The sequence below is a fragment of the Gellertiella hungarica genome (assembly GCF_014197145.1).
GTDB lineage: Bacteria > Pseudomonadota > Alphaproteobacteria > Rhizobiales > Rhizobiaceae > Gellertiella > Gellertiella hungarica.
Map to the genome: position 1 here is coordinate 170,631 of NZ_JACIEZ010000006.1, position 56,457 is coordinate 227,087.

Here is a 56,457-nt window from a genome sequence, read left to right on the forward strand (position 1 = left end):
TTCGAAGGCCGGGCTTTCGGTTTCCGATATCGATCTCTTCGAGCTCAACGAGGCCTTTGCCGCACAGGCACTGGCCGTCTTGCGCGGTCTCGGGCTGCCCGACGATGCGGAGCACGTGAACCCGAATGGCGGGGCAATCGCGCTCGGCCATCCGCTCGGCATGTCGGGCGCGCGGCTGGCGCTTTCGGCAGCACTGGAGCTTCAGGCGCGGCAGGCCCGCCGCGCCGTCGTGACGCTCTGCATCGGCGTCGGGCAGGGTATTGCCGTCCTGCTCGAACGCATCTGATACAAGGATCGCCAGCGATCAATAGCTGGATGTGGATTTTACCGGCTGGGGTGCAGCGTCACCCCGGTAGGAGCGGGCAAGATTGCTCGTCGCCTGCGAGAAGAGCGTGACATCCGTGCCGACGGCGACGAATTTCGCGCCGAGCTCGATATAGCGGTTGGCGAGCTTCGGATCGCTGTTCAGGATGCCGGCGGGCTTGCCGGCCGCCTGAATGCGCAGGATCGCCTTTTCGATGGTTTCGAGCACCACCGGCTCCGTCCCCCTGCCCGGATAGCCCATGTCGGCGGCGAGATCGGCCGGGCCGATGAAGATCGCATCGACGCCATCGACGGCGGCGATCTCCTCGATGGCATCGATGGCCGCCTTGCTTTCGGCCTGGACGATCAGGCAGACCTCGTCATTGGCTGTGACGAGATAATCGGGGATGCGGTTGAAGGCCGAGGCGCGGGCAACCGCCGCACCGACGCCCCGCACGCCCTTCGGCGGGTAGTTTATCGCCCGGACGAGCTGGCGGGCCTGTTCGGCGGTTTCGACCATGGGCACCAGCACGCTTTGCGCGCCGATATCCAGCACCTGCTTGATCATCCAGGTTTCGCCGATCGGCACGCGCACGACGGGCGCGACCGGATGGGCGGCCAGCGTCTGGAGCTGGGAAAGCAGGAGCGGAATGTCGTTCGGTCCATGCTCGCCGTCGATCAGCAGCCAGTCGAAGCCGGCACCGGCGGCAATCTCCGCCGTGTAGGGGCTCGCAAGGCTGAGCCAGAAGCCGATCATTGCCTTCTCGCCCTTCAGGCCGGCCTTGAAGGGGTTCTTGGGTGCGGGCATGGATGAAGTCCTTTACGCAAAATAGGCGGAAACGGTGCCGTATGCGCCGAAATCCGCGACGATGGTATCGCCGTGGCGGGCCTCCACCGGGCGGATGAAGGAGCCCGAGAGCACCACATCGCCCGCCGAAATGGAAGAGCCATATTGGCCGAGCCGGTTCGCCAGCCAGGCAATGCCCGCGGCCGGATGGTTGAGCACGCCGGCCCCAAGACCGGTTTCCTCGATCTCGCCATTGCGCGAGACGATGGCACCCATCCAGCGCATGTCCGCATCGAGCGGCCGCACGGGGCGTCCGCCCATGACGATGCCGCCATTGGCTGCATTGTCCGAGATGGTGTCGAAGATCGTGCGGGTCTTCTTCGTTTCCGGGTCGACGCGCAGGATGCGGGTATCGAGGATCTCCAGCGAGGGCGTGATGAAATCCGTGGCGTTCAGCACGTCGAAGATGGTGACGCCCGGCCCCTTCAGCGGCGCCTTCATGACGAAGGCGATCTCCGCCTCGATGCGGGGCTGGATGAAGCGGTCGGCGGGAATCGTCGCGCTGTCGGGGAAGAACATGTCGTCGAACAGCACGCCGGAATCCGGAATGTTGATGTTCAGCGCATATTGCATGGCCTTGGAGGTGAGCCCGATCTTCCAGCCCTTCACGACGAGGCCGCTCTCGATCTTCAGACGCACCAGTTCCGCCTGCACGCGGTAGGCGTCGTCCATGGTGCCACCGGGGAAATCATGGCTCAGCAGGCGGATCTGGGTGCGGTTCTTCTCGGCATCGAAGAGGCGCCGGGCGGCGTCCTTGATCTGGTCTTCGGTCAGCATCAGGCAGTTCCCTCGTCTGCGACGGTGTTTCTCAAAATGCCGATTCCATCGGCCTCCACTTCGATCACGTCGCCCGGCTTCAGCCAGACCGGCGGATCGAAGCGCGCACCCGCACCCGTCGGCGTGCCGGTGACGATGACGTCGCCCGGAACCAGCGTGGTGAAGGTGGAGATATAGTTGATGATCTTGCGGAAGGAAAAGATCATGCGGCTCGTGCGGTCTTCCTGGCGCACCTCGCCATTGACGCGGGTCACGAGGCGGATATCGGCGAGCTGGCTTTCGTCCCGGTAGGGCACGAGCCAGGGGCCGATCGAGCCGGTACGGTCGAAATTCTTGCCCTGGGTCACGTTGAACTTGGCATGGCGCACCCAGTCGCGGATCGTGCCTTCGTTGCAGAGCGTGAGGGCCGCGATGTGGTCGAGCGCATCGGCCTCGGCAATCCGGCGGCCGCCCTTGCCGATGACGATGACGATCTCGCCCTCGTAATCGAGCTGCGGGCTTTCCGGCGGGCGGATCAGCGGCCGGTCGTGGCCGGTGAAGGAGCGCGGAAAGCGGATGAAGAGCGAGGGATTGGAGGGGGCTTGCTGCCCGTCCTTGTATTCCTCGTTGCGGTCGGGAAAGTTCACGCCGACGCAGATCAGCTTTTCCGGTGTCAGGAGCGGGATTTCATAGGTGATCTCGGAGACCGGAAAATCCGGCTGAAGCCCGCGCGACGCCTCTTCCAGACGATGCAGCGCACCCGCCTCCACCACGGACTGGAGGGTCGGATAATCCGTGCCGAAACGGGCGGACAGATCGATCACGCCGGTCTCGGCGATGATCCCGTAGCCGGCCTGTCCATTCCGGGTAAAGCTTGCGAAGCGGGTGTGCATGGGCATGTCCTGATAGGTTTTCGGGCAATCGGGGGGCCACCTGCCTCATCTCCCCCACGGGGGGATGGTGCCGGCAGGCGGATGAGGGGGCGGCAATCAATGCGCCCCCTCATCAAAACTCAAGGCGCGATGATCGGGGTTGCGCTGAGGCTGGAATCGCGCACTTCGGTCCCGGCGAACAGGCTGCCATGCTCGAACCAGCTCTTCGGTGCGGGTGCGCCCCAGAGCGTCTGGCGCTGCGGGTCCTTCAGGTCCCACTTGATCGGCTCCAGATCCGGATCGACGGTCTGGTAGTCCGAGCAGTAGATCTCGATGCGGTGGCCATCGGGATCGAGGATGTAGAGGAAGAAGGCGTTCGAGATGCCGTGGCGGCCCGGGCCGCGCTCGATGTTCTTCAGGTAGCCGGTGGTCGACATCAGGTCGAGGAGATCGATGATGTTGAGCGGTGTCGGCACCCAGAAGGCGGTGTGGTGCAGGCGCGGACCGCGGCCATTGGTGAAGGCCATGTCATGCACACCGCCCTTGCGGTGCAGCCAGGCGGCCCAGAGCTTCTTGGACTCTTCGTCTTCCGTATACTCGGTTACGCGGAAGCCCATCTCGCTGTAGAAGGCGACGGAGGCATCGACATCGGGCGAGAAGCAGTTGAAGTGGTCGATGCGCAGCGGCTTCACGCCCTTGTAGAGCTTGTACTGCTGGTGGATCGGCGGCAGTCGGTCCATCTTGTGGTAGAATTCCAGCGGAATGCCGAAATTGTCGCGGGTGCGCAGCGTCCGGCCCTGATAGGGGCGTTCGACCCACTCGGTCGGCAGACCCTTCTTCTCGAAGAAGGACTTGGCCCGGTCGAGGTCTTCCTCGCCGTAGACCTTCATGCCGAGCACGTTGGCGACGGCTTCCGCACCCTGCTTCAGCACGATGCAGTGATGGCCGCGCTCTTCCATGGCGCGCAGATAGATGGCGTTCTTGTCCTCGTAGCTCACCTGCAGGCCGAGTGTATCGACATAGAAGGCGCGCGAGGCGGCCAGATCCTTGACGATGAATTCCACGTGGCTCAAACGCACCGTATTGAATTCGGGATAGAGATTGGGGCTGGGTATGGGCATGTCGCTCCTCCTCGGCGCATTGTCTTGCCTTCCCTTTCGGCAAGCGGCCGTCACAGTCTAGAGATGGCCCCGGCAGACGCCGGGGCATTGTTCAAGGTTCGGTCGTTCAGCCGCCGAGCTTCTGGATGGCATGGGCCGTGGTGGCGAAGGCGACATTCTTCGTTTCCATGTAGAAATCGAAGGACCAGTCGCCGCCATCGCGGCCGATGCCGGAATTCTTCACCCCGCCGAAGGGCGTTGGCAGGTGGCGCACGTTTTCCGAATTCACCCAGATCATGCCGGCTTCCAGCTGATCGGTGATGCGCAGCGCGCGGGTGACATCGGAGGTCCAGAGATAGCCGGTGAGACCGTACTGGACATCGTTGGCGAGCCGGATGGCATCCGCCTCGTCGGTGAAGGAGATGGCCGAGAGCACCGGCCCGAAGATTTCTTCCTGGGCGATGCGCATGTCGTTCTTCACGCCGGTGAAGAGGGTGGGCGAGACATAGCAGCCGCCGCCCGGGCCTTCGAACTTCTCGCCACCTGCGGCGACCGTCGCGCCTTCGCTGCGGCCGATACCGATATATTCGAGCACCTTCTTTTCGTGCACCGGATGGATGAGCGGACCGATGACCGTCTTCGGGTCCAGCGGATGGCCGACGGGAATGCGCTTCGCCTTTTCCGCCACCAGCGCCGTGAACCGGTCATAGACCGAAGCCTCGACCAGCAGGCGCGAGGAGGAGGTGCAGCGCTCGCCGTTCAGCGAATAGATCATGAAGACGGCAGCATCGGCAGCGCGCTCAAGATCCGCATCGGCAAAGACGATGACCGGGTTCTTGCCGCCGAGCTCGAAATGGACGCGCTTCAGCGTGTCGGCGCCCTGCTTCATGATCATCGAGCCGGTGCGGCTTTCGCCGACGAAGCCGATGGCCTTGATATCGGGATGTTCGGTCAGCGCCTTGCCGGCATCTTCCCCAAGGCCGTTGACGAGGTTCCAGACGCCCTTCGGCAGGCCGGCCTCTTCGGCGATCTCGACGAGAAGTCGGGCGGTCAGCGGCGAGAATTCGGCTGGCTTGTGCACCACCGTGCAGCCTGCGGCAAGCGCCGGTGCGATCTTCCAGGTGGAGAGCATGAAGGGCGTGTTCCACGGCGTGATGACGCCGACGGGCCCGATGGGCGTGCGGGTGGTGATGTTGAGCTGGCCGGGCGCGCGCAGTGCCTTGCCGTCGCGGGCTTCCGGCGCGCGGTCGGCGAAGAAGCGGAAGTTTTCCGCGCCGCGCAGCGCTGCCTTCGCCATGAATTTCAGCGACTGCCCGGTATCCATGCATTCGACGAAGGCGATTTCCTCGGCGCGGGCAACGATCGCATCGGCGATCTTGTGGAGGATCTTCTTGCGCTCCTCGCCCGAGACGGCCGCCCAGGCCGGGAAGGCAGCCTTGGCAGCCTTTGCCGCGCGATCGATATCGGCGGCCTTGCCCTTGGCGACAGTCGCAATCGGCTTCAGGTCGACGGGCGAGATGATCTCGAAGGTCTCGCCGTCGGCAGCCGGCACGGCTTCCCCGTTGATATGGTTGAGCACGCCGTCTTTTCTGAACCGGGCGAGATAGGCTTCGGCCTTCTTCAGGTTTTCTTCGAGTGAGGACATGGGAACACTTTCCGTAGGATGCCGCCCTTTTCGGGGACGGCGGATTTCACTTGTCGCGAAGGCGGGGATGGATGGCGTTCTTCTTCCAGCTGAGCTCGGAATCGATTTCCCGGATTTCCAGCGAAAGGGCGAAATGCGGCGTTTCGAACCGCTGCTTCAGGAAGCCGGTGACGGCGGAGAAGATCGCCTCGCCGGTGCGCTTTTTGTCTTCGGCGCTGCGACCCTTGCCAATCCGGAATTCCATGTCGAGAAAGGCATTTTCCGCGAGATCGTCGGCAATCGACCAGGCATCGGCCCGGAAGGCGCGCACGCGCACCGCACCCACTTCGAAGAGGCCCGTCGAAAGAATCGTTTCGCGCACAAGACCGCAGAGCGCGGTCATGTCCACATCGGCTTCGAGATTGGCCGAATACTCCATTCTGAAATGCGGCATTTCCATCCTCCCCGGCGGCTTGCCTTTCGGTTCGCCGCCTCATGTAATTAACATGTTAAATAGTTGCGCCTCTTTGTCAAGCATGCTCTTCGATTATTTGGCGGCCTGCTTGTCGCGGGGAAAAAGAGGCGGGCGTTGCCAAACAAATTGCCGCTCCTTTATAAGCCCATTGAGCCGCATGCCCTGTCCGACCCCCGGCGGAGCGGCCCCTTTATGGAGAGATCCTTGCTGCCGAAGAATACGCGCCGTTCGCTGCCCATGTCGCTGCTCCGCGGACGCGAAGCGGTGATGTCGAAATTCCGGCCCATGCTGGCGCGCCACAATGTCAGCGAACAGCAGTGGCGCGTGCTGCGCGTCCTGCAGGAGACGGGGCCGCTCGACGCATCGGAGGTCTGCGAGAGGGCATCGATCCTGGCGCCGAGCCTCACGCGCATCATCAAGACGCTGGTCGAGAGGCAGTTCATCACCGTGGGGAAATTCAAGGGCGACGGCCGCCGCGTGCAGCTCTCCATCGCGCCGCCCGGAACCGCGCTGATCGAGGAACTGCAGCCGGAGCGGCAGGCGATCTACGACGAGATCGAGCGCCGGTTCGGACCGGAACGGATCGAGGAACTCCTCGACCTGCTCGAAGCGCTGATCATCAGCCAGAACGGCATGGGTGAGGAAACGGCTCTGGAGGCGGCGGAGGATTAACCCCCGAAGCCGCCATTGGCGAAGGTGGCAGGACGCATGTAGGCGCGGTCCATGTAGAGGAGCGCGTTGCCGTCGGCCCGGCGGCGAATGCCGGTGACGCGGGCGATCATGATGTTGTGGGTGCCGGCCTGCTGCACGGTCTCGATCTCGCAGTCGAAATTGACGATCGCATCCTTCAGCGCGGGCGTGCCCGATTCCATCGTCACCCATTCGGCTGCGGCATAGCGCTCGGCCATGTCCTGCACCTGGCCGGCGAACTTGCCCGCCAGATGCTGGTGCTCGTGGGTGAGCACGTTGACGCAGAAGCGCCCGTTCGAGAGGAACAGGTCGCGCTGCGCCGACTTGCCGTTCATGCAGACGAGGAGGGACGGCGGATCGTCCGAGACGCTGCACATGGCGGTGGCGGTAAACCCGCCACGCCCGTGCGGCCCGTCCGTGGTGATGATGTTGACCGGCGCACAGACGCGGGCCATGGCATCGCGGAACTCGCCCTTGGATACTTCGGTCATCGCCTCGCCCTCCCCGGCATCATGGATCACTCGGCAGCCGCCTTCAGCGGGTCCTGGTGGAACGACTGCTCCCAGGTATCACCGGTCCAGCCATTCTCGTCGTAGTCGCTCATGCAGGTATCGACGAGCGCTTCCATTTCGCGCAGCCGCCCGGTGCGTTCGGCGCCCTTCAGCACCTGCAGGCGGACCTCTTCCGGCGCGCCGGCATAGTTCAGCTCGTAGAGCGCATGGCGGCCACCGAATTCCGTACCCGTCGCATCCCAGAGCAGCTTCATGATCTTGATGCGCTCGATGTGGCTCATGTCGTTGGAGCCGCGGACATATTGCGCGAGATACTTGTTGATCTCGGGATTGTGGAAGTCCTTGGCCGAGGACGGCAGGTAGATGAGGCCCGAGGCCACAGTCCGGCGGACCATGTCGATGACCTTGGGATAGGCTTCCGACATGAAGGTGCGGTAGCAGAGGGCTGCTTCCATGTTGGGCAGCACCGCGCCATTCGCCCAGGGCTGCGGATTATAGGCCATGGCATTGGAGAAGGCCCAGAACTGGTGGCGGATGGCAATCACTTCGCCGAGCATCGCCTGATTGCCGCGGAAGGCATCGCCACCCGTGGCGCGCAGCGCCTTGGCAAGCAGCCCTGCGAGGAAATCGAGCTTCACCGCCAGCCGGGTGCAGCCCTGGAAGCAGTAGCCATGCATGAAGCCCGAGGCCGGGTGGAAGGACAGGATCTTCTGCGCGTCGCGCAGGACCAGCACGTCTTCCCAGGGGACGAAGACATTGTCGAGCACCAGGATCGCATCGTTCTCGTCGAAGCGCGAGGAGAGCGGATAGTCGAAGGGAAGGCCCGCCGTGTTTGCGGTCTCCTCGTAGGAGACCCGGCAGAACATCTTGATGCCGGGCGCATTCATCGGGACGATGAACATGACCGAGAGAGAGGGATCTTCCGTCACCGTTGCCGAGGACTGGGCAAGGAAATTGTAGTGGGTGAGCGCCGAGGAGGTGGCAACCACCTTCGCGCCCGAGACATAGATGCCCGCATCGGTTTCCTTGGTGATGTGAACGAAGACATCCTTCACCTGGTCGGCCGGCTTGTGGCGGTCGATGGGCGGATTGACGATCGCGTGGTTCATGAAGAGCACGCTTTCCTGCGCGCGCTTGTGCCAGGCAAGGGCATTGTCCTTGAAGGGACCGTACCAGTCGGCATTGGCGCCGAGCGTGTTCATGAGCGCTGCCTTGTAATCGGCGGTGCGGCCCATCCAGCCGTAGGACATGCGGGCCCAGTCCGCGATCGCGCCCTGCTGGGCAACGAGTTCGGCCGAAGACTTCGCCACGCGGAAATACTTGTGCGTATAGCCGCCATTGCCCGTGTCGGTCGGCGAGGTCAGGCGATCCTTCTTGGCCGGGTCATGCAGCGCATCGTAAAGACGGGCGAGCGACCGGACCGAATTGCGCATGGCGGGATGGGTGGTCACGTCCTCGACGCGCTCGCCATTGATGTAGACCTCGCGGCCATCCCGGAGGCTTTCCAGGTATTCGGCCCCGGTGAAGGGACGGGTCTTGTCGGCGCGGATATCTTCGGGGCGCATGGGCTCTCTCCTCCTGAACATGTTAAGCAAGGATAGGCCGGACAGCGCCGATCGGCCATGGACATTTCCGGCAATTCGCTGGTACTTTTTCCGGCATGAGCACCGAGCAGGACATCCCCACCTTCTTCGTCTATGGCGAGCCGAGCCGCTCGCTCGATGTCGGCTTCCTGCATGTGGAAACCGTAAACGAGCGGCAATCCGTGCATCAGGGGCATGTGGCCCCGCACAAACATGCGCAGATGGGGCAGATCACCTTCTGGTATCGCGGCGAGGGCGACTACCGGATCGAGGAGCGCCAGTTTCACTTTTCGGCGCCGGCGGTGAGCTTCATACCCTCGAACGTGGTGCATGGCTTCGAAATCGGGCCCAAGACGGACGCCATCGTCGTATCGGTGGCGGACGACACGCTGCGTGCCCTTTCCGGCCTCACGCAGCTGCCGCTCGACCAGCCGGTGCTGCTGCAGGGGCTGAAGGGGGATGTGGGCTGGCTGCGGCTTTCCGCGGTGCTGGAGCTGATCCAAGCGGAATACCGGGAAGGCGAGCCGCCGACGGGCAAGGTTCTGCCGGGGCTGATCGCGGTGGCGCTTTCCTACATCGCCCGTCTCGGGGCGGGGGCGGAAGCGCCGAGCGTATCGCCGACGGTCACGCTGGCGCTTGCGCTCCGGCGGGCCGTCGACCGGCATTACCGGCAGGATCACCCGGTGCAGTTCTATGTGGAGCTGCTCAACACCACGCCCCATCTGCTCGACAAGGCGGCCCGACAGGTCTTCGGCCAGCCGGTGAAGGCCGTCATTCTCGAACGGCGGCTCCTGGAGGCAAAGCGGCTCCTGATGTTCACCATCCGGCCCGTGGAGGACATTGCCGCCGAAACCGGCTTCAAGGATCCGGCCTACTTCTCGCGCTTCTTCAGAAAGCGCGTAGGCGAGGCACCCGCCGCCTGGCGGCGGGCGCATGTGGGATAAGGCTCAGAGCCCGGCAAAGGCCTTGTCGAGCGCGCCGAGGATAATCTGCACTTCGTCGGCCGAGAGGATGAGCGGCGGGGAGAGGATGATGTTCGAGCCGGAGACGCGGATCATCACGCCCTCGGCATAGGCACCTTCCGCCGCCTTCGCCATCATCTTCTTGTCGGCGGCCTTCTTGGTTGCGCGGTCGGAGACGAGCTCCAGCGCGCCCATGAGGCCGATGCCGCGGACATCGCCGACAACCTCGTGCTTTTCCTTGAGCTTCGCCAGCCCGGCCTGAAGTTCGGCACCCCGCGCCCTGGCATTGGCGGCGAGATCGAGGCGCCGGGTCTCGGAAAGGGCGGCAAGTGCGGCCGCGCAACCGACCGGATGAGCCGAATAGGTATAGCCGTGGCCGATGGCACCGAAGCTCGTCTTGTCCGCCTCGAAGGCTTCCGCAACCTTGGCGCCGATCAGAGTCGCGCCGAGCGGGAAGTAGCCTGAGGTGATGGCCTTGGCGATGCACATCATGTCGGGCTTTACGCCCCAGAGCCGCGAACCGGACCAGGCGCCGGTGCGACCGAAGCCGGTGACGACCTCGTCGGCAATGAGCAGGATGTCGTGGCGGTCGCAGAGCGCACGCACGGCCGGCATGAAGCTTTCATGGGGCACCATCACGCCGCCGGCACCCAGCACCGGTTCCATGATGACGGCAGCGATCGTATCCGCGCCCTGGAAGGCGATTTCGTCCTCGAAAGCCTGGATGATCAGCTTTGCAAGCGCGGCCGGATCGGTTTCGTTGAAGGGGTTGCGATAGGTATAGGGGGCGGGCATGTGGAAGAAGCCCGGCATCAGCGGCTCGTAGTTGCGGCGGAAATTGGCATTGCCGTTCGCCGAGGCGCCGCCGAAATGGGTGCCGTGATAACCCTTCTTCAGCGCCAGGAACTTGGTCTTCTCACCGAGCCCCCGGACCTTCCAGTACTGGCGGGCAAGGCGAAGTGCCGTCTCGACGCTGTCCGATCCGCCAGACGTGAAGAAGGAGCGAACCATGCCTTCCGGCGCGAACCAGTCGGCGAGCTCGTGGGCCAGCTCGATGGCGGGCGCCGTCGAGGTGCCGCGGAAGGCGGAATAATAGGGCAGCTGGTCGAGCTGGGCTGCAATCGCCTTCTTCACCGGGTCCGAACTGTAGCCGAGATTGACGTTCCAGAGACCACCCACCGCATCCAGCACCTCCGTGCCGTCGACATCGGTGACGCAGGTGCCCTTGCCGCCGGTGATGATCTTCGGCGGATTGGCCTGCATTTCTGCCGGATGAGCCATCGGATGCCAGATGTGGCGGGCATTCTGTTCGCGAAGGAAGTTGCTGTCGCGCATGGGTGTGGTCCTTTATTGCGCGCTGAGGCCGAAATGGGCCAGCGCCTGTTCATAGGATTGAAAGGGGGCGGTCACGTCGAAATGGACCGTGCGCATGCCGACGGCATCGCCGCCCTTCACGTTGCGCAGCTGGTCATCGACGAAGACGCAGTCATCGGGCTCGACGCCGAGCGCCTCGATCACCGTGCGGTAGGCGCGCGGGTCGGGCTTGAGGATGCCGGTATAAGTCGCATCGCTGACGAGCTCGAACCTGTCGAGCAGCGGCAGCTTGGTGCGGAAATCCTTGCCATAGAAGAGATCGAGTTCGTTGGAGAGGATCGCCAGCCGAAAGCCTGCATCGGCAACCAGATCGATGGCCTTGCGCGCTTCCGGGCGGATCACCGCATCGGGATCGGCCCCGCGCGAACGGATGACGAAGGTCTGCATGTCGGTCCACTCCTCGCCGACGAGCCTGCCGGTCTCGGCGGCGCGGATGTGCCAGTAATCCCGCTCGCTGATTTCGTCGGCCTGCATCTTCTGCCAGAGCGGATCGCGGGCGGGATCGAAAGGCCCCGGCCAATCCAGGGTGCCTTCGGCAAGGCCGAGTGCGGATTCGGTCAGCCGGTGGGTTTCGAACATGGTCTTCGAGATGACCCCGCCGAAATCCAGAACGAGTACCTTGGCAAGCTTGCCGGTCATGCTGCTTCTCCGGTCTTTTCCTTGACGCCTGCAGGCACCTTGCCTTCGGCTGCCCAGCGGTCGAGGACCGAAAGCGCGACATCGGCAAAGCCCGGGCTGTTGATGTGATGGGGTGTCGCGATGAGTTCGACCGGCGGGCGGATGGCCTCGCGCATGGCTTTCAGGAAGCCGCCGAGGCTTTCCGGATCATGGAAGGGCTGCCCCTCCTGATCCCATTCCTGGATGCCGCCTTCCGGCAGGATGAAGGCGACCGGACCCTTGGCGGCCGAAAGCTTCTCGCCGATCTTCTCGGCAATATGGCGGCGCTCCTCGGGGCTGGCGATGATGGAGCCGATCAGGCGGTTGTGGCCGTGATAGGCCCGGTCTGCAAGCTTCGGCGGCAGCGGCAGCCAGGCGCAGACATCGATCATGTCGACGGCACCGGGCGCGACGATCTGCGGGATGCCGAGGCGTCCGGCATTCTCCAGACGGTCCGGGCCGGAATTCACCACCGAGCCGTTCTCGAAATTGGCGAGTTCCTGGAGCGAGAAATCCATCACCACATCGAAACCGCGCTGGGCGGCGACCGCTTCCAGCGCACGCCCGCCCATGCCCGTCGTGTGGAAGACCACCAGTTCATAGCCGCGCTTGTCGAGTTCCGGTTTCAGATGGGTCATGTATTTCAGGCAGGACTTGCCGAGCGAGCTCATGCCGACGACGGGCTTCGAGCGGGTCGGGCGAACGGCAGTCTTTGCGGCACCCACCACCGCGCCGGAGGCCTGCGACAGCACCGCACGGCAGACGCTGTTCAGCCCGTAGAGGCCGCCTGCCCAGAGGATCATCATCAGGTCTGTCGCGATCCGGTCCGGCGGCAGGAGGTGCGAATAGGAAATGGTGGACACCACGAATTTCGGCACGCCGAGCGGGAGCGCGAGCGCCACATCGAGCGCCAGATCCGTGCCCATGGAGCCGCCGAGCGCCAGCACGCCGTCGATCCGGCCTTCGTCATGGAGCTTGCGCGCAAGGATTGCCGCACCGCCTGCCATCATGGTCATGGCCGACATCTCGTCGCCGCCGGCCGTTGCCTCGGCCAGCGTGTGGCCGCCGGCCGCCAGCACGTCGTGCTTGGAGAAATCGGGTTCGTAGGGCGGATCGCCGAGGATGCTCACATCCATCTGCAGCGCCTCGCCGCCGGCCTCGCGGATGGAGGAGGCCATGAACTGGAGTTCTTCGGATTTGGTGTCGCCGGTGCCGATCACCAGGATGCGGGGACGGGTCGTCATGGGCCTGCCTTTGCCGGTTCGAGAGTTGAAGGGGATGGGGACACGCGAGAAGGGGCCGCAGGAAGGGTCCGTCTCGGCGAGCCGCCCGATAGCTTGATCGAAATAGCCTCCGCCGCCCGCCGCACCGCCTCGCCGAGCCTGGGGATGCCGGCATCGTCGATGCGGACCAGCGGGCAGGCAATGGCAATGGCGCCGATGGCAAGGTGCGGATCCCGCCCGAAGATGGCGGCGCCGGTGGAATAGACGCCCTCTTCGTGCCCCTGTCGGCCGATCGAATAGCCGCGGGCGCGGGTATCCTCGATAAGCATGCGCAGACGCGCCGGATCGGTTTCGGTGAAGCGGGTATGGGCGGAAAGCGGTCTTGCAAGGAGCGCGTCGACATAGGCGTCGGGTGCATGGGCAAGCCAGGCGAGCCCGGATGCCGTGCCATGGAGGGGCAGGCGCACGCCGACGGCGACGCTGACCCGGTTGGCACGCGGGGACTCGGCAACGAAGATGGAGTTCAGCGAACCGGACTCGAATTCGGAAAGATGGGTGGTTTCCCCGGTTTCCTCCGCGAGCGCCTGGACAAAAGGACGGGCGATTTCCAGAAAGGGAAAATGGCTGTCGCGAATGCGGGCGAGGCGGACAACGGCAGGTCCAAGCCGGTAGCGGCGTGTCACCGGATCGTGCTCGATCATGCCGCTTTCGGCGAGCTGGATGAGCAGGCGCCGGGTCGTGGCCTTGTCCATGCCGGTGCGGGCGGCAAGCTCGGTCAGCCCGAGATCGCCGCGCTCCGCATCGAAGGCGTCGAGAAGCGCCATGGCTTTGCCGACCGTGCTCATCGCCCCTCCCCTTTCCTCCGGACGCTGGCCTTTCATGGGGGCGTCTCCCGCGCCGTGATCCCATGAATTTACTTAACGTGTAAAATACATTGACACCGGCCGGAAAGTTTTGCAAGTCTAAATGTGAAACGAGGGTCCATATAGTGAACCCGTCGCATTTGCCCCGGAGGAGGCGCCCATGCTGAACCAGGAAGCCATCGACACGCTCGCAGCGCAGGCCGTTGCCCCGCGCGGCCATCTCATCAACGGACGCATGGTGGAGGGCGACCAGCGGATCGAAGTCAGAAGCCCGATCGACGGCTCGGTGCTGACGACGATTGCCGGCGGCAACGAGCGGGATATCGATGCGGCCGTTGCAGCAGCGCGTGCCGCCTTCGAAAAATGGTCGCGCTCCGGCCCGGCCTTCCGCAAAAAGGTGCTGCTCAAGCTTGCGGATCTCATCGAAAAGCATGCGCTGGAGCTTGCGGTCCTCGGCGTGCGCGACAATGGTACGGAGATCAACATGGCGCTGAAGGCCGAGCCGCTCTCGGCCGCCGGCACCTTCCGCTACTATGGCGAGGCAATCGACAAGGTCTATGACGAGATCGCGCCGACTGCCCCCGAGGTGCTGGCGCTCGTCCACCGCGAGCCGCTCGGCGTCGTGGGCTGCATCGTGCCCTGGAACTTCCCGATGATGATCGGCGCCTGGAAGATCGCGCCAGCGCTCGCCGCCGGCAATACGGTGGTGCTGAAGCCCGCCGAAATCGCCTCGCTTTCCCTGCTCCGCATGGCGGAGCTGGCGCTGGAAGCAGGCATGCCGGAAGGCGTCTTCAACGTGGTGACCGGCAAGGGCTCGGTGACCGGCAAGGCGCTCGGGATGCACATGGATGTGGACGCGCTCGCCTTTACCGGCTCCGGCGGCGTCGGCCGGATGCTGATGGAATATTCCGCCCGCTCCAACCTGAAGCGCGTCTTCCTGGAGCTGGGCGGCAAGTCGCCGAACATCGTCTTTGCCGATACGGCCGATCTCGGCAAGGCGGCCAAGGTTTCGGCCTCGGGCATCTTCCGCAATTCGGGACAGGTCTGCGTGGCCGGTTCGCGGCTTCTCGTGGAAGAGAGCATCCACGATGCCTTCCTCGAGAAGCTTGCCGAATCGACGGCCAAGTTCAAGGTCGGCAACCCGCTCCAGCTTTCGAGCGATATCGGCGCCGTCTCCAGCGAGGACCAGCTCTCCAAGGACCTGGAATTCGTCGAGCAGGCGAAGAAGGAAGGCGGCGCTGTGCTGACCGGCGGCAAGCGGCTTCTTGCAGAAACCGGCGGCAGCTACATGGCCCCCACGATCGTCACGGGCGTTCGCCCGGAAATGACGCTCTTCCGGGAGGAAGTGTTCGGCCCGGTTCTCGCCGTCACCCCGTTCAAGACGGAGGAAGAGGCGATCCGCCTGGCCAATGGCACGGATTACGGTCTCGCCTCCGCTGTCTGGACATCCAGCCTTTCCCGCGCCCATCGGATGGTGCGGGCGATCCATGCGGGCGTGGTGCATGTGAACACCTATGGCGGTTCGGACATCACCGTTCCCCTCGGCGGCTTCAAGCAGTCGGGCTTCGGACGGGACAAGTCGCTCCATGCCATGGAGAAGTACACCGATCTCAAGACAGCCTGGATCGACCTTGCCTGAAGTGAGAAGGGCGGCCCAAAGCCGCCCTTTGCCTTTTCAGCCGATCTTGATGACCACGCGGCCCCGGGTCTGGCCCGCCATGATGGCATCGGCAAGCTCGGGCAGCCGGTCCATCGGCTCTACGGTCGTCATCGCCGCGAGCTTGTCCCGGTCGAGGCTTTCGGCGAGCAGCGCCCAGGCGCGGTCGCGCTTTGCCGCCGGCGCCATCACCGAATCCACGCCGATCAGCGTCACGCCGCGCAGGATATGGGGCATGACCGTTCCCGGCAGATCGAAACCGCCGGCAAGTCCGCAGGCCGCCACCGCCCCGCCATAGACCGTCTGGGCCAGCACATTGGCAAGCGTCGTGGAGCCGACGGAATCGACCGCGCCCGTCCAGCGCTCCTTCTGGAGCGGTCCGCCCTTTTCGGCGAGCGTCGCCCGATCGACGAACTGGGTAGCGCCCAGCCCCTTCAGATAATCATGGGTATCGGGACGGCCTGTCGAGGCGGTGACAGGGTAGCCGCGGCTTGCGAGCAGCGCGACCGCAACCGAGCCCACGCCCCCGGCGGCACCTGTCACGAGCACTTCGCCCTCGCCCTTCCGGATCGTGCCCCAGTCTTCGAGCGCCAGCACGCAGAGCGCTGCCGTATAGCCCGCCGTGCCGATCGCCATCGCCTGTTCCAGCGTGAAGGCGTCGGGAAGCCGCGTCAGCCAGCCGGCCTTGACCCGCTGGTAGCCGCTGTAGCCGCCCCATTCCGTCTCCGACATGCCCCAGCCATTGACGACAACCTTGTCGCCGGCCTTCCATTCCGGAGCCCGGCTCTCCACCACCGTGCCCGCCAGATCCGCACCGGCGACCATCGGGAAACGGCGCGCAATGCGACCCCGCCCGGAGATTGCCAGTCCATCCTTGTAGTTCAGCGTCGAATACTCGACCTTCACCAGGACGTCGTTGTCGGGCAGTTCCGCCATCGTCAGGTTCCGGAAGCCCGCCTTCGGCTTGCCGTCCACCTGGTCGATGACCATCGCGCGGAAGGTGTCCATCTAATCCTCCTTCATGTCTGGGCAGTTCGTTGCTGCCGGTTGTGCCTGACATTTCCCCGCCAGCACGGATTCGTCAATCTCCGTTGCCTACGGCTTAGGTCGGAGAGGGCATGGGGAGGCCGATGGAACGGGCGTGCCTGCCTCCGTCGCCTTCCTATCCCGGAAGGAAGCGCTGGCCGGCGCTGCGGATAGCCTCCACAAGGAAATCCATCGTTGCCTTGATGCGCGCGAGCTTGCGGGTATCCTCGTGCACGCTCATGTAAAAGGTCCGGATGAGCCGGAGCTTGTCCGGGAGCAGACGCGTGAAGCGGGCATCGCCTTCCGCCAGAAAACAGGGCAGCACCGCCAGCCCCGCCCCGGCGGCCACGGCCTCCGCCTGCGCCATGAGGTTCGAACTCTTCATGCGCGTCGTGAGCGCGCGCGCAATCAGCGGCAGATAATCGAGCTCCGGCGTGTAAATCAGATCATCGATATAGCTGACGAAGGGCTTGCGCTGCAGATCGGCCGCCTCCGCGACATCCTGCCAGTCGCGGACCCTGTGGGCTGCGCCGTAAACGCCGAGCTCGTAATCGGTGAGCTTGAGCGTGTAGAGCCGGGCATGGCCGGGATTGGACAGGCCGATCGCGATATCCGCCTCGCGCTTCGAGAGGCTGAAGCTGCGGGGGGTGGCCACGAGCTCGATGTCGAGGTCCGGATGCCGTTCCGCAAGCGCTCCGATCCGCGGCGCCAGAAAGCAGGTGCCGAAACCGTCCGGACTGCCGATCCGGACCGTACCCGAGACCGCCGTGCTTTCCTCCGCGATCTCGCTCTGTATCGTCATGACCGCCGCCTCGATCCGCTCTGCCTCCGCGAGAAGCCGCTCGCCGTCCAGCGTCAGCGTGTAGCCATTGAGGCTCCTGTCGAACAACTTCGCCTTCAGCGACGTTTCAAGGGCAGCGATCCGGCGCGACAGGGTGGAATGGTCCACCTTCAGCCGGCGCGCCGCCAGCGTGAGCTTGCCGCTGCGCGCGACGGCCAGAAAGGAACGGAGGAGATCCCAGTCAAAGGGCTTAGACATGCGAATTCCTGCACAATAACCGCGGAAAATTACCCCTATAACGGTGCAATTTTTTGTGCAATGCAAGACCAAGGCCGGTCATGCGCAGGATCCGGCGAGGAGGACCCATGGAATTCGGCTTGAATGACGAACAGACGGCAATCCGGGACATGGCGCGCGCCTTTGCCGCCGAAGAGATTGCACCGCATGCTCTGGAATGGGACGAGCGCAAGCATTTTCCGGTCGACGTGCTGCGAAAGGCGGCAGAGCTCGGCATGGGCGCCATCTATGTCAGCGAAGACGCCGGCGGCACGGGGCTGACCCGGCTGGACACCGCCGTCATCATCGAGGAACTGGCCCGCGGCTGCCCGTCGGTTTCGGCCTATGTCTCGATCCACAACATGGTGGCCGGCATGATCGACCGGTACGGATCGCCGGAACAGAAGGAGCGCTTCCTTCCCGCCCTCGTCTCCATGGAGATGCTGTCCAGCTATTGCCTGACCGAACCGGGCTCCGGCTCCGATGCAGCCGCGCTCAAGACCCGCGCCGTCCGCGAGGGAGACCACTATGTGCTTTCCGGGCAGAAACAGTTCATCTCGGGCGCAGGCAGCGCAGGTCTTTACCTGGTGATGGCTCGGACGGGAGAGGACGGGCCCAAGGGCATTTCCGCCTTTCTCGTCACGGCTGACATGCCGGGTTTGTCCTTCGGGGCGAACGAACGGAAAATGGGGTGGAATTCCCAGCCGACGCGGGCCGTCATTCTCGATCAGGTCCGTGTTCCCGCAGAAAACCGCCTCGGCGCCGAAGGTGAAGGTTTCCGTTTCGCCATGGCCGGCCTCGATGGCGGCCGCCTGAACATCGCCGCCGCGGCACTGGGTGGCGCGCAGAGCGCCTTTGACCGCGCCGTCGACTACATGCGCGAGCGCAAGGCATTCGGCAGGGCGATCATCGACTTCCAGGCGCTGCAGTTCCGGCTGGCGGACATGGAGACCGATCTCGAGGTTGCTCGCACCTTTCTGTGGCGGGCCGCTACCGCCCTCGACCGCGGCGATGCGGACGCCACGAAGCTGTGCGCCATGGCGAAGCGGCATGTGACCGACCGCGCCTTCGAGGTGGCAAACCAGGCGCTCCAGATGCTTGGCGGCTATGGCTACCTTGCCGATTACGGCCTCGAGAAAATCGTGCGGGACCTGCGTGTCCATCAGATCCTCGAGGGGACCAACGAGATCATGCGGCTGATCATTGCCCGTTCGATCGTGGGGAGGGGCTGATGGACATGAGCGCAGAACAGGAGCTCCTCGTCTCCCGTCATGGTTCCCTCGGCATCATCGTGCTCAACCGTCCCAAGGTGCTGAACAGTCTTTCCCTGGCCATGGTGCGGGAGATGGAGAAGGCACTCGACGGCTTCGAGGCCGAACCTGCCGTGCGCGCGATCTTGATGATCGGTGCCGGCGACCGCGCCTTTTGCGCCGGCGGCGATATCCGCGCTCTCTACGATGCCGGGAAGGCCGGCGACAGCCTGCCGGAAACCTTCTGGCGCGAGGAGTATCTGCTCGACGAGCGGATCAGCCGCTTTCCGAAGCCGGTCATTGCCGTGATGAACGGCATCACCATGGGTGGCGGCGTCGGCCTGGCCGCCCATGCCAGCCACAGGATCGTCATCGAGCGGACGAAATTCGCCATGCCGGAAGCGGGCATCGGCTTCTTCCCCGATGTGGGCGCCTCCTGGCTCCTCACCCGCACGCCCGGGGAGTTCGGCACCTACATCGCCCTGACGGGCGTGAATTGCGGTCCGGCGGAAACGATTCGCGCGGGCATTGCCGATTGCTTCGTGCCGGAAGCCGATCTTGAGGCGCTGAAGGCCGCCCTGGCATCCCTCCCCGAAAACGCGGATGCTGCGGCCGTGACCGACACGGTTCGCCGGTTCGCGCGGGACGCCGCTCCCACCGTCGAAAGCGCGGCCCTTGCGGTCATCGACGGGTGCCTTGCCCATGACCGCATGGAAGAGATCGTGGCAGCGCTTTCTGCAGAAGGAAGCGACTTCGCGCTGAAGACGCGGGACCTTCTTCTCGGCAAGTCTCCGACGAGCCTCAAGGTGACGCTCGACCTCTATCGCCAGGGGCGCCGGGCAGCCTCGCTTCGGGAGTGCCTTGAGCGTGAATTTGCCGTGACGGCCGGCATGATTGCCGGTCACGATTTCTACGAAGGCGTGCGGGCGGCCATCATCGACAAGGACCGGAACCCGCAGTGGTCGCCGCGAACCCTCGATGGGGTCACCGCTGCCGACGTTTCCGCCTATTTCATCCCGCGGCATCGGCCGCTTTTCAACCCGGCCGGCTGAGCACAGAAGAGGACAGGACCATGACGGAGAAGATTGCATTCATCGGCCTTGGCAATATGGGAGGCCCGATGGCCGCCAACCTGGTCAAGGCGGGCTTCGAGGTAACCGGGTTCGACCTCTCGGATGCAAGCCGGGAAGAAGCGCGAGCCAAGGGTGTTGCGATTGCCGCTACCGCTGAGGACGCCGTGCGGGAAGCCTCCATCGTGGTGACCATGTTGCCGGCCGGAAAGCATGTCCTGTCCGTCTGGGGCAGCCTGACGGCGGTTGCCCGGCCGGACACGCTGATGATCGACTGCTCCACCATCGACGTCGACAGTGCCCGCAAGGCCCATGCGCTTGCAGCCGGCAATCGCCTGCACTCGCTTGATGCGCCCGTTTCGGGAGGCACGGGCGGGGCCGCGGCCGGCACACTGACCTTCATGGTGGGCGGAACGTCGCAGGCCTTCGACAAGGCGCAGGCGGTGCTCTCCGCCATGGGCAAGAAGATCGTTCATTGCGGCGATGCGGGCGCCGGCCAGGCGGCGAAGATCTGCAACAACATGATCCTCGGCATCTCGATGGCTGCGGTCTCGGAAGCCTTCGTGCTTGCCGAAAGGCTAGGCCTTTCCCATCAGGCGCTCTTCGACGTGGCCTCCACGTCGTCGGGCCAGTGCTGGTCGCTAACGAGCTACTGCCCCGTACCGGGGCCGGTTCCGACCTCGCCGGCCAACAACGAATACCGTCCCGGTTTCGCCGCTGCGCTGATGCTGAAGGACCTGCGCCTTTCCCAGGAAGCCGCCGATGCAAGCGGGGCGAAAACGCCGCTTGGAGCCCACGCCACAGCCCTTTACGAGGCGTTTGACAAATCCGGTCACGGATCCCAAGACTTCTCCGCCATCATTCAGCATATCCGCGATCTGACGGCCTGAAGGAAAGACCAGATGATGACTCATGAAACCATCCTGACCGAACAGCGGGGCCGCGTGGCCCTCGTGACGCTGAACCGGCCGAAGGCGCTCAACGCCATCAACCGTCAACTGACGGAAGAACTGCTCTCCGCTCTTGAGGGTTTCGACAAGGACCCCGGTATCGGCTGCATCGTCATCACCGGTTCCGAGAAGGCCTTTGCCGCCGGTGCCGACATCAAGGAAATGCAGGAGGCCAGCTATATCGAGATGTATTCGAACGACTGGTTCTCGGCCTGGGACCGGATGATCGCGGTGCGCAAGCCCATCATCGCGGCGGTTGCGGGCTATGCGCTCGGCGGCGGCTGCGAACTCGCCATGATGTGCGACTTCATCCTGGCCGCCGACAGCGCAAAGTTCGGCCAGCCGGAGATCAAGCTCGGCGTGATGCCGGGCATGGGCGGAAGCCAGAGACTGACCCGCCTCGTCGGGCGCGCCAAGGCCATGGAAATGTGCCTGACCGGCCGGATGATGGATGCGGCGGAAGCAGAACGGGCAGGCCTTGCCTCCCGCATCGTGCCCGCGGCGGAGCTGGTCGAGGAGGCGGTGCGCACGGCGGAAACGATTGCCGGCATGTCGCTGCCCGCCGTGATGATGGTGAAGGAAGCGGTCAACCGCGCCGATCAGGTGAACCTCACCGAAGGTCTGCGCCACGAGCGCCGCGTGTTCCATGCGATGTTCGCGCTGGACGACCAGAAGGAAGGCATGACCGCCTTCGTGGAGAAGCGGGCACCGGATTTCAAGCACCGCTGAGAGCACCTTCCCGAATCTCCAGGGCCGTGCCGGCATTCCCGGCGCGGCCTTTTCTTTGGCCGCGTTCAGCAGCCTGTCATCGATCCATTACAGTACCGTCATATGAAGGCGCTGCGAGAAGGCTGCGGAACGGGGGCTCCGCATCTTTTTGCTGCAGCTGCGGCATCGGCCGCGGAAGATCCCGCCCGAGAGAATTCAGATGCTGACCAGAACGTCCCCTGCTCCTTCATCTTTCGTCACGCAAGCGGACGCGGGACGGAAACGGGATCCGAGGATCGATTTCTTTCGCGGGCTTGCGCTCTTCATCATCCTCATTGCCCATGTTCCCTTCGATGAATGGGCGCTCTTCATCCCGGCGCGCTTCGGCTTTTCCGATGCGACAGAGATCTTCGTCTTCCTGTCAGGGATGGCCTCTGCCATGGCTTTCGGGCGGCTTGCCGACAGGGAGGGATTGGGCCTGCTCTGCGCCCGGATTGCCCATCGCATCTGGCAGATATACTGGGCCCACATCGGGCTCTTCGTCGCGACCGCGGCTCTCATGGCAGCGGCAGGAAACCGTCCCGACGGCAATACCTACATCACCGCCCTCAACCTCGAGCCGTTCTTTGCAGATCCGGCCACCCTCCTGCCGCATCTGTTCACGCTCACCTATGTTCCGAACTATTTCGACATCCTGCCGATGTACATGCTACTGCTCGCCCTCATTCCCGTGATGCTGGGCGCGGAGCGCATCCACCGGCATTTGCCCTTCGCGCTCATCGTCGGGCTCTGGGCGATGACGCAGACGGGTTTTCCCCGGCTTCCGGCAGAACCATGGTCGGACCGGCCCTGGTTCTTCGATCCGTTCGGATGGCAGATGCTCTTCTTCGCCGGTTTTTACCTGAAGCGCAGGCCTCTGCACACGCTGCCCGATAACCGGTGGGTGACGGTCACGTCCGTTCTCATCATCCTGGGCTCCGTGCCGCTGTCCTGGCACCCGCTTCTGGAGTGGAGCCCCGTTCTGGGCGAGGTTTCGGTCCGGCTCCTGCCATTGACCGACAAGAGCGCCTTCGGGCTGCTGCGCCTCATCCATTTCGCCGCCCTTGCCCATCTTGCCATTCGTATCGCAGGACCTCTGGGCTCCCGGCTCCAGGGGCCGGCATGCGGCCTCGTCCGGCAGGTGGGAGAACAATCGCTGGCTATCTTTGTCTTCGGCATGTTTCTCGCCCAAGCCATGGGCATCGCCCTCGATGCGACGGATCGGGGTCCGCTTGCCACCCTCCTGATCAACCTCGCCGGCTTCGCCCTTCTCCTGGTGGCGGCCCGTGTAACGGCCTGGTTCAAGCGTTCGCCCTGGAAGGGACACTGACCTCGGGGCCTTCTCTCGGGAACCTTCGCTCACCCGACCGGTTTCATCCCTGACCGAAACGGAAGGAGATGCGTCATGCCACAGGGTGACAAGTCCGCCTATACCGACAAGCAGAAGCGCAAGGCGGCCCATATAGAGGAAAGTTACGAAGAGCGCGGGCTGCCCGAAAAGGAAGCCGAGCGGCGCGCCTGGGCGACCGTCAACAAGGAAAGCGGCGGCGGCAACAAATCCGGCTCGGGCCGCGGCAAGCCCGACATCCACGTCTCCTCCAGGAAAGGCGGCGAGAAGGGCGGCAAGGCCTCGGCCGAAAGACCCGCTGCAGCCCGTTCGGCCTCTGCCAGGAAAGCTGCCGCTACCCGCAAGCGAAATGCCGAGCGCCACGCACACTGATATCCAGAAAGGAAATGCCATGTCCCGCGCGAAGTCCGCAGACAAGAGCCGTGTCGAAAAGGACGCGGAAGGTCAGTTCGCCAAGAGCCAGGGGGACCGCAAGGCGTCCGGCGTTGCGAGCGCCAAGCCCACCGTTCTCACGCCCCGGGGCTCGGAAGATGCCACCATCCATCGCCTCCCCCCGGGCGACAAGAAGCCCGGCGGCGTCGAATGGGACCCGCAATTCTGAACCCGGAAGCAGGAGAAATCGTCATGAACGAGAAGCCCACACCGCCTTTCCCGGCAGAAAAGCAGCCCATGCCGGGCCTCACGGAACGCATGAACCCCCGCCCGGATCACGGCGAGACCTCCTACAAGGGGTCGGGCCGGCTGGCGGGCAAGCGGGCCGTGATTACCGGTGCCGACAGCGGCATCGGCCGTGCCGTCGCGATTGCCTTTGCCCGCGAAGGGGCAGACATCCTGATTTCCTATCTCGATGAACATCAGGACGCGATGGAGACAAAAAGGCTCGTCGAACAGGAGGGCCGAAAGGCGCTGCTGATGGAGGGCGACATCAAGACGGCCGGTCATTGCCGGTCGATCATCGAGCGTGCGGTGAACGATCTGGGAGGCATCGACATTCTCGTCAACAATGCCGCGCATCAGGCGACCTTCGACGATATCGGGGATATCAGCGACGAGGAATGGGACCTCACCTTCAAGGTCAACATCCATGCGATGTTCTACCTCGTCAAAGCCGCCGTGCCACACATGCAGCCGGGCGCCTCGATCATCAACACGGCCTCGATCAATTCCGACAAGCCCAATCCGACCCTTCTCGCCTATGCGACGACGAAGGGTGCAATCCAGAACTTCACCGCGGGGCTCGCCCAGATGCTGGCGGAAAAAGGCATTCGCGCCAATTGCGTGGCGCCCGGTCCGGTATGGACCCCGCTCATCCCGTCCACGATGCCCGAGGAGGCGGTGAAGAACTTCGGCAAGCAGGTTCCGATGAAAAGGCCGGCACAGCCGGCAGAACTGGCGACCGCCTATGTCATGCTGGCCGATCCGCTGTCGAGCTACGTTTCGGGCGCCACCATAGCGGTTACGGGCGGTCAGCCCATTCTCTGAAGAAGGGAAGGAAAACGATCAGGCCGCCTCGGCGGCCTCATCCTCGACATCGGTGGCGGCAAGGATTTCTATGCCGCTATCGGTGAGAAGCAGAAGATAGCATGCCTGAACGGTCGCCCGGCCTGCCACGCGGGCAAGCGCCTCGACGTTCAGCGCCCAGCGCACGGTGACACAGTAACGCCTCTCGCCGCAGGGGACGAAATCCACGATCTCGAAGCTGATCGCGCGATGCGCGCAATCTCTCCGTTCGCGGCGAAGAAGCCTTAGCAGGGCACGTCTTTCCGGCTTGCCAAGTGCAAAGGGCATGATCAGGTCGCGGTCGCAAAGCAGCGGCGTCGAAAAATAGCCCGCCACCTGTGTCGGGGCATCGATTGCCGTGACGGCTGTCGCAAAGGTTTGGAAGAAATCGTCCAGTGCCTGTGGATGTACGCCCATACGATCGCCCTCCCGGCGCTTCAGGTCACCGGTAACGCTTCAAGGGGAAAATGGTTCCCGCCCTCGGGGTCGAAAAGTCTCGCCGCGAGACGGAAACCATTTCATGTCCCCGCCATCCGGCCTTCTGTGGCAATTCACTCCTCCCTTATGTCCGCACGTTCGAAAATGGACGGAACCATGCCCTCATCTCGACGTTGATGCAGCGAACGCTATTGAAGCAAGGAGATAAATGATGAACCGATTGATGGCTTCCGCCCTTCTGATTGCAGGTCTTGCGGCTGGCGGTGCCCACGCACAGGAAAGCACCGTGACAGGTGCTGCGAGCGGCGCCGTGACGGGGGCCATCGTTGGCGGCCCGGTTGGTGCGGCCGTTGGTGGCGTGGTGGGTGCTGTGGCCGGAACGGCCATCGATCCGCCGCCGCAGCGCGTCATAACCTATGTCCAGCAGCAGCCGGTTCCGGTCGAGACCATTCGCATCCAGGAACAGGTCGTGGTCGGCAAACCCATTTCGCGGCAGGTCGTGCTCACCCCCGTGCCGGAAGCACCCCAATATGCCTATGCGGTTGTCAACCAGCAGCGGGTGATCGTCGATCCCAACACCTACACGGTGGTGCAGGTCCTGCAGTAACCCGCTTTACCCTCTCCAGACGTGGCAGGCTCCCCTCCCCTGACCACGCATTCCGGAGCCAACCTCCCGCTCCGGCAAAGCCCGCCTGTTTCAGGCGGGCTTTTTTCTGCAGGTTCACTCTGCCCTTGGCAACATTGCCTTCAGCGTTTCAAGCCGGTCCGCATCGGCGGGCCTTTTATCCGTTCTCAATCTGGAAATACGGGGAAAACGCATGGCAACGCCCGATTTGTGCCGGTTCGAACGGTTCAGGCCCTCGAAGGCCACCTCTACCACGAACCCTTCTTCCTTGGTTGCCTTGAGCACGCGGACGGGACCGAAGCGATCCACCGTATTGTTGCGCACGAAGCGGTCCAGCACCTTCAGCTCCTCGTCCGTAAAGCCGAAATAGGCCTTGCCGACGGGCACGAGCTGGTCTCCCTCAGGCCCTTCGGTCCAGACGCCGAAGGTGAAATCCGAATAGAAGCTCGAGCGTTTGCCATGGCCACGCTGGGCGTAGATCAGCACCGCATCGATATTGTGCGGATCGCGCTTCCACTTGAACCAGGGGCCCTTCATCCGCCCGGCCTGGTAGGCACTATCGAGCTTCTTCAGCATCACCCCTTCGATGACGGGATCGGGTGGGGCGCTGCGCAACCGGTCGAGCTCGTCCCAGCTGTTGAAACCGACCAGTGGCGAAAGATCGAACCGAAGCGGATCGGCCGCGCCGATGACGTGCTGCAGCGCCTGGCGCCGTTCCAGGAAAGGCGCGGGACGCATGTCTTCATTGCCCGCAAACAGCAGGTCATAGGCCCGGACGAAGGCCGGAAACTCTTCCATGGTCCTTGCGGTGACGCCCTTGCGGTTCAGCCGCTGCTGGAGGTCCGAGAAGGGGCGGGCTGCCCCGTTCGACCGGAAGGTGCCGCCGACCAGCAGTTCGCCATCGACCGTGCCTTCGAAGGTAATCGCATCCAGCACGTCCGGAAAGCTTGCCGAGATGTCCTCGCCGCTTCTCGAAAAGATGCGGGCGAGCGAACCCTTTCTCGTCAGCTGGATCCGGATGCCGTCCCACTTCCATTCGGCCGCATAATGGGAGGGATCGAGATCGTCCAGGTCCCCCTCTTCGACCGGGTTGGCCAGCATGACCGGATGGAAGATCGCAGGGCTCTTCAGCTCCGGACGGTCTGCGCGGCCCTCGATCCAGTCGAAAAGCGAGCGGTAGGGCGGGGAAAGCCCGTGCCACAGTGCCTCGATTTCGTTCGCATCCCGCTCGCCGAGCGCCGCAAGAGCCTGAACCGCGAGCCTTTTCGATACGCCAACACGCATTGCGCCTGTTGCCAGTTTCAGGAAGGCGTAGCGGCCCGAGGGATCAAGCGCATTGAGAAGATCGCGCACGAGGCCGCGCACCGCCGTGCGTCCGGCGCCGTTCAGGCTTTCGATCACGCTGCCGAGCGAGGGCTCGGAAAGCCGCTCGGGGGGATCCTGTTCATTGTCCCAGACAAGCGAGATGGTTTCGGCCAGATCGCCGACATAATCGTAGGAATAGCGGAAAAGCACCTCGTCCATGCGCTCGAGCACCAGTTCGCGGAGCATTTTCGGCTTCACATGCGGCACATCGAGCGTGCCGGCAATGGCGGCGAGTGCATAGCCCCGATCCGGATCGGGAACGGTGCGGAAATAATCCGTCAGCAGCTTCAGCTTGGCATTGCGGCCCGGGGTCAGAACGAGACGGTCGAGAAGAGTGGAAAAGGCCTTCATGCGTCGCCCTCGTCTTCGTAGCCGACAAGATGCAGCGGGCGGGCGGCGATGCCCTGCAGCTCGCACCAGCGTACCAGCGCCTCTTCCCGTCCGTGCGTAACCCAGACTTCGCCGGGCATGATGTCCCGGATCGTCGCGGTCAGTTCCGGCCAGTCGCAATGGTCGGAGATAACGAGCGGCAGCTCCACGCCGCGCTGGCGGGCGCGCTGGCGCACCATCATCCAGCCGGAGGCAAAGGCCGGCAACGGATCGGCAAAGCGGCGCATCCACACTCCGGAAAAGGCAGACGGCGGGCCGACCACGACAGCGCCGCGAAAATCGGCCTTCTCCTCTTCCACGGCCACCCTGAGTTCGCCCAGATCGATGCCTTCGGCCTGATAGAATTCGCAGAGCCGGACCAGAGCGCCATGCATGTAGACGGGTTTGTCATAGCCCGCCTGCCGGAGCAGCGCGATGACGCGCTGCGCCTTGCCAAGCGCATAGGCGCCGACGAAATGGGTTCGATCCGGAAACTGGGCGAGCGAGGCGAGAAGCTTGCGGATTTCCCCGAGCGGATCGGGGTGACGAAAGACCGGAAGGCCGAAGGTGGCTTCAGTGATGAAGACGTCGCAGGCAACCGGTTCGAAGGCCGCGCAGGTCGGGTCGAGGCTTCGCTTGTAATCCCCCGAAGCAACGATGCGGGTGCCGGCGTGCTCGACGCGGATCTGACAGGACCCGAGCACATGGCCTGCCGGATGGAAGGACACCCGCACACCTGCGATGTCTATCGTTTCACCTGGCATGGCCACCTGCTCCGTGCGGCAGAAACCCTCCCCCATCCGGATCCGCATGATCTCGAGCGTCTCGCGCGAGGCCAGCACCGCACCGTGACCCGCGCGGGCATGGTCCGAATGGCCATGGGTGATCAATGCCCGCTGGACGGGCCGCACGGGATCGATGTGGAAATCGCCGATCGGGCAGTAGAGCCCCTCCGGCGTGGGAAAAAGCAGGTTATCCGTGTTCATCTTGCTAGACATAGCGGCTTTTTGGCCGCTTGCCAGTAGCGCCTCGGGATCAGAGCGGGCGCTGCCGCGGCGCGCCGACGGAGCTTCGCACCACGAGATCGGGAACGACGAGGATTTCCCTCTCCTCGGCCGCTGCCCCGCCAAGCCTCTCGATCAGAAGCGCCATGGCCTGGCGCCCGATGATGCTGCGCGGCTGACGGATGGTGGTGAGCGGCGGGTTGGTGAAACTTGCCTGCGGGATATCGTCGAAACCCGTGACCGAGAAATCGCGCGGCACCTGGTATCCGCGGGCCGACAGCGCCAGCATCGCACCGACGGCCGTCTGGTCGTTGACGCACATGAAGGCGGTGGGCAGCATGTCACGCATGAAGAGCAGTTCGACGGCGGCGCGCCCGCTTTCGACGGTGCCGTCGCCATCGAGGATCAGGTGCTTTTCCGGCGGGATGCCGAATTCGCTCATGCCCGCGACATAGCCCTCGCGGCGGCGCTGATAGGCCAGCCGCGTACGGTTTTCGCCGATGAAGGCAATGGAGCGATGGCCGGCGGAGAGCAGATGATCCACAGTCTTGCGCGCGCCCATCAGATCATCCACGCCGACATAGGAAATGCCGCCGTTGAAGATGGGCTCGAAGACCCCGACCGTCGGCGGCAGCTGCGTGGTGGCCGCCTGATGGCCGAAGGGCAACGTGCCGGTGAAGAGGATAAGCCCTGCGGCCTGCCCGGAATTCAGGAATTTCAGATACTCCATCCCCCTGAGCGGCTCGTTCTGGGTGTGGCCGATGAGGATGCCATAGCCATGCGCACGGGCCTCGTTCTCGAGCCCCATCAGGATATGGGAAAAATTGGGGTCGCCGATATCGGGGGCAACGACCAGGATCATGTTGGAGCGGCCGAGCCTCAGGCCCCGCGCCATGGCATTCGTCGTGTAGCCGGTGATGGCGATTGCCTGATGCACCTTCTGGCGGGTCGACTGGGACACTTTCTCCGGCGTGTGGATGGCACGGCTGACCGTGGCAATGGACACCTGCGCCAAACGGGCGACGTCCTCGATCGTTGCGGAAACGGGTTGAGACACTGCGGATAGGTCCTGAGATGCTAATGGACGGGGACCATATACAGCCTTGGGCCCCGTGAAAAGCCGACTTCCGGCGATATCCTTGATTTTGCATCAATGTAAACCTTTACATGTCGGATGTAAAGGTTTACATCTTGCCGCAATGGGAAGAGGGGCCCGGGAGGAGAGCATGTCCGAGACCGGCGCGGCCGTCATGGCCGCGAGCCGCATCTGCAAATCGTTTTCCGGCGTGCAGGTTCTGTTCAGCGTCGATTTCGAATTGCGGCGCGGCGAGGTTCACGCACTGATGGGCGAGAACGGCGCGGGAAAGTCCACGCTGGTCAAGGTGCTGAGCGGCTTCGAAAAGCCGACGTCCGGCCGCATCCTCATGGATGGGCAGGAAGTCTCCTTCGCCAACAATCGCGCGGCAGAAGCCGCCGGCATCGTCCTCATCCATCAGGAATTCAATCTGGCCGATCATCTGACCGTGTCGGAAAGCATGTTCCTGGGCCGCGAGGTGACCCGCTTCGGCATTCTCGACCGAAGCTTCATGCGCAAGGCCACGCGCGACATTCTGGACAGGCTCGGCTCCCACATCCACGAGGACGCGCTGATTTCCTCGCTGCCGGTCGCCGACAAGCAGATGGTGGAAATTGCCAAGGCGATCAGCCGCGATGCGCGCGTCGTCTTCATGGACGAGCCGACCGCGGTGCTTTCCCGCGAGGAAACCCGCATTCTGTTCGATCAGGTCCGTCGCCTGCGCGACCAGGGCACCAGCTTCGTCTTCGTCTCCCACAAGCTGGACGAGGTGATGGAGCTTGCCGACCGCGTCACCGTTTTGCGTGACGGCCAGTGGGTGAAGACTGCCCCTGTTTCCGAACTCGATGGCGAGAGCATTGCCCAGCTGATGGTCGGACGCGAACTGTCCAGCCTCTATCCTGCCAAGCACGAGCCCGACGTGGACGAGGAAATCGCCCTATCCGTCAAAGATCTTTCCACCGGCTATGTGAAGGACGCCAGCTTCGAGATCCGCAAGGGAGAGGTCTTCGGCTTTTCGGGCCTGATCGGCTCGGGACGCAGCGAGCTGATGGAAGCCATCTCCGGCATCCGCACGCCGGCAAGCGGCGAGGTGCGCATCTATGGCCGCCTCTTGAGAAGCGGCGACGTGCGCGCGGCAAACCAGGCGGGTCTTGCCTACATGACAAAGGACCGTAAGGGGAAGGGCCTGCTTCTCGGCGAGGGAATGACGGTCAATCTGACCCTGCAATCGCTCGATCAGCACGGACCCGTCGTCTATCTCGATCCGAAGAGCGAGGCAAAGGCGATGGACCGCGCCCGCCGCCGCTTCGACATCCGGGTCCGCGACGGCAATGTCATTGCCGCACGCATGTCCGGCGGCAACCAGCAGAAACTTCTTCTCGCCAAGGTGATGGAGACCGATCCCAAGATCGTCATCATCGACGAGCCGACCCGCGGCATCGACGTGGGCACAAAGCAGCAGATCTATCACTTCATATCGTCGCTTGCGCGCGATGGCTGGTCGATCATCGTCGTCTCTTCGGAAATGCCCGAGATCATAGGGCTCTGCAGCCGGGTGGCGGTGATGCGCGAAGGCCGGATCGTCGGTGTGCTCGAGGGCGACGAAATCAACGAACAGGAAATCATGCGCTATGCCGCCGGGCTGAAGCGGCGCACCCGGCCGGAGGAGGCCGGAGCCGTACCGGCCTGAAAAGAGGGCCGGCTGCATGAACGAGAATAGAGGGGGAACGGACCAGGCCATGAGCAACACGGAACTATCTGATCGGGCGCGGCCGGCGCGCAGTCTTCGCGACATGGATCTGAGGGCGATTGCACCCTTTGCCGCACTGGCACTGCTGCTGATCGTCGGCGCGCTGGTCAACCCGAACTTCATCAGCATTGCAAACCTTGCCAATGTGGCGACCCGGAGCGCCTTCATCGCGATCATCGCGGTCGGCGCGACCTTCGTCATCTCGGCAGGCGATCTCGACCTCTCCGTCGGCTCCATGGTGGCCTTCGTGGCCAGCCTGATGATCCTGTTCATGAATTCCGGCGCCATTGCGGATCCGGCGCTGACCATTGCGGCGGCCGTTGCGCTCACCATCCTTGCCGGCGCGCTCTGCGGCTTCTTCAACGGGCTGATCACCACCGTCGGCAAGATCGAGCCTTTCATCGCCACGCTCGGCACCATGGGCATCTATCGCGGCCTGACCACCTGGCTTTCGCAGGGCGGCGCGATCACGCTGAAATCGCCCGACATCCAGACCATGGTGCGCCCCGCCTATTTCGGCAGCGTTCTGGGCCTGCCGGTTCCGATCCTGGTGATCCTCGTCGTCACTGCCATTGCCGCCTTCATCCTCTACCGCACCCGCTATGGCCGCCATGTGGTGGCGGTCGGTTCGAGCAGCGACGTGGCACGCTATTCGGGCATTGCCGTCAATCGGGTGCGCATGGTCGCCTTCATCATCCAGGGCCTCTGCGTGGCGATCACCGTGCTGCTCTACGTGCCGCGCCTCGGCTCGACCTCGGCGACGACGGGCATTCTCTGGGAACTGCAGGCGATCACCGCCGTGGTGGTCGGCGGCACGGCGCTGAAAGGCGGGGCAGGCCGGGTCTGGGGCACGATCTGCGGTGCCTTCATTCTGGAGATCGTCGGCAACATCATGCTGCTTTCCAATTTCATCAGCGAATACCTGATCGGCGCCATCCAGGGCTCGATCATCATCATCGCGATGCTCGTGCAGCGCTCGCTCGTTCGAAAATCGTGAGGCCGGTCCGGGAGGCCCGGCCAGACGTACCGCCCTTAAGGGCGATCAACCCCAGGAGGAGAACACACATGCTGAAGAATTTCGCGCGCGCCGCAGCCTTTGCGGCCATCGGCCTCACGGCCGGTGTGGCGGGGGCTCAGGACGCCAAGACCATCGGCGTTTCCATTCCCGCAGCGGACCACGGCTGGACCGCGGGCGTCGTCTACCACGCCGAACGGGTGGCCGAACTGCTCCAGAAGGAGCATCCGGGCCTCAAGGTCGTGGTGAAGACCTCGCCCGATCCGGCAAGCCAGGCCAACGCGATCCAGGATCTCGAAACCCAGGGCCTCGATGCACTGGTGATCCTGCCGACCGATCCCGATCCGCTCGTCAACGCCATCAAGGAAGTCAAGAGCAAGGGCACCTTCGTCGCCATCGTCGACCGCGCACCGAGCGTCATGGACGACACGGTCCGCGATCTCTATGTCGCCGGCAACAATCCGGCGCTGGGCGAAGTCGCCGGCAACTACATCAAGAACACCACGCCGGATGCTGAAGTCGTGGTCATCCGCGGCCTGCCGATTCCGATCGACCAGCAGCGCCAGGACGGCTTCGACAAGGCGATTGCCGGCTCCAACGTCAAGGTTCTCGACCGCCAGTTCGGCAACTGGAACCGCGACGATGCCTTCAAGGTGATGCAGGACTACCTGACCAAGTTCCCGAAGATCGACGTGGTCTGGTGCCAGGACGACGACATGGCCGTCGGCGTGCTGCAGGCCATCGAGCAGTCCGGCCGCACCGACATCCAGTATGTGGTTGGCGGCGCCGGTTCCAAGGACATGATCAAGAAGGTTCAGGACGGCGACAAGATGATCCCGGTCGACGTGCTCTATCCGCCGGCAATGGTGGGTTCGGCCATGGAGCTGACGGCAGCGGCCCTTTACAGCCAGGTACCGGTCCGCGGGACCTACACGCTCGATGCCACGCTTGTCACGAAGGACAATGCCAAGGATTTCTACTTCCCGGATTCGCCCTTCTGAGCTTATAAATCGATTTAAGGGGAGCGCCTTCCGGGCGCTCCCTGCAACTTGAACTCTTTGCCACGGGAGGAATGGCATGAAGACGATCAAGGGACCGGCGCTTTTCCTGGCGCAATTCGCAGGCGATGCGGCCCCCTTCAATTCCTGGAAGGACATTACCCGCTGGGCCGCCGATTGCGGCTACAGGGGCGTTCAGGTGCCGAGCTGGGACGGCCGGCTGATCGACCTGAAGAAGGCCGCCTCCTCGAAGGACTACTGCGACGAATTTGCCGGTGTAGCCCGCGAGAACGGCGTCGAGATCACCGAACTGTCTACGCATCTGCAGGGTCAGCTTGTCGCCGTGCATCCGGCCTATGACGAAGCCTTCGACGGGTTTGCCGCTCCCGAAGTGCGCGGCAATGCGAAGGCACGGCAGGAATGGGCCGTGGAGCAGGTGAAACTCTGCCTCACCGCCTCCAGAAATCTCGGGCTCACCGCCATGGCCTCCTTTTCAGGAGCGCTCGCCTGGCCGTTCATCTATCCCTGGCCGCAGCGGCCCGCAGGACTTGTCGAGACCGCCTTTGACGAGCTGGCCCGCCGCTGGCGTCCGATCCTCGATCATGCGGAGGACTGCGGGGTCGATGTCGCCTACGAGATCCATCCCGGCGAAGACCTGCATGACGGGGTGACCTTCGAGATGTTCCTCGAACGGGTCGGCAATCATGCCCGCGCCAACATGCTCTACGATCCCTCGCATTACGTGCTGCAATGCCTCGACTATCTCGACCACATCGACATCTATCACGAGCGGATCAAGATGTTCCATGTGAAGGATGCGGAGTTCAATCCCACCGGCCGGCAGGGCGTCTATGGCGGCTTCCAGTCCTGGGTGAACAGGGCCGGGCGTTTCCGCTCGCCGGGCGACGGCCAGGTGGATTTCGGCTCGATCTTCTCGAAGCTCACCGCTCATGATTTCGACGGCTGGGCCGTGGTCGAATGGGAATGCTGCCTGAAGCATCCGGAGGACGGCGCGCGGGAAGGGGCGGAATTCGTCCGCAGCCACATCATCCGCGTCACCGAAAAGGCCTTCGACGATTTTGCGGGCGCCGGCACCGACGAGGCAGCGAACCGGCGCATGCTGGGGATCTAGCCTTGACGGCTTGCACGCCTCAACGCCGCCATGTCGCCGCTCTCGAGCGCGGCGACATGGGCCTCGATCCGCTCCAACGGCCAGTCCCACCAGGCGATTTCCAGAAGCTCGGCAATCGTCCTCTCATCGAAGCGTTTGCGGATCGGATTTGCCGGATTTCCGCCAACGATGGTGTAGGGTTCGACGTCACGGGTGACGACCGAGGCAGCTGCGATGACGGCACCGCTGCCGATCGTGACACCGGGCATGATCACCGAGCCATGTCCGATCCAGACATCGTGGCCGACGACGGTATCCCGGAAGGGCAGATCCTGATAGCCGCCGGTGGCGGCGAGATCGAAGATCCTGAAGGGAAAGGTGGTGAAGCCGGTCATGGGGTGATTGGCGGAACTGGTGATGAAATAGGAACCGCGCGCGATCTGGCAGAATTTACCGATCACCAGTTTTTCCGGGCTGAAGGGAAAGATATAGGGCGCGAGAACGCCCGCCGTTTCTTCAGGCCGGCCGGAATGGGTGAAATAGGTGTAGTCGCCGACCTTGATGCGCGGGTGATGGATGACCGCGCTGAGGTGTACGGTTTCGCGAACGACGGTTCCATCGGGAAGCGTGATGGGATGCGCCGCATGGGCGTCAAGAAAGGGCATGACTGGATCCGATCTATGGGAGGGAAAACAGGGGATGGAGCCTGAGGGCTCGGTCCTTGGTTCGCTTGCCTCGCCGGAGGCGGATCTCAGTTGTTCATTGCCAGGGCATCCTTCTTGCAAGGTTCAAGAATAGCGGCTTCCAAAGACATACTCAAGACAGGAACAGGAGGAGATAGAGATGGCAATCGAAGGAACGGTAGAAAAGCGCGAGCCGCGGATCCGGCTCGGAATGGTCGGTGGCGGGTCCGGCGCCTTCATCGGCGCAGTGCACCGCATTGCCGCCCGCATCGACGATCATTACGAGCTGGTGGCGGGAGCGCTTTCCTCCACGCCTGAAAAATCTCGCCAGTCGGGTGCCGAGCTCGGGCTCGATCCCGCGCGCACCTATGACGATTTCAAGTCCATGGCCATCCGCGAGGCGAAGCTGAAGAACGGCATCGAGGCGGTGGCCATCGTGACGCCCAACCACATGCATTATCCGGCGGCCAAGGAATTCCTGCGCCGCGGAATTCATGTGATCTGCGACAAGCCGCTGACATCCAACCTTGCCGATGCAAGGAAGCTGCTGAAGATCGCGCAGGAATCCGACGCGCTTTTCGTGCTCACGCACAACTATACGGGCTATCCCATGGTGCGGCAGGCCCGCGAGATGGTCCGCAAGGGGGAGCTCGGCGAGATCCGCGTCATTCAGGTCGAATATCCACAGGACTGGCTTGCAGAGCCGATCGAACAATCCGGGCAGAAGCAGGCCGCATGGCGCACCGATCCGAAACAGTCGGGCGCAGGCGGCTCGACGGGCGATATCGGCACCCATGCCTACAACCTTGCCTCCTTCGTGACGGGCCTCGAACTGGAGGAGCTGGCCGCCGATGTGCACACCTTCGTGCCGGGGCGCCAGCTCGATGACAATGCCCATGTGATGCTGCGCTTTGCCGGCGGGGCGAAAGGCATGCTCTGGTGCAGCCAGGTTGCGACGGGACACGAGAACGGGCTGAAGCTGCGCGTCTACGGGACCAGGGGCGGCATCGAATGGGTGCAGGCCGATCCGAACTATCTCTGGTTCACCGAACTCGGCAAGCCGAAGCAGCTCATCACCCGCAACGGGGCCGGCGCCAATGCGGCCGCCGCCCGCGTGAGCCGCATTCCGAGCGGTCATCCGGAAGGCTATCTCGAAGGTTTCGCGACCATCTATTCCGAGGCCGCGCGCGCGATCCATGCCAAGCGTCAGGGCCGTCCCGTCGATCCCGACGTGGTTTATCCGACGGTCGAGGACGGCGTTACGGGCGTGGCCTTCGTGGAAGCCTGCATCGCCTCCTCGAAGCGGAACGGCGCCTGGGTCAAGCTCTGAGTCTGGCTCCCTTCCAGCGCGCCTGCATCCCGGCAGGCGGCCCCCGAACAAAAGCTCCGGCCGTTGTGTCCACTAATGGCCGGAACCAACCGCTCCCTGTCGCGTTCCCACCGGACAATGGCAGGAGTGTGCATCGATGAGATCACGGATCATCTGGGTCATCATCATACTGATCGTGCTGTTCGGCATTCTCTATGCGGGCGGCTATATCGGAAATTCGACAACCGCCGATAACGCCCAGCCTCCCCCCCACGCGATAGATCAATCTGCTCCCTGACATTTGCCGGTGCGGCGCCTCGGCCCGCACCTCCCTCCTCCCGGCAGGCCCTCCGCTCGCCGGGCCCATGTCTCATTGGAGATGGCACTGTGCTCGTTTTCCTGACCGCTCTCGTCTTTCTACTCCTCGGCTTCGTGCTGGCGGCCGGCGGCGCCTGGCTGCTGACCCTTGGCGGCAGCCCCTTCTATCTTTTTGCCGGCATCATGATGATCATCACATCCTTCCTGCTCTACCGCAGGAAGGCGAGCGCACTTGCGGTGCACGGCGTGCTCATTGTGGTTGCCCTTGTCTGGGCGATCTATGAGGTGGGATTCGACTGGTGGCAGCTGGCCCCCCGCGGCGGGCTCCTCATCGTGCTGGGCCTCTGGCTTCTGCTTCCGCCCATACGCCGCCACCTTCGCTCATCGGCCAATCCTGCGCCCGACCGTGGTGCCACGGCCTGGCCGCTTGCTCTGCCGGTTGTCGCGGCCATTGCGGTTGCAGGTTACGCGATGCTCCAGGATCCCCGCGACCTCTCCGGAGAGCTCCCGGCGGCAAGGGTCGAGAAGGCCGCCTTTGGCGGGAACGTTCCGGATGAGGAATGGCATCAGTATGGACGCACGCCCTACGGTCAGCGCTTCTCGCCGCTGACCGACATTACGCCTGACAATGTCGGATCGCTTCAGGTCGCGTGGCAGTACCAGACGGGAGACGTGAAAAAGCCCGAGGACGTAGGCGAAACCACCTACCAGGTCACACCCCTGAAGGTCGGCGATACGCTGTATCTCTGCACGCCGCACAACTGGGCCATCGCCATCGATGCAACAACGGGCAAGGAGAAGTGGAAGTTCGACCCGAATGTGGGTCTCAACCCGGACCGGCAGCACCAGACGTGCCGTGGAGTGACCTATTACCGCTCGCCTGAGGCGACGGAGGGAAGTCCATGCGCCGAGCGCGTCTACCTTCCGACCTCGGATGCCCGCCTGATAGCGCTGGATGCCGGAACCGGCAAAATCTGCGAAGGCTTTGCAGATCGCGGGGTGCTCCACCTCAATCAGGGCATGAAATACAATCCCGCTGGCTACTACTATTCCACATCGCCGCCGGTTGCCGCCGCCGGGAAACTGATCATCGGCGGAGCGGTGAACGACAACTACTCCACGAAGGAACAGTCCGGCGTCATCCGGGCCTTCGACATCGAGACGGGTGCACTCGTGTGGAACTGGGATTCGGGCAACCCCGACCAGACGGCCCCTCTGCCCCCTGGCCAGACCTATACCACCAACTCGCCGAATGCATGGTCGGTTCTCTCCGCAGATGAAGCTCTTGGAATGGTCTATGTTCCCCTCGGCAATCAGGTTCCCGACCAGCTGGGCATGGGCAGAAGTGAAAATGTAGAGAAGTTTTCCTCCTCCGTCGTCGCACTGGACCTCAACACCGGCATGCTGAAATGGGTCCGCCAGTTCGTGCATCATGACCTGTGGGACATGGATGTGCCCGCCCAGCCCGTGCTCTTCGACATGCGGAAACAGGACGGTACCACAGTGCCGGCGATCGTTGCTCCGACAAAGCAGGGGGACATTTACGTGCTGGACCGGCGCAGCGGCGAGCCGATCATCCCCTACAAGGAGATACCCGCTCCGGGCGGAGCCATTCCGGAAGATCGCACCGCCCCGACACAGCCCATCTCCGATCTCACCTTTTCCCCACCCGCGCTCCGCGAAAGGGATATGTGGGGCCTCAGCCTGATCGATCAGATGATGTGCAGGATTGCCTATCACAGCTACCGCTATGACGGCCGCTATACGCCTCCTTCGCTGCAGGGCACCATCGTTTACCCGGGTAACTTCGGGACCTTCAACTGGGGAAGCGTGGCCATCGACCCGGAACGGCAGGTGATGTTCGGGATGCCGACCTATCTGGCCTTCACGTCGCGCCTCGTGCCCGCCGCCGAAATGCCGGAAAAGGGGAAGGGCGAGAAGGGAAGCGAGCAAGGCCTGAACCGGAACGAAGGTGCCCCCTACGGCGTCTACATGGGCCCGTTCCTGAGCCCGCTCGGCATCCCTTGCCAGGCCCCGCCATGGGGATATGTGGCTGGCGTTGACCTTACGACGGGCAAGATCGTCTACAAGCACCGCAATGGCACGGTCTATGACATGACGCCACTTCCCCTGCCCTTCCGTGTGGGGGTGCCGGGAATCGGCGGCCCGATGATCACGCGCGGCGGCGTTGCCTTCCTTGGAGCTGCCGTGGACAACTACCTGCGCGCCTACGATCTGACGACGGGGCGCGTCCTGTGGGAAAGCCGGCTGCCCGCAGGCGGCCAGGCAACGCCCATGACCTACCGCGCCAGCGACGGAAAACAGTATGTCGTGATGGTCGCCGGTGGCCATGGCTCGGTCGGGACGAAGCCGGGCGACTACGTGATCGCCTATCGATTGCCCTGATGAAGGCTGTTCCGCGCCGTTCGCCACGGCGCGGAACCAATCCCCTTCAGATGCATTTACGAGAGCCCGTCCGCTTCGCTCGCTCGCCCGGCCTCACGAGAAGCCGCTTGACGATACTGCTGCCCAGGGTGAAGGAGGTCTCGAATGCGCGCCCGCTCCCATCCCTACATCGTCGGCATATTCGTCATATTGGTGGTGAACTGTCTTTACCTCGGCAAGGAATTCCTCACTCCGGTCCTTCTGGCCTTTCTCCTCTCGACGACGCTGGCGCCCGTGGTCAGGACCATGACCAAATGGGGTATTCCTCCCGCGATCGGCGCAACGCTCCTGATCGCGCTGTCCGCCTTCGTCTTTCTGCTGCTGGGCTATATTACCAGCGGACCGATAGCGGCCATGATCGCGGACGCCCCCCAAATCGGCTACACGCTCAAGCTCAAGCTGATCGGCCTGAAGCAATCGCTCGAGGGGGCCCTGGAAGCCACATCCCAGATCGAAAACGTCACCAGCGACATCAACGATACGAATGCACAGAAGGTGGTCGTGGCGCAGCCGGGAATCCTGTCCCGCGCGGCCGGCAACCTGCTGTCCATCGGAACGACCGTTGCCATCACCTTCGTGCTTTCCCTCTTCCTGCTGGCGTCCGGCAACCTCTTCTACCAGAAGATCGTGCAATCCTTTTCCCGGCTCAGCGACAAGAAGAAGGTGCTGCGGATCGTCTACAGCATAGAGGGCGAAATCTCCCGCTATCTCCTGACAATCACGGTCATCAACATCATGGTGGGGATCTTCGTCGGGACAGGGCTATGGCTGATCGGCATCAGCAATCCTCTCGTCTGGGGCGTTCTCGCCTTCCTGCTCAACTACCTCCCCTATATCGGCGCCCTGATCTCCATCGTTCTGGTCGGGATCATGTCCATCGTTACCTTCGACAACGTGTTCTACAGCCTTCTTGCACCGGGGCTCATCGTCTTCTCCCACGTGGCGGAAGGTCAGTTTCTCACGCCGATGCTTATCGGCAGGCGTATGGAGCTGAACGCCGTCGCCGTGTTCATCTCCATATCCTTCTGGTCATGGCTGTGGGGCTTCATCGGTGCGCTGATGGCCGTGCCGATCCTGGTGGTGATCAAGGTCATCGCCGACCATGTCGAAAGCTGGCGCCCGCTGGGTAACTTTCTTTCCGGCGAACATCCCACCATATCCGAATCTCCCACCCAGCCCCAGCGGGACTAGGATGGGCGCACCGGACCTGCCGCGACCGTGACGGTTTGCGGCACACCCGGCGCTTACCCGGCAAAGGGCTTCTGCCGATCAGTCGTCATGATCGATGGCGGGAGCGTCATGAGTCTCGCGACCGCCCGCCAGGATTGCCCGCTTGCCCACATGGTTGGCAGGCCCGACGAGACCTTCCTGCTCCATCCGCTCGACAAGCGAGGCTGCACGGTTGTAGCCGATCCCGAGGCGCCGCTGGATGTAGGACGTCGAGCACTTCTTGTCGCGCATGACGAGCTTGACCGCCTTCTCGTAGAGGTCGTTGCCGTCTTCCTCCGCCATGGCAGTCTTGTCGAAGACGGCGGTATCCTCTTCCGCTTCGGCCTCGGGCTCGTCGGCGTCCTCGGTTACGGTGCCGAGATATTCCGGCCGGCCTTGCGTCTTCAGATGGGCGACGACCTTTTCAACCTCCTCGTCGGAAACGAAAGGACCGTGCACGCGCGCAATGCGGCCGCCACCCATCATGTGCAGCATGTCGCCCTGACCAAGCAGGTGTTCTGCACCCGGCTCACCCAGAATCGTGCGGCTGTCGATCTTGGAGGTGACCTGGAACGAGATTCGCGTCGGGAAGTTTGCCTTGATCGTCCCGGTAATGACATCGACGGAGGGACGCTGCGTCGCCATGATCAGGTGTATGCCGGCCGCACGGGCCATCTGCGCCAGACGCTGGATCGCCCCTTCGATTTCCTTCCCGGCCACCATCATCAGGTCGGCCATTTCATCGACGATCACGACAATGTAAGGCATCGCCGTCAGATCCATTTCCTCCTGCTCGTAAAGGAGTTCTCCGGTCTGGCGGTCGAAGCCGTTCTGCACGGTGCACATGATCGTTTCGCCCTTGGCACGGGCAGCCGCTGCACGCGTGTTGTAGCCGTCGATGTTGCGCACGCCGAGGCGCGACATCTTCTTGTAACGCTCCTCCATTTCGCGAACCGCCCACTTCAGGGCCATGACCGCCTTTTTCGGATCGGTTACCACGGGGGTCAGGAGATGCGGGATCCCGTCATAGACAGAGAGTTCGAGCATCTTGGGATCGACCATGATCAGGCGGCACTCCTCGGGCTTCAGCCGATAGAGAAGCGACAGGATCATCGTGTTGATCGCCACGGACTTACCGGAGCCGGTGGTTCCTGCGACCAGCAGGTGAGGCATCTTGGCCAGCTCGACGATGACAGGCTCGCCACCGATTGTCTTGCCGAGGCAGAGCGGCAGGTGAAAGCGGCTCGCCGCATAATCCTGCGCCTCGATCAGCTCGCGGAGGAAAACCGTTTCCCGAACGGGATTCGGCAGTTCGATACCGATGACGTTACGGCCGGGGATGACGGCAACGCGCGCCGACAGCGCGGACATGGACCGGGCGATATCGTCCGACAGGCCGATGACCCGGGAAGACTTCACGCCGGGAGCAGGCTCGAACTCGTAGAGCGTCACGACCGGGCCCGGGCGCACGTCGATGATCTCGCCCTTGATGCCGAAATCCTCAAGAACACTTTCCAGAAGGCCCGCGCTCTGCTCCAGCGCCTCCGGGGTCATCGTCGTCTCGATGCGCTGGCTTGGCTCCTGCAGCAGGTCGATCGCCGGGAATTCGTAGTCTGCCTCCGAGGTCGGGAGAGCCCTTGCAGCCGGTTCCCGCAGCGCGGGCGGCGCTGCGTCCACGGGTGCCGGTATGCTGACCGTTGCGGCCGGCGCGCTTTCTGCAGCGGGAGCAGCGGCGTCGATCCTCGGGACCGGCAACGCCTGGTCCAGGGAGGGCTGCCCATGAGGGCGGGCAATGACCTCGATCCCGCGATAAAGTCGCGAAATCGATCCATCGTCGGCATGAAAGCGGCTTCCGAGCGGCGTCCGGAAGGGCAGCTGCAAATTCGGCTTCTTCGGTATTTCGGCGGCATGTTCCTGAGGCCGGGTCGTTGCCTCCGGCGCAGCAGGAGCTTCGGCGATGACAACCGCCTGATATTGCTCGCCGGTGAGGGCAGCGCGAAGAATTTGCTGGTTGCGCAGAGCCGCCTTGTCACCCCGGCTTTCCGGAACCGGCGGTGCCTCATCCTCCGACGTCAACGCGACCGATTCCCAAAACGCATGATCCGAAAGATAGGAAGCCGAAGCGACCGGGGTTAAGGAGACCGCATTCCCGGACGCCTCCCGTGGAGAAGGGACGTGCAGCCCGCTGGTCAGGGCGTCGATCAGCCGGTCAAGGGGTGCGGGATTGGGAACCGGCGTCGGTTCATATCGTGGTGCGGGCAACGAAGGTTCGCGCCGCGCCGCCGAGGGCTGTCGCCCCTCGAATTCCTGGCGAAGACGGAACGTTATGGCGCGTGCACCCGAAGGCTGGATCTGCGTGGGAAGGACCTCGACCGGTCCCGGCGCCGCCTTTACGCTTTCGGCCTGCGCCATGGCCGACTCCGGGGAAGGAGCCTGAGATACGACGATCGGCTCGGGTTGCTGCTCCGGGAGCTGCGAGGCCTGCGGGACTGTTTCCTGGTGCGTCCGGCGCGACAGGGCAGCTTCCGGCGTGCGGCTGAAGCGCACGTTCGGTCCGAGCGTGAATGCACTTTGCCAGACCGGCATGGTGCTTCGGCCCTCGATCTCGCTTGCGGCAATTTCATCTGCCCGATGAACGCGCTGGCCGGCGTCCGGCGCTGCCGGCGACACGCGGCGCTCTCCGTCCCCTTCATTCATACCATTGAAATTATTACCGAAATTGGTTCTGTTGATGCGCATGGGGACTCACAACACTCATCATAAATGGATTAGGGGCGCCAACTCCATCAATAGAAAATAAACGTTAACGTCCCCTTGCCGGGGCGATAGAGGAAACGGGAATAGCCGCTGCATCGGCCCCGGATCCCATCAGCCGCGGGCGGCTTCCACCCGGTTGCGACCGGCATTCTTCGCCCGGTAAAGGGCTTCGTCGGCGGCATTGATCAGATAGGTGTAGTCGGGGTGGCCCTCAAACTGGGCGGCACCGGCCGAAACCGTGACATGGATATCTTCCTGTCCCGGGAGCCGGAAGACATGCGCTTCGCATATCCGCCTTATGGATTCGGCCACCTCGAGGGCGCGTCCGAGCTTGGTTTCCACGAGGGCGATCAGGAACTCTTCCCCGCCGAAGCGGAAGACGAAGTCTGCGGGGCGCACCGCCCCCAGCAGCAGGTCTGCCACCTGCTGGAGAACCGCGTCGCCGCTGCTATGGCCGTATCGGTCGTTGACGGACTTGAAGTGGTCGACGTCGAGCATCAGGACCGAGAACGGAACGTCGTTGCTTGCCGCCAGAGCGAGCTCTCTTCCAAGAATGGAGGGGAGAAAACGCCGGTTGAGCGTACGCGTCAGCGGATCATGTCCGTTTTCTGCCGCGCTCGCGGTCTGGAACAGATCGTTGAGAAGGAACTTGATTTCGTCGATGCGCCGGCGCAACTCTCCGATGAAATGCGAAGCACCTTCGGGTCCGACCGCTGCCTCCGGATTGAGGCCGGGCAGAATGAAATCATCGATGTCGCGCATGGCGGAGCGGATGGTCTCGAGTGCCCCCGTGCCCTCGAAGAGGATACCGGCCCGGTGACGCACCCAAAGGCCGAAGGGCGATTGGGAGAGCGGCTTGCAGTTATCCCCCGTGCCATTGGCGAGAATGTCGAAGAGGACAGTGTGGCTCCACTCCATGAGCGCAGCGCGCTGGCCTTCCCGCTCGGCACTGACATCCTGGCCGAGGGCAAACAGCCGGTAGGCCTCGTCCGCCCGGGCTCTCTGTCCCGACTTCTGAACGAAAGCGGCGCTCATGTGGCACATCGCGCTGTCCACTCGATGGGAGAATGCGACGAAGGCGTCCAGCGCATCTGCTGGCGGAAGGTTTCGTTCCTGGAGAAGCTGCGTCATGTCCGCTTTCAGGCGGGCTGCCCCTTCCAGAACAAGATGGATCGGGATCTTGAGGCGGGCGTGAATATCGCCGATATGCCGCTGCCTCTGGGCAAAAGCCTCCTCCTCGGGATTCAACAGGCAGATATCGACCAACCATCCTTTCAGGCTGTTGGTCAGTTTGTGCTGGACGGCGGCATGGGAGAGGAAGTTCGAAGCATCTTCATCTCGGAGGAAAGCGTCATAGAAGGATGAAGCGAGGAGGCCGGCCTGTGCGAAGAGGAGTGCTTTGGCGATTTCGAGGCCGCGGGATGGATGTGCCGGGGGGGTCTGCTGGCCTTGGTTCTGGTTTTCGTGCACGGATGTGGCCGTCTTTTATGTTATAGTTAATTACTACATTCCCGATACCAGAGATCCTGTGTGACCGAAAGGGGATGAAGCCGGAGGGGCTTGGGGTTTTGGTGCGGGCTTCGGCCTTTGGGGGAATCTGGTTGTGCGACGCAAGAAAGCCCGTCTTTTTGAGAGACGGGCTTCTCTCGGATGCGGGGGCAGGATTGCAGGTAGAATTGTGGCCATGCACAAACCATGCGGACGGGACACCAGGCAAAGTGCCGTCGATGGGCACCGGCCGCTTTCATGTCCTCCCCTCTATCGGTTGCCGTCCTTAGCCTGACACAACGCCAGCAGAAATTCACCCACGGCACATGGGACATCAACGCTCGAGGAACGCGACGGCGCCTGCGTCGAGGGCATCGCGATGGTGGCCGGCGTTCAGGCTCATTCCTGCCAGAAGACCGGCCTCGCAACAGGCATGCCCTTATCTCTCATGGCCTATCCGGCCTGCCGCCAGACAAGATGGGAGAATCAGACGGCAGACCTTTTCAGAAGACGATGACCTGCCGGATTGCCTCGCCCCTTGCCAGCCGTTCGAACCCCTCGTTGATCTCGTCGAGCGATATGCGATGGGTCATCAGCTTCTCGATCGGCAGCTTGCCGGTCTGCATCATGGCGGCAAAGCGCGGGATGTCGCGCACCGGAACGCAGGAGCCGACATAGGAGCCCTTGAGCGTCTGCTCGCCAACCGTCAGCGATACCGCCGGCAGGCTGAGCTCTGCCTTGGGATTGGGCAGCCCGCCGGTCACCGTCGTTCCGCCGCGCCGGGTGATGTCGTAGGCAAATTTCAGCGCCGGGGCCGCACCGGCCAGTTCCACGGCGAGATCAACGCCGCCGCCGGTCAGCGCCCTGACCTCCGCGACGGCATTTTCGGCGGAAGGATCGATCGCATGGGTTGCACCCAGCTCCAGCGCCAGCGCCCGCTTGTGCTCGGCGGTGTCGACGGCGATGATCGTCTCGGCGCCCGCCGCGATGGCACCGAGCAGACCCGCGAGGCCCACCCCGCCGAGGCCGATGACGGCGCAGCTCTGCCCCATCTTCAGCTCGCCCGAATTGAGGACCGCACCGACCCCCGTCAACACCGCGCAGCCGAGCAAGGCGGCCCGGTCGAGCGGGATGGACTGGTCGATCTTGACGCAGGAGTTCTCCGACACGACGGCATGGGTGGAGAAGGCCGAGACACCGATGTGATGGTTGATCGGCTCTCCCCGATAGCGAAGCCGGCGCTCGCCGCCGATCAGCGTTCCCCGGGCGGCGGCCGCTGCCCCCGGCTCGCAGAGCGCCGGGCGGCCCGAGGCGCAGGGCACGCAATGGCCGCAGGACGGCACGAAGACCAGCACCACATGATCGCCCGGCTGGAAGCGGCTGACCCCGGGGCCGATCGCCTCGACGATGCCGGAGGCCTCGTGGCCCAGCGCCACGGGCATGTCCCGCGGACGGTCGCCGTTGATGACGGAAAGATCCGAATGGCAGAGACCCGCAGCGGCCATGCGGACCCGCAGCTCGCCCGCGCCGGGCTCGTCCAGGTCCACCTCGACGATCTCGAGCGGTTTGGAATCCTGATAGGGGCGTGCGGCACCCATGGATCTCAGAAGCGCAATCCTGGCTTTCATGTCGGTTGTTTCCTTATGTGCATGTTGCGTCAGGCCTGGCCGAAGGAGAGGGCGGCGATAACCGCCAGGCTGAAGCCGATGGCGAGAGTGATGAGGGCGATCCGGCGGCGTTCCCGTTCGGCCTCGCCCTGCCGGCGGGGAAGCTTCGGGCGCGGTTCATAGGCCGGGACATCGACAAGGACGGGGCTTGCGAGTTCCATCTTGTAGGAGAGGAACCAGACCAGCACGACACCCGCCACCCAGAGCATCAGCGACCAGCCCCAGATCGGCGGCATGCCGAGCACCCAGTGGCCTTCCGCATCGGCAAAGGCATAATTGCCGAAGATCAGGCCGGGACCGAGCGCCAGGAACAGCCAGGCCAGCGTGACGGACCAGGCCGTCGACCGGAGGGCCCGGACGCGCGGATTGCCGCCGAGCAGGCCGAACAGGAAGCGGCGGGCCTCCTGGCCTTCCTCGCCGAAGCCGCGCCGCTGCGTGAAGGCGGAGACCAGCAGCGTCACCGCCAGATTGGCGGCCATGCCCCAGGCGGCAGAATGGATGGTCCAGGGATTGCGGCCCCAGGGCAGGTCCAGTCCGAAGAAGGATAGAACGGCAATACCGAAGGGCTCCGTGAGGAGAACGCCGGCGATCCCGAAACCGACGCCGGTCACGACCGCCGGCGGGGTCATCCAGCGCAGCCAGGTCATGCCGAGCAGGGGGATCGAGAGCTGGAAGGCCAGCGGCAGCGCCAGCGAGGCAAGCAATGTGAGCGCCACGGGTGTCAGCGCCTGCATCAGCAGGCTGGCGAGCAGGCCAAGGCCGACCGCCACGCGCACCAGCGTCACCGTATCGCGGCGGGAGAGGGTCGAATGGAACCAGGGCTTGTAGAGATGGCGGACCAGTGCCTCGCCGGCGGCGAGAAGTGCAAGCCCCGCCATGAGCTGCACCCCGGCCAGCAGGCCGATGAAGAGCCATGCGGAAAACCACGGCGACAGGCCCGCCAGCAACCCACCCAGCCCATGGGCCGGATCGATCAGCGCGACCGCGCCGACCGTTGCCATGCAGAAGGCGACCAGCGCGCCGAAGGCACCCGCCATCACCCAGGTCTGGCCGGCGGCAAAGCCCCGCGGACTTGCGGTCGACAGCACCACCTTCATGATCATCGGGCTGGCCTGCACGCCCATCAGCGCCATGGCAAAGGAGAGGCTCGCAAGCGCGGTGCCCTCGTGGCCGGCCGCCGCCTCGCGACCGATGCCCGCGGTAAACTGGATCACCCCGGCCACCAGGAAACGGCCCGCCGTCGCCGGATCAGCCGCGAGCCTCGCAAGGCCTGCATTGAGGGCGGCAAATCCTCCGGCATCGACCAGCGCGAAAGCGGCCAGCACGACGACCGCCGATGCGGCGAGCACCGCCTGGACCGTGCCGAGCGCACCGACTGCCCGCATGCCGCCGATGACCACATAGGAAACCAGGATCAGGCCGAGAAGCACCGAGGCGATCTCACGGCTGACCATGCCACCGCTGAGATCGGCGGCAAGGCCGGACAGGGCGCGGAGTTGAAGCCCGGCAAAGGCCACGGCAAAGATGACTGCGACGACCGCCGAGAACGCAGCGAGGAATTCCGAGCCCCAGTAGGCGCGGAGCAGTTCCGTCAGCGATGAGAGACGGAGGCGCTGGCCAAGCAACCAGATTCGCTTGAAGAAGAGAACGCCCGGGAGCGCAAGCGCGATGCCCGCCTGCATGAGCGCCGGCAGTCCGAAACCATTGCGGCCGATTTCGGCGCTGCCGGCAAGCAGCGCCCAGCCGGACAGGCTGGCCCCGGCGATCACCAGCACCGACATCCAGGGCGCAAGGGCGTGACCGGCGGAAAAATAGGTCTGGTAGTCGCCATTCGCCCGGGTGGCGATGCGGGCCCAGTAGAGCGTGGCGATGGCATAGAACAGTCCGTAGAGCGGCAGCCAGATCACAGGCGTTCCTCCCGCTTGTCCATGGGCTTGATGTGGAAGCGCGAGAAGGCACCCCGCAGGCCATGTCTGGTGAAGAGATAGGCAAGGAAGCCGGCCGCCAGCACGCCAAAGAGCGTCAGTCCCGCATAGTAGTCGGCCATGGTCATGGTGCCGCCGATGGCCGAGAACACGAAGACAAGTCCGAGAAGTCCGTAGGCGCCGATGCCAAGCGCCGCCTCGCCCTGGCTGAAACCGGTGTCATAGACGCCGTTGACGATGATATGCGCGACGAATGCAAGAACGATCAGCGCAACGCCGCCCGCGGAGACAGACCAGAGATCGCGCTGCATCCCTTCGAGAAACAGGCCGAGCCCGAGGAAACCCAGCACGCCCCAGAGGGAAAAGATCAGGACGGAACGGTCCATGCGGTGATCGGTCTGGCTCATGGTCGGTTTTCCTCAGTCGGATCGGGTGGGAGGTGCCGGCCGGATCATCTCCCGGCCGGCGGTCGCGGCATCAGTTCGGGCGCGCCTTGTCCTTGCCGGCAGGGGCCGGCGCGGCGGGCTCGGTGTAGACGATCTTCGACAGGTCGCTCAGCGTGTGGGGCCGATGAACCGTGTCGGCGGTCAGGCCGATCTCGCCGAGAAGCGTGTCGACGAAGGGGGCCTGCGTCCGGTAGCGCAGGGCGGAGCTCACCACCTGCTCGGCCAGATTGCCGTCGCGCGGTGCGCCGCCGTCAGCTCCGGCAACAAGCGGTCCGCCACCGGTTCCCGAAAGGCCCGGCAGGCCTTCCACATGCATGATCTTGATGCCCTCGATCTTCTCCATCGGCTTGACGCTTTCTCGGATGATGGCGGGCAGGTTCTCCACCAGCGCCTTGTGCAGGGCGGAGCGACGGCTGGCATCGGAGCGCATGTTCTCGGCGGCGTTGAGCTTCTCCTTGCCCTCGGCCTCGACCTTCATGCGTTCCTCGAGCGCCGCGACCGCGATGCGGTCCGCATCGGCGCGATCCTGGGCGGCAGCCTTCTCGGCTTCCGCGAGAATGCGGATCCGGGCGGCTTCCGCCTCGGCTGCCCGCTCGGCCTCGATCTTCTCGATGGCCTTCTGGCGATTGGCGATCTCGGTGTCGCGGATGGTGAGCACCCGCTCCTGCGCCTCGATCATCCGCGCCCGCGCCTGCTCGGCCTCGGCCTGTGCTTCGGAACGCTCCTTGGACTTCAGCGACACGGCGATTTCACGCGCCTGCTCCTCGATCTGGATCACCTCGCGACGGCGAATCTCCAGCATCTCGACTTCCCGCTCCATGTCGATACGGCTGCGCTCGACGGCCTCGCGCTCCTTGAGCTTGACCGCTTCGATCTCGCGCTCGCGGAGCGCATTCTCGGCGGCAATCTCGGATTTCTTCGCGGCCCGTTCGATGGCCACCTGCGCCTCGTGGGTCAGGCGGGCATACTCACTGTCACGCTCGATCTCGAGGCTGCGCTTTTCCGCTTCCAGGTTCTTGGCGCGAATGGCAACAGCCGTGTCCTTCTCGATGTCGTTGCGCTTCTTCTTGCGGCTCTCGATCTGCTCGGTGAGGCGGGTGAGACCTTCGGCATCAAAGGTGTTCGAAGGATCGAAGAGCTTGATGTCGGTCTGGTCGAGCGAGGTGAGCGAGACGGATTCGAGCTCGAGACCGTCTAGCGCGAGGCTTTCGGCCACCTCCTGCTTCACCTCCTTGACGAAGGCCTGGCGGCTTTCGTGGATGTGTTCGAGCGTCATCTTGGCGGCCGCGCCACCCATGGCGTCGACGAAGCGACCCTGGATCAGGTCCTTCAGCTGCTCGGCATTCATGGTGCGGTTGCCGAGGCTCCGGGCCGCGGTCGCCACCGCATCCGTATTGGGCGAGACGCGGACATAGAATTCCACCGTCAGCTCGACACGCATGCGGTCCTTGGTGATCAGCGACTTTTCCCGGGCACGGGTGACTTCCAGCCGAAGCGTGTTCATGTTCACTTCGGTCAGGTCGTGCAGGATCGGCAGCACGAGCGCACCGCCGCCCATGACGACCTTTTCGCCACCGAAGCCGGTGCGAACGAAGCTCACGTCCTTGGTGGAACGGCGGTAGAGCCAGTGCAGAAGATAGGCGGCAACAGCGATGACGATCGCCGCCAGGATGATGATGGCTATGACGTCTGCACCCTTCATGGACGTGTTCCTTCTGAATGAGCAGGGGTTTCAGGCAAGAGATGGATTTCAGGCATGGGCCGTCTCCTCGGTGACGAGGGCCGCCGTCGCTAGAACGGCGACGCCGAAGGCCATGCGGTTGAGAATGTCTGCGAGATTGTAGGCAATCGACAGGCTGCCATCGTCGGTCATGCCGGCGAAGGCGGTGAGGAAATTGCCGAGCGGATAGATCGCCCAGCCGACGGTGACGATCAGCCTCAGCCAGAAATAGCCGCGGCGAAGGTAATCGCCCGTCGAGGAGCGGATGACGTCGTCCATCCGGCCGAAATAGAATTCGCCGAGGAGGTAGAGCCAGAAGACGAGGCCGATCAGGAAGGCGAGCGTCGGATGCATGAACTGCGCTTCGCCGAGATAGCGGACGAAGACCATCAGCGCCGACACCACCACCAGGCGCCAGAAGAGGCCGGCGGAAAGCCGGCCCGCCGTGCGGGCAAGGAAAAAGAGCGCCATCACCTGCAGCGGCATCGACACGGACCAGCCGACATAGTGATAGACGACCGGAACGCCCTGGCCGGCAAGCCACGCCTCGCGCGCCTCGAAGACGGAGCCGATGCCGACAAGTGCCGCGATGGCACAGAGCGCGACCGGCAGGCGCCATTTCCGTCCGACCCAGGCGCTGCCCAGCATGAGCAGCACCGTGGTCGCGGCCAGGCCGAACAGGGCGACGGAGAAGCTCGCCGCAGTCAGGTCGGAAGTCTGATAGACCGCCATGGTTATTGTCCCCCTTGAAGGAAAAGGTCGTGTCGCATTGGGTTCTCCCTAGATCTGCGTCCGGATGTGCGGCGAGCGGGCATAGAGCGCCACCATGGGAAGGATGAGCAGGCCGAAGATGAACTGCTGCCATTTGAAATCGAGGCCGATGCCGACCAGAAAACTCGAGAGCACCTGGAGCACCAGCACGCCGATGACGGTGAAGCCGTAGCCGCCGGCGCCGCCGAGCAGCGAGGTGCCGCCGACGACAACGGCTGCAAGCGTGAGGAAGAGATACTGGTCGCCGACGCCGATGAAGCCGCCGCCGGACCAGCCGAGCAGCAGGCCGCCGGTGAGCGCCGCGAAGAAGCCCGAGAGCGCATACATGATCACCCAGTAGCGCATCTCCGAGATCATCACGCGGCTGGCCGAGGTGCGGTTTACGCCGAGCGCGTAGAGATAGCGGCCATAGACGGTGGTCCGGAGCCCGAGGATCAGGATGACGGCAATCACGGCCCAGATCAGGATGACCGGCGGGAACGGCAGGCCGAAGGTGGTGCCGTTCATCGCCGAGATGTTGGAGAGCCAGGCAGGAACCGTGCCGAAGACGTTGCCCGAATAGGCCGATCCGATGGAGGTGACGATCTGTACGCCGCCGGAAATCGCGAAGCCGGTGCCGAGCGTCACGATCAGCGCCTGGCCCTGAAGCCGGTAGCTGAGCAGGCCGTTGATCACGCCGAGCAGCGCGCCGGTGAAGAGCACGATGAGGGTCGCGAGCCACGGCGGAACGCCAAGGCCGATGAGATAGAGCAGGCCGACATTCGCGCCGCCGATGATGAAGGGGATGGAGAGGTCGAGCCCGCCCAGCAGCGCCACCAGCGTCTGCCCGACCGAGGCAATGCCGAGGAAGGAGGCAAAGAGCAGCATGGACTTGATGTTGTTGCCGGAGGAGAACCCTTCGATGTTCATCGACCCTACGGAAAAAAGGCCGGCCAGCACCATGATGCCGATGAAGGCGGAACGGTTCTGCTGGAACTGGCGGCCGAGCGTGCGGGTCAGCACGAGAATGGCCAGCAGGATCACCAGCGAGATGATGTTCCAGATGTTGAAGAAGCCCTCGATCGTCAGCGACAGCAGCAGGAAGGCGGCGAGCACGAGGGCGAGGCCGATCAGCGGCCAGCGATAGGCAAGCCAGGTCTGGCGGAGCGCGCCGGGGCCTTCGGTCGACGAGGTGGGATCGCCCTCGACGAACTGGCCGATGACATAGCGCCAGGCCCAGACCGTAAGCGCCAGCGTGGCGACCCCGGATAGGATCACGACCTGGACGGCCATGCCCTGCGCGAAGCCGAAACCGGCACCCAGCCCCGCCAGCAGCAGGGCGAGGACCAGACCGAGAATGCGTGCCTGAAGGCTGATCTGGGGCAGCTTCTCCATCAGTTGACGGCCTCCGTAGCGGGTGACGACAGGCCCTCATGCATGACCAGCGCGCCGCCGAGCACGAGCGCCGCGATGACAACCGCAATGGCGGGACCGATGCTTCTGCGGCTGGACTGGCTGACTGCGAGACGCAGGAAGACGGCAATGATGACGAGCAGGAGGGCGAAGAAGACGAGCGGGGCAGCCTCGAGCCGAAGAGCCAGCGTCGCGGGATCGAGCGAGGCGATCTCCAGCGGCCCCGTCAGCGCGGCCTGCAGGTCCATCGGACCGGGCATCACGGCGGGGGCGGCACCGAGGCTTGCGTAGTCGAAGGTCGCGTGCAGGATGATGCCGAGGACCACGACCGACAGCGATACGAAATAGAGAAGCGGCGAGAAATTGCGGATATGCCGCTGGATGACCGGGATCAGCAGCGTCAGGAGCAGCGAGATCACCAGGATCGCGCCATAGGCCAGATTGGTGACGAAGCTCTGCACGGCCCCGAAATTGAAGGTCGAGAGCACATAGGTGATCATGTAGAGGTTCAGCGCGCCGAGCGCCGAGCCAAAGACGCCGCCCCGACCCCCGGCAAGGGAAGCCCCGCCGAGCACGAGCGCGGTCACCGCGATCAGCGTGTAGGTCGTGCCCTGCGACGGGTCGCCGGAGGAGATCAGCGCGGTGAAGCAGATGGCAGCAAGACCTGCGAAACAGCCCGAGATGAGGTGCGCGCCGATGCGCACGACGGTGATCGGCACGCCTGACGTATAGGCAGCCCGCTCGTCCGAGCCCATCAGGCGCAGGTGGGTGTAGAAGGCGGTGGCGGTGAACAGCAGCCAGGCGACGGTCGCAAGGATCAGGATGATCAGCACGGGCGAGAAGATGGACGTGCCATAGCCCCATTCGGCCATGAAGGGCGGTGCCATGCCGCCCGGGCGCGGCAGGATCACGAGATTGATCCCTGACAGCGCCAGATAGCCGGAAAGCGAGACGATGATCGGCTGCACCCGGACATAGATGACGATGAGCGCAAAGATGAGCTGGTAGATCGCCCCGACGGCCATGCAGTAGAGGAAGACGGGGATCGGGCTTTCCAGCATGCCGGCGGCATTGAGCTGGATCATCGTCACATTGATGAAGCCGATCAGCGGGCCGACGGAGAGATCCACGGTGCCGCGCCCGGAAATGGTCGAGGCCATCAGCGTGTAGGTCGCGAGGATCAGGGGCGTCACCACGATGATCGCCGCGCCTATCCCGGAGGCGGTCATCAGGCTGGGTGTCCTCAGCACGGCGATCGAGAGCAGTGCGAAGAACAGCGTGATCGGCATCAGCAGGAAAGGATTTGAGCGCCCTCCCTGAAGTTCGGCCCTCGCCGGCATGGCGGCGGATGACGGGGTGACGGGAAGGCTCATGGCCGCCCTCCTTCGATCCTGGTGCCGTTTTCGCCGAATTCGACGATCCGGATAGGCCTTGCGATGGTTGAACGGCTGCGGGGCGGGACCGGATCGGACGGGTCTGCCGCAAGGGGCAGGACGGGCGCAGGTGGCGTCACGGAAACAGGACGAGGCTTCAGGCGGTCGGGCACGGAAACACGGATCCGCGGCCCGGAACCGGCACCGGCCGATGGCAGAAGGGCGTCATGAGCAGCATCGCCCGCCCCTTCCACGCCCGGTCGAAGGCCATGGACCGCCGAGGCGAGCCCCTCCCCGCCCGTCTGCCCGAACATGGCTTCCAGCACCCGCTTCGGCTCGAGCCCCCGGCCATCGAAGGCATCGAAGGGCGCGCCATCGCGGAAGACGACGACGCGGGTGGCAAAACCCAGGAATTCCTCGATTTCGGAGGAGAGATAGATGACCGCCTTGCCCTCTTCGGCAAAGGTGCGCAGGTGGCGGTAAAGCTCCGTCTTCGCGCCGACATCGATGCCACGGGCGGGATCGTTTAGAATGATCACGTCGGGCCGCATGGCGAAGCCGCGGCCGATGAGAACCTTCTGCTGATTGCCGCCCGACAGCGAGGTGATGCGGTCTTCCTTCACGCCGAACTTGATCAGCAGGTTTTCCGCCTCTCGTCGGAAGAGAGTCGCGAGCGTGCCGCGGTCGATGAAGCCGAGAATGCCGCCCCGCTTCTTTTCCCGGTAAAGCGGCATGACCATGTTCTCGAAGATCGAGAGCGAGGCAAAGATGCCCTCGCGCTTGCGGTCGCCCGAGACATAGGCAATTCGGCCGGCGACAGCCTCTGGGAGCGTGCGGACTGGCGACCAGGTGCCGTCCCGTCCGGCCACCTCGACAAGGCCCTGGGCGGCGGGCATGACGCCGGCCAGCACGCGCACGAAGGCATCCTGTCCCTGGCCGTCGAGGCCTGAAATGCCGACCACCTCGCCCCGCCGCAGGTCGAAATCGAAGGTCTTGCCGCCCGGCCAGACGGCGAGCCTGCTGGCCCGCATGGCGAGTTCCGCGCTCCGGGGCCTCGGGGCCTCGGCATGGGAGTGGCCCGAGGAGCGATCCTCGCCCGTCATCAGGCGCAGCAGGTTCTTCTCCGTGATGTCGGCCTTCTCGAGCACGCCCACATCGCGCCCGTCCCGGAAGACGGTCGCCCGGTCGGAAATGCGCACGAGCTCGGCGATGCGATGGGTGACGATCAGGATCGTCGTTCCCCGGTCCCGAAGCGCGCGCATCCGCTGGAACAGGCGCTCGGTGGAATCGAAATCGAGCGCGGCGGAGCTTTCGTCGAGGATCAGGATCTTCGGCTCAGAAAGCAGCGCGCGGGCGATGGTGATCCACTGCTTGAGCCCGAGCGGCAGCGTGCCGACCAGCGCATGCGGATCGACGGGTTCGCCGGAAAGCTCCTCCATCAGCTCCGCGGCACGGACGACCTTGCGCTCCTGCGAGAGGGTCTTGGTGAACAGCCGGTCCGATCCCATGAAGATGTTGTCGACGACGGAGCTTTCGTCCGCGACCAGCACCTCCTGGTAGACGGTGGAGATGCCAAGCGCCCGGCTTTCCGCCGGTGTCGAGGGGGTCTCCCCGAGAATGGAGACCGTGCCGCTGTCGACCGGCAGGATGCCCGAAACGACCTTGGCCATGGTGCTCTTGCCGCAACCATTGCCGCCGACGATGGCGTGGATCTCGCCGGCCCGCGCGGAGAAGGAGGCACCGTCGAGCGCCCGGGTCGGCCCGAAATACTTCTTCACGCCACGCACCAGGATGGTTTCCCGGCCGGCAGGCTGTGCGATTTCTGGAACGGAGGACGTCATGGGGCTACCCATCTGGCCGGGCTGCGGCCGATGAAACAGGAGAACGGTTCTGAAAAGGGCAGTGTCGGAAGGGCTGGCCGCGCCACCTTCAGGCTGGCGCGGCCGGACCTCGGGCGATCAGGGCTTGAAGGCGCGCGGATCGGCTGGGCGGAGGAAGAAGTCGTCCAGATAGGACGGATCGTAACCCCAGCGCTTGGCGCCGACCTTCAGCCATTCGGCGCTGTCGAGATTGCAGTTCTCGTCCATGACCTTGGTGAGATCCTCATGGGTCAGCTTCACGGGATCGACGAGGATGGACTGGACCTTCGGGCCCTGGCCCTGCAGCGTGCGCATCATGATGTGCCACATCAGCTGGATGTCGTCGGCCGGCGGCCAGAGCTGATAGGAGGCATTGATGTAGTTCGGGTTCTTGCGCCAGTAGCAGAGCGCGCCCAGTTCACCGCCGATGGCAACCGGGATTTCGCCGCGGCCCGCCTGCTGCACAGCGCGCAGCACGCCCATCTCGGCCGCCGACTGCACGACGATGCCGTCGAGCTTGCCGGGGTTGGTTGCGAGCCACTTCTGCACTTCACCCTGCGCAACCTGATCGGTCCACATGCCGGCGACCGAACCGACCACCTTGATGTCGGGCGCGGTGGCGAGGCCGGCCAGCACGCCGCGGTTCTGGCTGTCGGAGCCCGAGGTGCCCGGAATGCCCTCGACGACGAGAACGTTGCCCTTGCCGCCCAGCTGCTCGGCCATGGCCTTGCCGATCTCGTAACCGCCGACCTGGTAGTTGACCGAGGAATTGACGGCATATTCGGAGGTCAGGTAGCCGGTCATCGAGAAGACCGGAACGCCCTTATCCGCCGCATATTTCACCGACGCATTCAGCGCGGTGGGGTTGGAGCAGCAGAGGATGATCGCATCGGCGCCCT

At 64.0% G+C, this 56,457-nt stretch carries 51 protein-coding genes and 1 pseudogene (2 of these 52 running past the window's edge); 21 read left to right on the forward strand and 31 right to left on the reverse strand.

Features of this window, described 5'->3' with window-relative positions; translation table 11 throughout:
- Positions 1-286: the end of a 3-oxoadipyl-CoA thiolase gene (gene pcaF / locus GGR23_RS15470; protein WP_183367204.1), read on the forward strand. 917 nt of this gene lie to the left of the window's left edge; only the last 286 of its 1,203 coding nucleotides appear in the window; its start codon lies off the left edge, out of view; the stop codon is at positions 284-286.
- A gap of 18 nt (positions 287-304) precedes the next feature.
- Here pcaF and hpaI read toward each other — a convergent pair whose 3' ends face one another.
- The 6 genes from hpaI to GGR23_RS15500 form a co-directional block, all read right to left on the reverse strand.
- Complete coding sequence (hpaI, locus tag GGR23_RS15475) at positions 305-1,111, reverse strand: 4-hydroxy-2-oxoheptanedioate aldolase (RefSeq protein ID WP_183367205.1); 807 nt, start codon at positions 1,109-1,111, stop codon at positions 305-307.
- 12 nt (positions 1,112-1,123) lie between these two features.
- The gene (gene hpaH / locus GGR23_RS15480) at positions 1,124-1,927 is read right to left on the reverse strand and encodes a 2-oxo-hept-4-ene-1,7-dioate hydratase (protein WP_183367206.1); all 804 of its coding nucleotides are present in this window, start codon (positions 1,925-1,927) and stop codon (positions 1,124-1,126) included.
- On the reverse strand, positions 1,927-2,799 hold the full coding sequence (locus GGR23_RS15485) for a fumarylacetoacetate hydrolase family protein (RefSeq protein ID WP_183367207.1): 873 nt from the start codon (positions 2,797-2,799) through the stop codon (positions 1,927-1,929). Before GGR23_RS15485 ends, hpaH begins: the two co-directional genes overlap by 1 nt.
- A 119-nt stretch (positions 2,800-2,918) precedes the next feature.
- Positions 2,919-3,899: a 3,4-dihydroxyphenylacetate 2,3-dioxygenase gene (hpaD, locus tag GGR23_RS15490; RefSeq protein WP_183367208.1), complete on the reverse strand. Its 981-nt coding sequence runs from the start codon at positions 3,897-3,899 to the stop codon at positions 2,919-2,921.
- Positions 3,900-4,005: 106 nt separating this feature from the next.
- Positions 4,006-5,523: a 5-carboxymethyl-2-hydroxymuconate semialdehyde dehydrogenase gene (gene hpaE, locus GGR23_RS15495; protein WP_183367209.1), complete on the reverse strand. Its 1,518-nt coding sequence runs from the start codon at positions 5,521-5,523 to the stop codon at positions 4,006-4,008.
- Positions 5,524-5,569: 46 nt separating this feature from the next.
- On the reverse strand, positions 5,570-5,956 hold the full coding sequence (locus GGR23_RS15500) for a 5-carboxymethyl-2-hydroxymuconate Delta-isomerase (protein ID WP_183367210.1): 387 nt from the start codon (positions 5,954-5,956) through the stop codon (positions 5,570-5,572).
- 213 nt (positions 5,957-6,169) lie between these two features.
- On the opposite strand from GGR23_RS15500, the gene hpaR reads away from it, so the two are divergent.
- Positions 6,170-6,649 (forward strand): homoprotocatechuate degradation operon regulator HpaR, encoded by a 480-nt coding sequence (gene hpaR / locus GGR23_RS15505; protein WP_183367211.1) that lies wholly within the window; start codon positions 6,170-6,172, stop codon positions 6,647-6,649.
- On the opposite strand, the gene GGR23_RS15510 is transcribed toward hpaR, so the two are convergent.
- Positions 6,646-7,158, reverse strand: coding sequence for a flavin reductase (locus GGR23_RS15510; RefSeq protein ID WP_183367212.1), 513 nt, complete (start codon positions 7,156-7,158; stop codon positions 6,646-6,648). The two genes, hpaR and GGR23_RS15510, sit on opposite strands and share 4 nt — an antisense overlap.
- Positions 7,159-7,184: 26 nt before the next feature.
- The gene (locus GGR23_RS15515; RefSeq protein ID WP_183367213.1) at positions 7,185-8,744 is read right to left on the reverse strand and encodes a 4-hydroxyphenylacetate 3-hydroxylase N-terminal domain-containing protein; all 1,560 of its coding nucleotides are present in this window, start codon (positions 8,742-8,744) and stop codon (positions 7,185-7,187) included.
- A 95-nt stretch (positions 8,745-8,839) separates the two neighbouring features.
- Here GGR23_RS15515 and GGR23_RS15520 point away from each other — a divergent pair, with 95 nt between their 5' ends.
- Positions 8,840-9,706: a helix-turn-helix domain-containing protein gene (locus tag GGR23_RS15520; protein ID WP_183367214.1), complete on the forward strand. Its 867-nt coding sequence runs from the start codon at positions 8,840-8,842 to the stop codon at positions 9,704-9,706.
- A 3-nt stretch (positions 9,707-9,709) separates the two neighbouring features.
- Here the strand turns inward: GGR23_RS15520 and GGR23_RS15525 are convergent, their stop codons facing one another.
- Genes GGR23_RS15525 through GGR23_RS15540 form a run of 4 tightly spaced genes read right to left on the reverse strand, consistent with a single transcriptional unit; the run spans position 9,710 to position 13,859 of the window.
- The gene (locus GGR23_RS15525; protein ID WP_183367215.1) at positions 9,710-11,059 is read right to left on the reverse strand and encodes an aspartate aminotransferase family protein; all 1,350 of its coding nucleotides are present in this window, start codon (positions 11,057-11,059) and stop codon (positions 9,710-9,712) included.
- Positions 11,060-11,071: 12 nt separating this feature from the next.
- Complete coding sequence (locus GGR23_RS15530; protein ID WP_183367216.1) at positions 11,072-11,737, reverse strand: HAD-IA family hydrolase; 666 nt, start codon at positions 11,735-11,737, stop codon at positions 11,072-11,074.
- A complete protein-coding gene (locus tag GGR23_RS15535) occupies positions 11,734-12,999 on the reverse strand; it encodes a Tm-1-like ATP-binding domain-containing protein (protein WP_183367217.1) in 1,266 nt (421 codons plus the stop codon). Before GGR23_RS15535 ends, GGR23_RS15530 begins: the two co-directional genes overlap by 4 nt.
- Entirely contained in the window at positions 12,996-13,859 is an 864-nt protein-coding gene (locus GGR23_RS15540) for an IclR family transcriptional regulator (protein WP_246365562.1), read from the reverse strand. The genes GGR23_RS15535 and GGR23_RS15540 overlap by 4 nt, the downstream gene beginning before the upstream one ends.
- A 142-nt stretch (positions 13,860-14,001) precedes the next feature.
- Here GGR23_RS15540 and GGR23_RS15545 point away from each other — a divergent pair, with 142 nt between their 5' ends.
- Positions 14,002-15,480 (forward strand): aldehyde dehydrogenase, encoded by a 1,479-nt coding sequence (locus GGR23_RS15545; protein WP_183367218.1) that lies wholly within the window; start codon positions 14,002-14,004, stop codon positions 15,478-15,480.
- 36 nt (positions 15,481-15,516) lie between these two features.
- Here GGR23_RS15545 and acuI read toward each other — a convergent pair whose 3' ends face one another.
- Positions 15,517-16,506, reverse strand: a complete 990-nt coding sequence (gene acuI / locus GGR23_RS15550) for an acrylyl-CoA reductase (NADPH) (RefSeq protein WP_246365565.1) — start codon at positions 16,504-16,506, stop codon at positions 15,517-15,519.
- Between the two features lie 154 nt (positions 16,507-16,660).
- Entirely contained in the window at positions 16,661-17,563 is a 903-nt protein-coding gene (locus GGR23_RS15555) for a LysR family transcriptional regulator (RefSeq protein ID WP_183367219.1), read from the reverse strand.
- A 107-nt stretch (positions 17,564-17,670) separates the two neighbouring features.
- Between GGR23_RS15555 and GGR23_RS15560 the strand changes: the two genes are divergently transcribed.
- The 8 genes from GGR23_RS15560 (at position 17,671) to GGR23_RS15595 (ending at position 24,428) form a co-directional block, all read left to right on the forward strand.
- A complete protein-coding gene (locus GGR23_RS15560) occupies positions 17,671-18,813 on the forward strand; it encodes an isobutyryl-CoA dehydrogenase (protein WP_183367220.1) in 1,143 nt (380 codons plus the stop codon).
- The gene (locus GGR23_RS15565; RefSeq protein WP_343066692.1) at positions 18,813-19,883 is read left to right on the forward strand and encodes an enoyl-CoA hydratase/isomerase family protein; all 1,071 of its coding nucleotides are present in this window, start codon (positions 18,813-18,815) and stop codon (positions 19,881-19,883) included. Before GGR23_RS15560 ends, GGR23_RS15565 begins: the two co-directional genes overlap by 1 nt.
- 20 nt (positions 19,884-19,903) lie before the next feature.
- Positions 19,904-20,791 (forward strand): 3-hydroxyisobutyrate dehydrogenase, encoded by an 888-nt coding sequence (gene mmsB, locus GGR23_RS15570; RefSeq protein WP_183367221.1) that lies wholly within the window; start codon positions 19,904-19,906, stop codon positions 20,789-20,791.
- 15 nt (positions 20,792-20,806) lie between these two features.
- Positions 20,807-21,580, forward strand: a complete 774-nt coding sequence (locus tag GGR23_RS15575) for an enoyl-CoA hydratase (RefSeq protein ID WP_210296991.1) — start codon at positions 20,807-20,809, stop codon at positions 21,578-21,580.
- A gap of 199 nt (positions 21,581-21,779) precedes the next feature.
- Positions 21,780-22,928 (forward strand): OpgC family protein, encoded by a 1,149-nt coding sequence (locus GGR23_RS15580; protein WP_183367223.1) that lies wholly within the window; start codon positions 21,780-21,782, stop codon positions 22,926-22,928.
- A 75-nt stretch (positions 22,929-23,003) separates the two neighbouring features.
- Positions 23,004-23,318 carry a plasmid stabilization protein gene (locus GGR23_RS15585; protein WP_183367224.1) on the forward strand — a complete coding sequence of 105 codons (315 nt, stop codon included), beginning with the start codon at positions 23,004-23,006 and terminating at the stop codon, positions 23,316-23,318.
- A 19-nt stretch (positions 23,319-23,337) separates the two neighbouring features.
- The gene (locus GGR23_RS15590; RefSeq protein WP_183367225.1) at positions 23,338-23,547 is read left to right on the forward strand and encodes a hypothetical protein; all 210 of its coding nucleotides are present in this window, start codon (positions 23,338-23,340) and stop codon (positions 23,545-23,547) included.
- Positions 23,548-23,570: 23 nt separating this feature from the next.
- Entirely contained in the window at positions 23,571-24,428 is an 858-nt protein-coding gene (locus tag GGR23_RS15595) for an SDR family oxidoreductase (RefSeq protein WP_183367226.1), read from the forward strand.
- An 18-nt stretch (positions 24,429-24,446) separates the two neighbouring features.
- On the opposite strand, the gene GGR23_RS15600 is transcribed toward GGR23_RS15595, so the two are convergent.
- Positions 24,447-24,863, reverse strand: coding sequence for a hypothetical protein (locus GGR23_RS15600; RefSeq protein WP_183367227.1), 417 nt, complete (start codon positions 24,861-24,863; stop codon positions 24,447-24,449).
- Between the two features lie 232 nt (positions 24,864-25,095).
- Between GGR23_RS15600 and GGR23_RS15605 the strand changes: the two genes are divergently transcribed.
- Positions 25,096-25,491, forward strand: coding sequence for a DUF1236 domain-containing protein (locus tag GGR23_RS15605; protein ID WP_246365568.1), 396 nt, complete (start codon positions 25,096-25,098; stop codon positions 25,489-25,491).
- Between the two features lie 114 nt (positions 25,492-25,605).
- On the opposite strand, the gene GGR23_RS15610 is transcribed toward GGR23_RS15605, so the two are convergent.
- From GGR23_RS15610 to GGR23_RS15620, 3 genes are read right to left on the reverse strand one after another with little or no spacing between them, the layout of a single operon-like run.
- Complete coding sequence (locus GGR23_RS15610; protein WP_183367229.1) at positions 25,606-27,225, reverse strand: cisplatin damage response ATP-dependent DNA ligase; 1,620 nt, start codon at positions 27,223-27,225, stop codon at positions 25,606-25,608.
- On the reverse strand, positions 27,222-28,229 hold the full coding sequence (locus GGR23_RS15615) for a ligase-associated DNA damage response exonuclease (RefSeq protein WP_183367268.1): 1,008 nt from the start codon (positions 28,227-28,229) through the stop codon (positions 27,222-27,224). The genes GGR23_RS15610 and GGR23_RS15615 overlap by 4 nt, the downstream gene beginning before the upstream one ends.
- Before the next feature lie 49 nt (positions 28,230-28,278).
- Entirely contained in the window at positions 28,279-29,304 is a 1,026-nt protein-coding gene (locus GGR23_RS15620; RefSeq protein WP_183367230.1) for a substrate-binding domain-containing protein, read from the reverse strand.
- Between the two features lie 169 nt (positions 29,305-29,473).
- Here GGR23_RS15620 and GGR23_RS15625 point away from each other — a divergent pair, with 169 nt between their 5' ends.
- From GGR23_RS15625 to GGR23_RS15640, 4 genes are all read left to right on the forward strand, one after another.
- A complete protein-coding gene (locus tag GGR23_RS15625) occupies positions 29,474-31,012 on the forward strand; it encodes a sugar ABC transporter ATP-binding protein (protein WP_183367231.1) in 1,539 nt (512 codons plus the stop codon).
- Positions 31,013-31,061: 49 nt separating this feature from the next.
- The gene (locus GGR23_RS15630) at positions 31,062-32,069 is read left to right on the forward strand and encodes an ABC transporter permease (protein WP_183367269.1); all 1,008 of its coding nucleotides are present in this window, start codon (positions 31,062-31,064) and stop codon (positions 32,067-32,069) included.
- Positions 32,070-32,137: 68 nt separating this feature from the next.
- On the forward strand, positions 32,138-33,088 hold the full coding sequence (locus GGR23_RS15635; RefSeq protein WP_183367232.1) for a substrate-binding domain-containing protein: 951 nt from the start codon (positions 32,138-32,140) through the stop codon (positions 33,086-33,088).
- Positions 33,089-33,164: 76 nt separating this feature from the next.
- The gene (locus GGR23_RS15640; RefSeq protein ID WP_183367233.1) at positions 33,165-34,217 is read left to right on the forward strand and encodes a sugar phosphate isomerase/epimerase family protein; all 1,053 of its coding nucleotides are present in this window, start codon (positions 33,165-33,167) and stop codon (positions 34,215-34,217) included.
- Here GGR23_RS15640 and GGR23_RS15645 read toward each other — a convergent pair.
- Positions 34,214-34,861: a CatB-related O-acetyltransferase gene (locus tag GGR23_RS15645; protein WP_183367234.1), complete on the reverse strand. Its 648-nt coding sequence runs from the start codon at positions 34,859-34,861 to the stop codon at positions 34,214-34,216. The genes GGR23_RS15640 and GGR23_RS15645 overlap by 4 nt on opposite strands.
- Positions 34,862-35,039: 178 nt before the next feature.
- Between GGR23_RS15645 and GGR23_RS15650 the strand changes: the two genes are divergently transcribed.
- The 4 genes from GGR23_RS15650 (at position 35,040) to GGR23_RS15665 (ending at position 40,142) form a co-directional block, all read left to right on the forward strand.
- On the forward strand, positions 35,040-36,209 hold the full coding sequence (locus GGR23_RS15650) for a Gfo/Idh/MocA family protein (protein ID WP_183367235.1): 1,170 nt from the start codon (positions 35,040-35,042) through the stop codon (positions 36,207-36,209).
- A 136-nt stretch (positions 36,210-36,345) separates the two neighbouring features.
- Complete coding sequence (locus GGR23_RS15655) at positions 36,346-36,486, forward strand: hypothetical protein (protein WP_183367236.1); 141 nt, start codon at positions 36,346-36,348, stop codon at positions 36,484-36,486.
- Between the two features lie 89 nt (positions 36,487-36,575).
- A complete protein-coding gene (locus GGR23_RS15660; RefSeq protein WP_183367237.1) occupies positions 36,576-38,912 on the forward strand; it encodes a membrane-bound PQQ-dependent dehydrogenase, glucose/quinate/shikimate family in 2,337 nt (778 codons plus the stop codon).
- A gap of 144 nt (positions 38,913-39,056) precedes the next feature.
- The gene (locus tag GGR23_RS15665; protein ID WP_246365571.1) at positions 39,057-40,142 is read left to right on the forward strand and encodes an AI-2E family transporter; all 1,086 of its coding nucleotides are present in this window, start codon (positions 39,057-39,059) and stop codon (positions 40,140-40,142) included.
- Between the two features lie 78 nt (positions 40,143-40,220).
- On the opposite strand, the gene GGR23_RS15670 is transcribed toward GGR23_RS15665, so the two are convergent.
- The 12 genes and pseudogenes from GGR23_RS15670 to GGR23_RS15720 all read right to left on the reverse strand — a co-directional run.
- Positions 40,221-42,899: a DNA translocase FtsK gene (locus GGR23_RS15670; protein ID WP_183367238.1), complete on the reverse strand. Its 2,679-nt coding sequence runs from the start codon at positions 42,897-42,899 to the stop codon at positions 40,221-40,223.
- A 129-nt stretch (positions 42,900-43,028) separates the two neighbouring features.
- Positions 43,029-43,952, reverse strand: coding sequence for a GGDEF domain-containing protein (locus GGR23_RS15675; protein WP_246365574.1), 924 nt, complete (start codon positions 43,950-43,952; stop codon positions 43,029-43,031).
- Positions 43,953-44,027: 75 nt separating this feature from the next.
- Positions 44,028-44,387, reverse strand: a pseudogene (locus GGR23_RS23635) (protoglobin domain-containing protein); the annotation flags it as partial.
- A gap of 521 nt (positions 44,388-44,908) precedes the next feature.
- Positions 44,909-46,033 (reverse strand): zinc-dependent alcohol dehydrogenase family protein, encoded by a 1,125-nt coding sequence (locus GGR23_RS15680; RefSeq protein ID WP_183367240.1) that lies wholly within the window; start codon positions 46,031-46,033, stop codon positions 44,909-44,911.
- Positions 46,034-46,062: 29 nt separating this feature from the next.
- A complete protein-coding gene (locus GGR23_RS15685) occupies positions 46,063-47,979 on the reverse strand; it encodes a sodium:solute symporter family transporter (protein ID WP_183367241.1) in 1,917 nt (638 codons plus the stop codon).
- Positions 47,976-48,404 carry a hypothetical protein gene (locus GGR23_RS15690; protein ID WP_183367242.1) on the reverse strand — a complete coding sequence of 143 codons (429 nt, stop codon included), beginning with the start codon at positions 48,402-48,404 and terminating at the stop codon, positions 47,976-47,978. The genes GGR23_RS15685 and GGR23_RS15690 overlap by 4 nt, the downstream gene beginning before the upstream one ends.
- 70 nt (positions 48,405-48,474) lie before the next feature.
- A complete protein-coding gene (locus GGR23_RS15695; protein ID WP_183367243.1) occupies positions 48,475-50,145 on the reverse strand; it encodes a flotillin family protein in 1,671 nt (556 codons plus the stop codon).
- Between the two features lie 48 nt (positions 50,146-50,193).
- Positions 50,194-50,895: a bacteriorhodopsin gene (locus GGR23_RS15700; protein WP_183367244.1), complete on the reverse strand. Its 702-nt coding sequence runs from the start codon at positions 50,893-50,895 to the stop codon at positions 50,194-50,196.
- A 48-nt stretch (positions 50,896-50,943) separates the two neighbouring features.
- Entirely contained in the window at positions 50,944-52,308 is a 1,365-nt protein-coding gene (locus GGR23_RS15705; RefSeq protein ID WP_246365580.1) for an ABC transporter permease, read from the reverse strand.
- A complete protein-coding gene (locus GGR23_RS15710; RefSeq protein WP_246365584.1) occupies positions 52,308-53,699 on the reverse strand; it encodes an ABC transporter permease in 1,392 nt (463 codons plus the stop codon). Before GGR23_RS15710 ends, GGR23_RS15705 begins: the two co-directional genes overlap by 1 nt.
- Positions 53,696-55,540, reverse strand: a complete 1,845-nt coding sequence (locus GGR23_RS15715) for a sugar ABC transporter ATP-binding protein (protein WP_183367245.1) — start codon at positions 55,538-55,540, stop codon at positions 53,696-53,698. Before GGR23_RS15715 ends, GGR23_RS15710 begins: the two co-directional genes overlap by 4 nt.
- A 117-nt stretch (positions 55,541-55,657) precedes the next feature.
- Positions 55,658-56,457 carry the 3' portion of an ABC transporter substrate-binding protein gene (locus GGR23_RS15720; RefSeq protein ID WP_183367246.1) on the reverse strand. 367 nt of this gene lie beyond the right edge of the window, so 800 of the gene's 1,167 nt are visible here — the last part of the coding sequence; the start codon falls outside the window, past its right edge — the gene reads right to left on this strand; its stop codon occupies positions 55,658-55,660.

Excerpts from the sequence above, each read along its gene's own strand:
- GGR23_RS15630 (WP_183367269.1), top strand. The coding sequence starts at position 31,062 with ATGAGCAACACGGAACTATCTGATCGGGCGCGGCCGGCGCGCAGTCTT.
- GGR23_RS15515 (WP_183367213.1), bottom strand. The coding sequence starts at position 8,744 with ATGCGCCCCGAAGATATCCGCGCCGACAAGACCCGTCCCTTCACCGGG.
- hpaH (WP_183367206.1), bottom strand. The coding sequence starts at position 1,927 with ATGCTGACCGAAGACCAGATCAAGGACGCCGCCCGGCGCCTCTTCGAT.
- GGR23_RS15540 (WP_246365562.1), bottom strand. The coding sequence starts at position 13,859 with ATGAAAGGCCAGCGTCCGGAGGAAAGGGGAGGGGCGATGAGCACGGTC.
- GGR23_RS15670 (WP_183367238.1), bottom strand. The coding sequence starts at position 42,899 with ATGCGCATCAACAGAACCAATTTCGGTAATAATTTCAATGGTATGAAT.
- GGR23_RS15690 (WP_183367242.1), bottom strand. The coding sequence starts at position 48,404 with ATGAGCCAGACCGATCACCGCATGGACCGTTCCGTCCTGATCTTTTCC.
- GGR23_RS15715 (WP_183367245.1), bottom strand. The coding sequence starts at position 55,540 with ATGACGTCCTCCGTTCCAGAAATCGCACAGCCTGCCGGCCGGGAAACC.
- GGR23_RS15545 (WP_183367218.1), top strand. The coding sequence starts at position 14,002 with ATGCTGAACCAGGAAGCCATCGACACGCTCGCAGCGCAGGCCGTTGCC.
- acuI (WP_246365565.1), bottom strand. The coding sequence starts at position 16,506 with ATGGACACCTTCCGCGCGATGGTCATCGACCAGGTGGACGGCAAGCCG.
- GGR23_RS15695 (WP_183367243.1), bottom strand. The coding sequence starts at position 50,145 with ATGAAGGGTGCAGACGTCATAGCCATCATCATCCTGGCGGCGATCGTC.
- hpaR (WP_183367211.1), top strand. The coding sequence starts at position 6,170 with ATGGAGAGATCCTTGCTGCCGAAGAATACGCGCCGTTCGCTGCCCATG.
- GGR23_RS15640 (WP_183367233.1), top strand. The coding sequence starts at position 33,165 with ATGAAGACGATCAAGGGACCGGCGCTTTTCCTGGCGCAATTCGCAGGC.
- GGR23_RS15535 (WP_183367217.1), bottom strand. The coding sequence starts at position 12,999 with ATGACGACCCGTCCCCGCATCCTGGTGATCGGCACCGGCGACACCAAA.
- GGR23_RS15625 (WP_183367231.1), top strand. The coding sequence starts at position 29,474 with ATGTCCGAGACCGGCGCGGCCGTCATGGCCGCGAGCCGCATCTGCAAA.
- GGR23_RS15595 (WP_183367226.1), top strand. The coding sequence starts at position 23,571 with ATGAACGAGAAGCCCACACCGCCTTTCCCGGCAGAAAAGCAGCCCATG.
- GGR23_RS15585 (WP_183367224.1), top strand. The coding sequence starts at position 23,004 with ATGCCACAGGGTGACAAGTCCGCCTATACCGACAAGCAGAAGCGCAAG.
- GGR23_RS15590 (WP_183367225.1), top strand. The coding sequence starts at position 23,338 with ATGTCCCGCGCGAAGTCCGCAGACAAGAGCCGTGTCGAAAAGGACGCG.
- GGR23_RS15530 (WP_183367216.1), bottom strand. The coding sequence starts at position 11,737 with ATGACCGGCAAGCTTGCCAAGGTACTCGTTCTGGATTTCGGCGGGGTC.
- GGR23_RS15500 (WP_183367210.1), bottom strand. The coding sequence starts at position 5,956 with ATGCCGCATTTCAGAATGGAGTATTCGGCCAATCTCGAAGCCGATGTG.
- GGR23_RS15510 (WP_183367212.1), bottom strand. The coding sequence starts at position 7,158 with ATGACCGAAGTATCCAAGGGCGAGTTCCGCGATGCCATGGCCCGCGTC.
- GGR23_RS15555 (WP_183367219.1), bottom strand. The coding sequence starts at position 17,563 with ATGTCTAAGCCCTTTGACTGGGATCTCCTCCGTTCCTTTCTGGCCGTC.
- GGR23_RS15610 (WP_183367229.1), bottom strand. The coding sequence starts at position 27,225 with ATGAAGGCCTTTTCCACTCTTCTCGACCGTCTCGTTCTGACCCCGGGC.
- GGR23_RS15710 (WP_246365584.1), bottom strand. The coding sequence starts at position 53,699 with ATGAGCCTTCCCGTCACCCCGTCATCCGCCGCCATGCCGGCGAGGGCC.
- GGR23_RS15615 (WP_183367268.1), bottom strand. The coding sequence starts at position 28,229 with ATGAACACGGATAACCTGCTTTTTCCCACGCCGGAGGGGCTCTACTGC.
- GGR23_RS15520 (WP_183367214.1), top strand. The coding sequence starts at position 8,840 with ATGAGCACCGAGCAGGACATCCCCACCTTCTTCGTCTATGGCGAGCCG.
- GGR23_RS15575 (WP_210296991.1), top strand. The coding sequence starts at position 20,807 with ATGACTCATGAAACCATCCTGACCGAACAGCGGGGCCGCGTGGCCCTC.
- GGR23_RS15560 (WP_183367220.1), top strand. The coding sequence starts at position 17,671 with ATGGAATTCGGCTTGAATGACGAACAGACGGCAATCCGGGACATGGCG.
- GGR23_RS15605 (WP_246365568.1), top strand. The coding sequence starts at position 25,096 with ATGAACCGATTGATGGCTTCCGCCCTTCTGATTGCAGGTCTTGCGGCT.
- hpaD (WP_183367208.1), bottom strand. The coding sequence starts at position 3,899 with ATGCCCATACCCAGCCCCAATCTCTATCCCGAATTCAATACGGTGCGT.
- GGR23_RS15705 (WP_246365580.1), bottom strand. The coding sequence starts at position 52,308 with ATGGAGAAGCTGCCCCAGATCAGCCTTCAGGCACGCATTCTCGGTCTG.
- GGR23_RS15655 (WP_183367236.1), top strand. The coding sequence starts at position 36,346 with ATGAGATCACGGATCATCTGGGTCATCATCATACTGATCGTGCTGTTC.
- GGR23_RS15675 (WP_246365574.1), bottom strand. The coding sequence starts at position 43,952 with ATGAGCGCCGCTTTCGTTCAGAAGTCGGGACAGAGAGCCCGGGCGGAC.
- GGR23_RS15525 (WP_183367215.1), bottom strand. The coding sequence starts at position 11,059 with ATGCGCGACAGCAACTTCCTTCGCGAACAGAATGCCCGCCACATCTGG.
- GGR23_RS15580 (WP_183367223.1), top strand. The coding sequence starts at position 21,780 with ATGCTGACCAGAACGTCCCCTGCTCCTTCATCTTTCGTCACGCAAGCG.
- hpaI (WP_183367205.1), bottom strand. The coding sequence starts at position 1,111 with ATGCCCGCACCCAAGAACCCCTTCAAGGCCGGCCTGAAGGGCGAGAAG.
- GGR23_RS15650 (WP_183367235.1), top strand. The coding sequence starts at position 35,040 with ATGGCAATCGAAGGAACGGTAGAAAAGCGCGAGCCGCGGATCCGGCTC.
- GGR23_RS15680 (WP_183367240.1), bottom strand. The coding sequence starts at position 46,033 with ATGAAAGCCAGGATTGCGCTTCTGAGATCCATGGGTGCCGCACGCCCC.
- GGR23_RS15565 (WP_343066692.1), top strand. The coding sequence starts at position 18,813 with ATGGACATGAGCGCAGAACAGGAGCTCCTCGTCTCCCGTCATGGTTCC.
- GGR23_RS15645 (WP_183367234.1), bottom strand. The coding sequence starts at position 34,861 with ATGCCCTTTCTTGACGCCCATGCGGCGCATCCCATCACGCTTCCCGAT.
- mmsB (WP_183367221.1), top strand. The coding sequence starts at position 19,904 with ATGACGGAGAAGATTGCATTCATCGGCCTTGGCAATATGGGAGGCCCG.
- GGR23_RS15665 (WP_246365571.1), top strand. The coding sequence starts at position 39,057 with ATGCGCGCCCGCTCCCATCCCTACATCGTCGGCATATTCGTCATATTG.
- GGR23_RS15635 (WP_183367232.1), top strand. The coding sequence starts at position 32,138 with ATGCTGAAGAATTTCGCGCGCGCCGCAGCCTTTGCGGCCATCGGCCTC.
- GGR23_RS15700 (WP_183367244.1), bottom strand. The coding sequence starts at position 50,895 with ATGGCGGTCTATCAGACTTCCGACCTGACTGCGGCGAGCTTCTCCGTC.
- GGR23_RS15600 (WP_183367227.1), bottom strand. The coding sequence starts at position 24,863 with ATGGGCGTACATCCACAGGCACTGGACGATTTCTTCCAAACCTTTGCG.
- hpaE (WP_183367209.1), bottom strand. The coding sequence starts at position 5,523 with ATGTCCTCACTCGAAGAAAACCTGAAGAAGGCCGAAGCCTATCTCGCC.
- GGR23_RS15485 (WP_183367207.1), bottom strand. The coding sequence starts at position 2,799 with ATGCACACCCGCTTCGCAAGCTTTACCCGGAATGGACAGGCCGGCTAC.